This window comes from Rhodoferax sp., from assembly GCF_025354435.1.
Lineage (GTDB): Bacteria > Pseudomonadota > Gammaproteobacteria > Burkholderiales > Burkholderiaceae_C > Rhodoferax_B.
The window spans coordinates 1-54846 of record NZ_JANXMU010000014.1 but is presented as its reverse complement, the minus strand read 5'-3'; the positions used below and the strand labels follow the sequence as shown (position 1 = coordinate 54846).

The window sequence follows — 54846 nt, the reverse complement described above, 5'->3', positions numbered from 1 at the left end:
CGACGCAGGCATTCACGGCCCTGGCGCTGGCCAACATCTACCTGGGGCGCAAGGAGTTGCTGGCACAGGTGCGTCCGTAGGGGCGCAAAGTGGGCCCAAAGGCCCGCGAACCTAGCCCCAAGGGGTTAGAAAACGACTCGTTTTGGCCGGATTCGGCGCATTCTTGTTATCAGTACCCCGGAAGAGCCATTTTGAATGGCCTTGTTCAGCATTGCCTAGACCGGGGAAATAGGCGCCACGCCCACGGCCTTGTAGTTTTTATTGACCACGTCTTCCATCATTCGCTGCTGGCCGGTGATGTCGTCCTCACTGGCGGCGGCAAAAACGTCCACTTCTACGCCACGCTTCTTGGCTTCGGCCATCACGCCGTCCTTCATGGAGACCCAGTACGGGCTAGCCAGTGTTTTCAGCACGATGGCGTAGTCAGCGGCTTGTGCGGCCGAGAGCAAGCCCAAGGACAAAGTAGTGGCACTTGCCAGAGTAATTGCGATTTTTTTTAGTTTCATGTTGACTCCTGTGACGCGTCATACGCCGTTTTTTTGTTGCTTTTCCATGTGACGAAATAGTGAAGAGCGATGGTTTTTAAGGTGGTGAAAATCCTTTATCAGTGGAGGTTGGAGTTACTGCCACAGACGTCCAGGCCATGCTTAGTCTCCTGTGACCCCGATGGTCTTGTTAATTTGCCGCGAGTCTAAGTCCGCCATCAATATGGCATATTTGGTATTATTTAATTCGATTTTTGTTATAAATATGAAAACTATCGACCACAAAGAGTTTTCACCTACGTTAAATACAGATTAAATAGCGCATTGGAGTACATTTAGTGTTCCACGACCCGGTTGCCGCTTCCAATGCAAATTACCCATATCCTCGATGCTGAAGCTGCAACCGTTGCGCCCGCGGTTACTTTTAAATTGGGAAAACTCGAGGTACAGAGCGAACTCGCCAAACTGATCTCGGTGCAACCCGGTATAGGTAGAGCAGATATAGCGCGGCTAACAGGTATGGCACGGTCGACGGTTTCTGACCATGTGCAACCCTTGTTGGACCTTGGTTTGTTCAGCGAACTACGGGCTCGCTATGCAGGTCGAGGAAGACCCTCGGTGGGACTCACGTTGAATGCCCGCGCCGGCATTGTTCTGGTCGCGGATATTGGCATCACGCACGTCAGGCTGGTGATTGCCGATCTGACACGCAACAAGTTGGCAGAAGATGCTTTCACCCCAGACTTCAAGGTGGCACCGGAAGTCCTGCTGGACAAAGTCGTCAGCCATTTCGATACATTGATGCGAGAAAACCTGTTGCAATCCATCCGAGTCCGAACACTGGTTGTAGGAGTCGCCAGTCCCGTCGATTTTGAAAATGGCGTGTCCGTCCGTCCCCCGATCATGCCGGGTTGGGATGGTTTTCCGATTGCGGCATGGCTGCGGAAAAAGATGGGGATCACCGTGCTGGTCGACAACGATGTCAATCTCATGGCACTCGGAGAAGCACGTTCCAGATTGGCTTCGGCATCACCCCTGCTTTTCGTCAAGGTTGCCAGCGGCATCGGATGCGGCATCATCACCAAGGATGGAGCGCTACACCGGGGTGCCGATGGAGATGCCGGAGACATTGGCCATATCCGGGCAGAAAATGGTGGCAATGTGACGTGCGCTTGCGGCAATGTGGGATGCATTGAAGCTATTGCTTCAGTACCTTCTATTGTTGGGCAGATCCGCCAAGCACGAGGGCTCGAACCCAGTGAAGAAATCGAGCTCTCAGCCCTCGTCGCGGCAGGCGACACCCTGGCGATACGACTGGTTCGAGAAGCAGCCGCTCAAATTGGTGAGGTCGTCGCGACCTTGGTGAATATGTTCAACCCATCTTGCATCGTGCTGGGCGGAAAACTGGCGCATATGAGTGACGATTTACTGTCAGGCGTACGCGCTGCCGTCTATAGACGTGCACCGCCTTTGGCAACCCGCCGATTGACCATTGAAAATTCTCGCGTTGGCAGGGAAGCCGGTGTACTCGGTGGTATTGCGCTGGGTGTAGATAACGTGCTGTCCACCCAAGGACTGCAAAAAATACAGTCGCGCCCATAGCGGTCAACAAAGACAGCTCCCCAGCTTGGCAGACGACCCACAGGGCAGACAATCGCTCAACTGCCTGGGGTTAGAACGCGTAACTGGCTATCTGATCGAATCCGCGCTGGGGCATCAGACTGGACTTGTCTGTGACCACAATGACTGCAACAAATAAAGTCCGTCGCGATCGATGTGAATTGCCCCGGCTTTTGTGGAGGTCATGTTGAATGAGTCAGGCCGACATTGCCCGGATCGATCGAATGACTGCTTTATGCAGAGTAACTGGTAAATGTGTACCAAGAGCCACCCGCAGCAACCGCTGCATAGCCGGCAGTAGCAACTGCGAAGCGACTGGTTACGCACATAGAACCAAATTGCCATGCTAAAAAAGGGATCACCGGCCCCTTTTTTGGATTACAAATTCCCGACGGACTTTATTTGCTCCAGTCAGCCGCACACGTGCCCGTCATTCGACGGTCACACTCTTCGCCAAATTGCGCGGCTTGTCCACATCCGTGCCTCGCGCACATGCCGTGTGGTACGCCAGCAATTGCAGCGGCACCACGTGCAGCAGGGGTGACAGCGCGCCGTAGTGCTCGGGCATGCGGATCACGTGCAGGCCTTCGCCGCTGACGATGTGGGAGTCGGCATCGGCCAGCACGTAGAGCACGCCGCCGCGGGCGCGGACTTCTTGCAGATTGCTTTTCAGCTTTTCGATCAGCGTGTCGTTCGGGGCCACGGCCACCACCGGCATCTCACTGGTCACCAGGGCCAGCGGGCCGTGTTTGAGCTCACCTGCGGCGTAGGCTTCGGCGTGGATGTAGGTAATTTCCTTGAGCTTGAGCGCGCCTTCCAAGGCGATGGGGTAGTGCAGGCCACGGCCCAGGAACAGTGCATTCTCTTTCGGCGCGAAGTCTTCGGCCCAAGCGATGAGCTGGGGCTCCAGAGCCAGCACGGCTTGCAGGGCGGCGGGCAGGTGGCGCATGGCTTTGAGGTGCCCGGCTTCTTCGTCGGCGCTCAGGCGGCTCTTGGTTTTGGCCAATGCAAGGGTCAACAAAAACAAGCCTGCCAACTGGGTGGTGAAGGCCTTGGTAGAAGCCACGCCGATCTCGACCCCGGCGCGGGTGATGTAAGCCAACTCGCATTCGCGCACCATGGCCGAGGTGGAGACGTTGCAGACCGTCAGCGTGTGCTGCATGCCCAAGCCTTGGGCGTGGCGCAGTGCCGCCAGGGTGTCGGCGGTTTCGCCAGACTGGGTGATGGTGACCACCAGCGTCTTGGGGTTGGGCACTGAGTCGCGGTAGCGGTATTCGCTGGCAATCTCTACCTGGGTGGGGACTTTGGCGATGGATTCCAGCCAGTATTTGGCAGTGCAGCCGCTGTAGTAGCTGGTGCCGCAGGCCAGGATGAGCACCGAGTCGATGTCGGCAAACACCTTGGCGGCATCGCCACCGTTGGGGCCGTCGAATAGGCCTGGCACGATGGATGTCACGCCTTCCAGCGTGTCGCCGATGGCGCGGGGCTGCTCGAAAATTTCTTTCTGCATGTAGTGGCGGTACGGGCCCAGTTCAGCCGCGCCGCTGTGGGCGTGCACGGTTTTGACGCTGCGAATGACAGGCTTGTGGGCCTTGTCCACGATCCAGTATTTGCCTAGTTGCACGTCCACCACGTCACCCTCTTCCAGGTAGACGATCTGGTCGGTCACGCCGGCCAACGCCATGGCATCGCTGGCCAAAAAGATCTCGCCCTGGCCCACGCCCAGGATCAGGGGTGAACCGGCACGGGCACCGATGATGCGGTGCGGCTCGTCTTTACTGAACACGGCAATCGCGTAGCCGCCGCGTAGTTGCAGCACGGTGGCCTTGACGGCTTCAAACAGGTCGCCGTTGTACAGGCTATCGACCAGGTGGGCGATGACTTCGGTGTCGGTCTGGCTGGTGAACACGTAGCCCTTGGCTTGCAGGGCGGCGCGGAGTTCGTCGTGGTTTTCGATGATGCCGTTGTGCACCAGGGCGATGCGGCCGGGACGGTCGGCTGAATCTTTGCCGGGGCCGTGGCTGAAATGGGGATGGGCGTTGTGCACCGCGGGTGCGCCGTGGGTGGCCCAGCGGGTGTGGGCGATGCCGGTGCCGCCTTCGATATGGTCCTCGGCCACCTGGGTCATCAGCTCGGCCACGCGCGAGGTGCTGCGGGCGCGGCGCAGGGCACCGGTGTTTTGGGTGGTCTGGCCGTTGTCCTGGATGGCCACGCCGCAGGAGTCATAGCCCCGGTACTCTAGCCGTTGCAGGCCCTGGACCAGGATAGGGACGATATTGCGGGTAGAGACTGCGCCAACGATGCCACACATAGAAAACTCCGAGGTTGTTGAGTGAGCGGATGTTAAGCTCTAGCCTCAATCCAAAGGTTTCAATATTTCACGTTATTTGTAGTTTAATTTCTCGAATACAAATACAAGAAATTAAATTTCATTTATATTAAATTTATGGAACAAATAAATCTAGACAATACCGACCTGCGCCTGCTGCACCAGCTGCAGATAGATGCGTCGCTGAGCAACCTCGCCCTGGCCGAGCTGGTGCATGTATCCGCACCTACCTGCCTGCGCCGGGTCAAGCGGCTGGTGGAAGCGGGGCTGATCGAGCGGCAGGTGGCTATTTTGAGTGCCGACAAACTGGCGGTGCAGCAGGGCCACGGCCTCACGGCCATCGTTGAGATCACGCTGGACCGGCAGGACGAGGAACGCTTGGCCGCTTTCGAGCTGCGGGTGGCTGCCGATGAAGCCGTGCAGCAGTGCTACCGCGTGTCGCCCGGGCCTGATTTCTGCTTGGTGGTGTTTGCGCACGACATGCCGGGCTACTTGGCGCTGGCGCAGCGCTTGTTTACCGTTGACGCCAATGTGCGCAATGTGAAGGCATTTTTTAGCCTCAAGCGCAGCAAATTTGCACCGTTTGTGCCGGTGCTCCCCGCATGACCCGGGGCTTTACAGCCTTGGGGCACAGAGTCAGCCTGTATGCATTTACATTACCCGCACCATGACGCATTACAAAACGATTTACAAATGCAGCCAATGCGGTGCCACCAGCTACCAGCCCGTGATTGGCCGCGATGCCAGCGGCGCGCTCCTGCCGACCGGCGTGTACCGCTGCACCGGCTGCCGGGTTACCTTCACCGACCCCAAAGACTGGTGGGGCCACCCCGGTGCCACCACCGCAGCCCCAGTACAGGCCAACCCGCATGCAGGCACCTCGCCCGGTAGCTGATTGCTATATTTTTAAACCAAAAAACTAGATGTAAAAATAGCGTCTAGCGTATATTAAACATACGCTAGACGCTATTTTTTTAGGAGTAAATTTTCACACCCTAGGCTGCAGTGCTACGCATCTTTCGCCTCCCCCCTCGTATCTGTTTGAAAAACAGATACGACAAGCAGCCGGGCAAAGCCAGTTCTGCGGTGTTTCTGGATGGCATGCGTTATGTCAGCACGAGGGAGCTCAGTCGTTACTTTTCTGAAGTGACAACGTCAACTAGTGGGCATCCGCCATTTTGGCGGCGGCAATGGCCTCATCGGCCCCGCCCTTGGCCCCGTTGAAATACAGGTTCAGCGCCACCGCCGCGATGGATGCCAGCAGAATGCCAGACTCGATCAAGGGGTGCAGGCTGTGCGGCATCCACTGTTTGAAGTTGGGCGCAATCAGCGGCACCATGCCGATGCCGATGGAAATGGCCACGATCAGCGCGTTGAAGCGGTTGGTTTTGAAGTCCACCCCGCCCAGGATGCGGATACCGGTGGCGGCCACCATGCCAAACATCACCAGCCCCGCGCCGCCCAGCACCACGGTGGGCAGGGATTCGACCAGCGCCGCCATCTTGGGCAGCAGGCCCAGCAAAATCAGCAGCAAGCCCCCGGCCACACAGACAAACCGGCTCTTCACCCCGGTCACCGCCACCAGGCCCACATTCTGCGAAAAGCTGGTGTAAGGGAAGGTATTGAAGATGCCGCCGATCAACGTGCCCAGGCCGTCGGTGCGCAGGCCCCGGGTCAGCGCCGCCTGGTCCACCTTGCGCCCTGTCATGTCGCCCAGCGCCAGAAACATGCCGGTGGACTCGATCATCACCACCACCATCACCAGCGACATGGTCAGGATCAGCACCGGGTCAAAGATGGGCAGCGCAATCTCGAACGGCAGCACCAAGTCGAACCACGCGGCCTTGCCGACTTTTTCAAACGTCATCAGCCCCAGCGCGCTGGCCACCACCCCGCCCGCCACGATCCCGAGCAGCACCGAGATATTGGCAAAAAAACCCTTGGCATACTTGGCGATCAGCAAAATGGTCACCAGCACCAGCGCGGCAATGCCCACGCCGGTGAGGTCGGCGTACTTGGGGTTGGGCACGCTGGGCGCAATAGCCAAGCCAGCAGGCACCGGCGGCAGGGGCGAGCCGGGCGCGGTGGCCACGGCGGCGGCATTGGCCAGCCACTGGGCGTGGTCGGGGTTGACCACGCTGGGCGCGGTGGGGCCAAACGGGTTGCCAAAAATCCAGTTGATGCCCACACGCATCAGGCTGATGCCAATGACCGCGATGATGGTGCCGGTGACCACCGGCGGAAAAAACCGCAGCAGGCGGCTCACCAGCGGCGCAATCAAAATAGACACCACGCCCGCGCCGATGATGGAGCCAAACACCAGACCCGCGCCCTCCAAGCCGGGGTGGCTGTTGGCCATGGCAACCATGGGGGCTACCGACGCAAAGGTCACGCCCATCATCACCGGCAGCTTGATGCCAAACCACTGCGTAGTCCCCAGCGCCTGGATCAACGTGACCAGACCGCAGCAAAACAGATCGGCCGAAATCAGCATGCCCACCTGCTCCGGGCTGAGCTTGAGCGCGCGGCCTACGATGAGCGGCACGGCCACGGCACCGGCGTACATCACCAGCACGTGCTGCAGGCCCAGGGCGGTGAGCTGCGCGGCGGGCAGGCGTTCTTCTACGGGGTCTGGCAGGACGGGCAACATAGGCGGCTCTCGGGTGAATGGATGGATGCCAATATGAAGCATGAAACAGGCCACCCACGCCCACAGATTTCTGCAACGCCGGCCACCAGAAATTTCAGCCCCAGCACCGGCCCTGGCTGCTTATAGTCAAAGACCTGCCGACCCCACACACCATGAACACCTCCCCCCTTGAAGACCGCCCGCAGGTGCTCAGCCGCCGTGCCGAGGTCGCCAGCGCCCTGGCCGCCGCCCTGCCCCGCCACGCCATCCTGTCACGCACAGAAGACACCACGCCTTACGAATGCGACGGCCTGACCGCCTACCGCGCCCAGCCGCTGGTGGTGGTGCTGCCCGAAACCGAGGCCCAGGTGGCCGCGGTGCTGCAGATCTGCCACCGAATGGGCGTGCCCATCGTGGCCCGGGGTGCGGGTACGGGCCTGTCGGGCGGAGCCATGCCGCACACCCTGGGTGTGACGCTGTCACTGGCCAAGTTCAACCGCATCCTGCAGGTAGACCCGCTGGCCTGCACCGCCACCGTGCAGTGCGGCGTGCGCAACCTGGCCATCAGCGAAGCTGCGGCGCCCCACGGCCTGTACTACGCCCCCGACCCGAGCAGCCAGATCGCCTGCACGATAGGCGGCAACGTGGCCGAAAACTCCGGCGGCGTGCACTGCCTGAAGTACGGCCTCACCCTGCATAACGTGCTGCGGGTGCGCGGCTTCACCGTGGAAGGCGAGGTGGTGGAATTCGGCTCGGAAGCGCTGGACGTGCCCGGCCTGGACCTGCTGCCCCTCATCATCGGCAGCGAGGGCATGCTGGCCGTGACCACCGAGGTCACCGTCAAGCTCATCCCCAAGCCGCAAATCGCCCGCTGCATCATGGCCAGCTTTGACACCGTGGAGGCTGCGGGCAACGCCGTGGCCAGCGTCATCGCCGCGGGCATCATCCCCGCCGGGCTGGAGCTGATGGACAAGCGCATGACCGCCGCCGTAGAAGACTTTGTGCATGCCGGTTACGACCTGAATGCCGCCGCCATCCTGCTGTGCGAGAGCGACGGCACCCTGGAAGAGGTGGAAGAAGAAATTGCCCACATGCGCAGCGTGCTGGAGGCCAACGGGGCATCCGGCATCGCCATCAGCCGCGACGAAGCCCAGCGCCTGAAGTTCTGGAGCGGCCGCAAAAACGCCTTTCCGGCCTCGGGCCGCATCAGCCCCGACTACATGTGCATGGACTCCACCATTCCGCGCAAAAAGCTGGCCGAAATTCTGCGCGCCATCGAGGCCATGGAAACCCAGTACGGCCTGGCCTGCGCCAATGTGTTCCACGCGGGTGATGGCAACCTGCACCCGCTCATCTTGTTCGATGCCAACGACCCCGACCAGATGCACCGCTGCGAGCTGTTTGGCGCGGACATTCTGGAAACCAGCGTGCGCCTGGGCGGCACGGTGACTGGCGAGCACGGCGTGGGCGTGGAAAAGCTCAACTCCATGTGTGTGCAGTTCAGCGCGCCCGAGCGGGAGCAAATGTTTGCCGTCAAGCGCGCCTTCGACCCGGTGGAACTGCTGAACCCCGGCAAGGTCATCCCCAGCCTCCAGCGCTGCGCCGAATACGGCAAGCTCACCGTGCTGCGCGGCCTGCTGCCCTTCCCCCATTTGCCAAGATTCTGATGATCACCCAAGACCCTGTTTTACAGCGCCTGATCGACCAGGTCCGTAGCGCCCACAAGCCCCTGGACATCCAGGGCGGCAACACCAAGCATTTCTACGGCGAGATTCCCCACGGCGAGGTGCTGGACATGCGCCCGCTGACCGGCATCAGCAGCTATGAGCCCAGCGAACTGGTGGTCACCGTGCGGGCAGGCACCCGACTGGCCGAGCTGGAGGCCCGCCTGGCCGAGAAAGGCCAGTGCCTGCCCTTTGAGCCGCCACGTTTCGGCCCAGACGGCACGGTCGGCGGCATGGTCGCCGCGGGCCTGTCCGGCCCATCGCGCGCCAGCGTGGGCTGCGTGCGCGACTACGTACTGGGCACCACGGTACTGAACGGCCAAGGCGAGGTGCTGAGCTTTGGCGGCCAAGTCATCAAGAACGTGGCCGGGTACGACGTGTCGCGCGTCATGGCAGGGTCGCTGGGCGTGCTGGGCGTGATCTGCGAGGTATCGCTCAAGGTGCTTCCTATCGCCACGGCCACCGCCACGCGGGTGTTTGCCATGGACGAAGCCGCCGCTTTGAAACAACTCAACGCCTGGGCCGGCCAGCCGCTGCCCATCAACGCCAGCGCCTGGCACCACGGCCAGTTGCACCTGCGGCTGGCGGGTGCGCAGGCGGCCGTGACCGCGGCCTGCGCCAAGCTAGGCGGCACGGTGGTGGAGCCGGAAATAGCCACCAGCTGGTGGGACAGCGTGCGCGACCACCAGCACGCCTTCTTCCACCTCGACAGCAACCACCTGGCCAAGGGCGAACACCTGTGGCGCCTCTCGGTACCCGCCACCACCCCGCCGCTGGACCTGCCGGGGGTGCAGTGCATCGAATGGGGCGGGGCCCAGCGCTGGTTACGCGGCCAGGCCACCGTCAAACAGGTCCGCGCCGCGGCGGTCCGAGCCGGTGGCCATGCCACCTTGTTCCGTGGCGCTGCGCCGCGCACCGAGGTCTTCACACCGCTGTCGGCCCCGTTGCAGCGCATCCACAAAGGCCTGAAAACCGCCTTCGATCCCCGGGGGATCTTCAACCCTGGCCGTATGTACCCCGGGCTATAAAAATGCAAACCAATTTATCGGCCGAATTCAAGAACACCGCCGACGGCCAAGCCGCCGAGGCCATCCTGCGCAAATGCGTGCACTGCGGCTTCTGCACCGCCACCTGCCCCACCTACCAGCTGCTGGGCGACGAGCTGGACGGGCCCCGAGGCCGCATCTACCTGATGAAACAGGTGCTGGAAGGGGCCGAGGTGACCCGCAGCACCCAGCAGCACCTGGACCGCTGCCTGACCTGCCGCAACTGTGAATCCACCTGCCCCAGCGGCGTGGAGTATGGCGCGCTGGTAGACATCGGGCGGCGCATCGTTGATGCGAGGGTGGAACGCCCTACCCTGGAAAAGGCCGCCCGTTGGCTGCTCAAGGAAGGCCTGACCTCTCCGCTGTTCGCTCCGGCGATGAAGGCTGGCCAGATCCTGCGCCCGCTACTGCCCCCGGTGCTGAAGAAAAAAGTACCGGCTGCCACCGCCGCCAAGCCCTGGCCCACCCGCGAGCACGCCCGCAAGGTGCTGATGCTGACCGGCTGTGTGCAACCGGCCATGATGCCCAATATCAACAGCGCCACCGCCCGCGTGCTGGACGCAGCGGGTATCCAGACCCTGGTGGCCGAGAAGGCCGGTTGCTGCGGCGCGCTGCGCAGCCACCTGGGCGACCACGCCGGCGGCCTGGATGACATGCGCCGCAACATCGACGCCTGGTGGCCGCTGCTACAAGCCCATAAACCCGAGGCCATCGTGATGAACGCCAGCGGCTGTGGTGTGATGGTCAAAGACTACGCCCACGCCCTGGCCGCCGACCCGGCCTACGCCCACAAAGCCACCTTAATCAGCGAGCTGACCCGCGACCTGAGCGAACTGCTGCCCGATTTGGTGGAGGCCCTGCGCGACAAGGTGAGGGTCGGTGACATCACCCAACTCGCCTTCCACCCGCCCTGTACGCTGCAACACGGCCAACAGCTGCGCGGCGGGGTGGAGACGCACCTGGGCGCGCTGGGCTTCAAGGTACAAATAGCGGGATCAGAAAGCCATTTGTGCTGCGGCTCGGCGGGTACCTACTCGGTGCTGCAGCCTACGCTGGCGTACCAGTTGCGCGACCGCAAGCTACAAAACCTGGAACCGCTGGGCGCGCAAGTGATCGTCTCGGCCAACATTGGCTGCATCCAGCACCTGCAAAGCGGTACAGCCACGCCGGTACGGCACTGGGTAGAGGTGCTGGACGAGGCTATTTTTTCGCATTAAATTGGCCTCTAGCGCATACTCCACCTACGCTAGTAGCTATAGAAACTGCAGTATCAGTCCACCAGCGTGGTGGCGACACTGATGTCGCCTTCCAGTACGCGGTGGATCGGGCATTTGTTGGCGATCTCCAACAGCTTGGCACGGTCTTCGGGCGTGATGTCGCCTTCAATATGCAGGCTGCGCTGGAGCTGGTAGCGCACCTGGCCGTCTTCGGTTTTGCCTTCCTCGTGGCTAATGTCCACCCGCAGGTCGGTCACGGCCAGCTTGCGGCGGCGGATGTACAGCTCCAGCGTCAGCACGGTGCAGGCGGCCAGGGCCGAATCCAGCAGGTCGTGCGGGTCGGGGGCCAGGTCGTCGGAGCCCAGAGTTTTGTCCACATCGGCGTGCCAGGCGTGGCGGCCATTGGTGAGGGTGGTGAGTGCGCCTTGAGCGCGGTGCAGGCGGGCTTGGATGGGCATGGGGGCATTCTGTAAGGTGGAGGGGTAGAGGCACTGTACAACCCACCATGGAACTTCGCGCCCCATCGCCACTCCTAGTAATTACCCGTATTGCAAGTGCAATAAAACACGCTTAGCACTCGAAGCCATAGAGTGCTAATATTCGGACTTAGAGAAAAGGAATCTGGTATGAACCTTCAAACTGGAACGATGTCCTCCGCGCTGGCCGCCCCCAATCCCTGGGCGATGGTGCCGCCGCTAGGCAACCTCGACGCATATATTTCGGCAGTCAACCGCATGCCCATGCTCACCCTCGAGCAAGAGCAGCAGTTTGCCCGCCAACTTAAAAACGATCACGACGTCGATGCCGCCGGAAAGCTGGTGATGTCCCACCTGCGCTTGGTTGTGTCCGTGGCCCGCCAGTACCTGGGCTACGGCCTGCCGCACGGCGACCTGATCCAGGAAGGCAACGTTGGCCTGATGAAGGCCGTGAAGCGCTTCGACCCCGACCAAGGCGTACGTCTGGTCAGCTACGCGCTGCATTGGATCAAGGCCGAGATGCACGAGTACATCCTGAAAAACTGCCGTATGGTCAAGGTGGCCACCACTAAGGCGCAGCGCAAGCTGTTCTTTAACCTGCGGTCGATGAAGCAAGGTTTCAAGTCCGACTCGGCGGCCATGGACGGTGCCACCCACCGCGAAACCCTGAGCGAGTCTGAAATCGAGTCGATGGCGACCCAGCTCAAGGTCAAGCGCGAAGACGTGATCGAGATGGAAACCCGCCTGTCGGGCGGCGACGTGATGCTGGACCCAGGTCCGAGCGACGACGGCGAAGACAGCTATGGCCCGATCGCCTACCTGGCCGACACCCACCAGGAGCCCACCGCCCTGCTGGAAGCCCGCGACCGCGACTACCTGGCGGGCGACGGCATCCAAAGCGCCCTGGAAGGCCTGGACGAGCGCAGCCGCCGGATTGTGGAAGAGCGCTGGCTGAAAGTGGCCGATGACGGCTCCGGCGGCATGACGCTGCACGATCTGGCTGCGGTCTACGGTGTCAGCGCCGAGCGGATTCGCCAGATCGAAACCGCCGCCATGAAGAAGATGAAAAAGTCGCTGGCCGAATACGCTTGATCGTTGCATCGGCACTCTGAAAAAAAGGACCTCTCGGTCCTTTTTTTACGCCGTCTGTTTGAGCAGCAGCTTCAAATCTCCGGCCAGTGCCGCCGCCCCGCCGCCGTAGCGGGCGTACAGGCGCAAGCGGCCCTGCGTGTCGTACACGTAGCTGCCCGCAGAGTGGTCCATGGTGTAGCTGGTGGGCGTGGGGCCGTCCACCTTTTTGTAATACACCTTGTAGTCTTTGGCCAGTGCGGCCAGTTGCGTGGGCGTGGGGATCAGGGCCAGGAAGGTCGGGTCGAAGTTGGCCATGTAGGCCTTCAGCACCTCGGGCGTGTCGCGGGCCGGGTCAACGGTGACGAAGATGCCTTGCAGCTTGTCGCCATCTGCGCCCAAGGATTTTTTGACCTCGGCCAGCTCGGCCATCGAGGTGGGGCACACGTCCGGGCACTGGGTGTAGCCAAAGAACACCACCACCATCTTGCCCGCAAAGTCTTTCAGGCTGCGCGGCTGGCCGTTGTGGTCGGTGAGCTGGAAGTCTTTGGCGTAGTCGGCCCCGGTCAGGTCCACCGCCACAAACTTGGCCGGAGGTTCAGAACAAGCAACAAATAGGCTGCTAGCGCATATAGTACCTACGCTAGCAGCTATTAATTTAAGAGCATTTCGTTTGTGCATGGTCAAAACAGGTAATGGTCCACCAAGAGCGCGGCGAACAGCACGCTGAGGTGAATAAGGGAGAAGCGGAAGGTTTTGCGCGCCAAGGCATCCGAATAGTTGCGCCACAGCGCAAAACCGTAGCCGCAAAAACCGAGGCTCAGCACCATGGCCACGGCCAGGTACAGCCAGGAGCTCATGCCGTAGATGAAGGGCATCAGGCAACCCGCGAACAGCACCAGGGTGTACAAAAACACCTGCAAACGGGTGAATTCGTTGCCGTGCGTCACCGGCAGCATAGGCAGGCCGGACTTGCGGTAGTCCTCCACCCGGTACAGGGCCAGCGCCCAGAAGTGCGGCGGGGTCCACAGGAAGATGATCAAAAACAGGATCAGCGCCTCGGGGCCGACGTTGTCGGTCATGGCGGCCCAACCCAGCACCGGTGGCATGGCACCCGAAGCCCCGCCGATGACGATATTTTGCGGAGTCAGCGGCTTCAAAATCATGGTGTAAACCACGGCGTAGCCCACAAAGGTGGCAAAGGTCAGCCACATAGTCAACGGGTTGATCCACACGTACAGCAACACCGAACCGGCCAAGCACAGCACAGCCGAAAAAAGCAGGGTTTGCCAGTCTTGCAACTCGTTGCGGGCCGTGGGCCGCCAGGAAGTGCGCTTCATGCGCGAGTCGATGCCCTTTTCCACCAGACAGTTCAAGGCAGCAGCGGCGCCGGCCACTAGCCAGATGCCCAGGCAGGCGATCAGCCCGCGGCGGACCTCCATCCAGGTGGGCACACCGGGCACGGCCAGCACCATACCGATCAGCGCGCAGAACACGATGAGCTGGATCACGCGCGGCTTGGTCAGCGCGTTGAACTGCCGCAAACGCGACGGCAGGCTGGTCACGGACGGAGCGGTAGATTCAACAACACTCATGCAGACAATCTCGATCTAGTAGGGGAAACAGCCATTGTGGCCACCCGGGACGTGCGCTGGGCGCAGACGGTCCAAGTCAGCACCACCACCAGCGCGGCGGCACCACCGGTATGGCCCACGGCGGCCAGCAGCGGCCAACCCAGCACCACATTGCTCAGGCCGGTGGCGAACTGTAGCAAGGTCAGCCCGGCCAGCCAGCGGCCTTGGCGACGGGTGGCCGGGCTGCGCTGCAGCCGCCAGGCCACCAGCGCCAGCACCAGCAGCACCAGGTAGGCCATCAGGCGGTGGGCGTAGTGGATGGCAGTCAGCCCTGCAAAGCTCAGGTAGCTGCCGTCCTGCATCCGCCCCAGGGGCCGCCAGATTTCAAACGCGTGCTGAAAGTCCATTACGGGCCACCAGCTACCCTGGCACAGCGGGAAGGTATTGCAGGCCAGCACCGCATAGTTAGTACTGACCCAGCCGCCCAGCACGATCTGCGCCGCCAGCAGCACGCAGGCCAGGCCCAGCCCTACGCGGGCCACGGGCACAGAGCGCGGGCGAGTGAAGCCCACGGCTTGCGCGCACAGCAGGGCCAGTAAAACCAGGCCGCCAACCAGATGCAGGGTGACGATGGCGGGAAACAGCTTCATGGTGACGGTCAGCGCACCAAAAGCGCCCTGCACGCACACCCAGACCAGAGTGAAGGTGGGCCACCAGGGGTTGATGGAGGCATCTTTTCTGCGCGCCCACCAACTGGCAATGGCCAAGGTCAAAATCAGCACGCCCACCGAGGTGGCCAGGTAGCGGTGGACCATCTCGACCCAGGCTTTGCCATGGGTAACGGGGCCGGTAGGCATGGCGGTTTGCGCCTGGGTGATCTCGGCGATAGCCCCCAGCGGGCTGGCGTTGCCGTAGCAGCCCGGCCAGTCGGGGCAGCCCAGGCCGGAATCGGTCAGGCGGGTGAAGGCACCGAACAGCACCAGATCGAAGGTCAGGAACAGGGTCAGCACCATGAGTGCCTGCAAGCGCCTAGCCGGAGAGGCATTTCTATTGCGCAGCCACAGCCACAGCAAGGGGACGCACGCAACAACCAAGCCGGTCAGCATCACGCGGACGGCGGGCGACAGGTCGTACAAGGCTTGGGTTTCCATTTAGCGGCCTGCTTCGTCCCAGGAGGCGGAGGCGCGCAGCAGGCGGTCCATGTCGCGCTTGGCTTTGGAGGCTCCTTCCAGGTCCAGCCCGGCGGGGAAGCGCATCATCCAGTTGCCCATCGGGTCCACCACGTACAAATGCTCTTGCAGCAGATGTCCGACGGCGGGCGACAGCCATTGGGACAGTTGCAGCTCGCCTACGCGCAGCACGGTGGCACCCTTGAGCGCAGGGCGCAGGGCTTCGGAGATGGGCGCATCGTCGGTGACCAGCCAGACCCAATCGACGCGGTCTTTTTCCTTGCCCAAGGTTTCGCGCAATTGGCGTTGCAGGTACAAATGCTTTTGGCAGATTGCATCGCAGGCCCCACCCGCCGCGCTGACCAGCAGCCACTGGCCCTTCAAGGCGCGCAGATTACCGGGTTTACCGTCGATCGACATGACGGCCTGGTCGGGCAGCGGGCGTTGCGGATCGATGAGTTCGCCAAAATTACCCCGGCCTTGCGGGCGGACCACGTAGTAGGTGAAGTACGAGGCAATCACCGGTGCAGCGCAGGTCAGCATCACGGCCAGCATCTTCCAGCGGCCCATCACTGTGCGGCGGGCCGCACCCGCCACCGCCTCTTGGGGCGTGGGCAGGCTGTGGACGGTGAGCCCCAGCGGATGGTCGTCAGGACGGCCGTTGTTGGATCGGAAAGATGAAGCGTCGGACAATTTGGAACCAGACATAAAGGATTGCGATCAGGGCGCAGAGCCCAAACCATTGGAATGCGTAGCCATAGTGTTTTTCAACACCCAGATTGGCAGGCGGCCAGTCGCGCTGCATGCGGCCCTCGGCGGGGCCAGACTGCAGCACCGACAGCGGTAGCAGGGTCAGCCCGGTCTCGGAGCTGAAGTCTGCCAAGTCAAGATTTTGCCGGATGGGCCCCACCTCGGCCCCTTTGAAGGCATAAAGCTTGGACGGCGGCGGGGCCATCCGCCCCTGCACTTCGACCTCGCCCGCCGGACTGTCCACCAACGGCAAGGCGGTGCGGTCCAGAAAATTACGCGCCACCCAGCCGCGCTGCACCAGGATAGCGGTATTGCTGCCCGCCAGCTTCAAGGGTGTGACGACGTAAAAACCGGTCAGATCGTGCATCTGGCGGTTGTCCAGAAACACGGTATTTTGGGGTACCCACTGGCCACGCAGGCGCACCTGGCGGTGCAGCAGGTCATCGGCTTTGGCGGGACCTGCCAGGTCTGCCACCCCCACCGGTGGGCGCGTATGCTGCGACTGGATCGCCGCGTACAAAGCCTCTTTTTGGGCCGCACGCGACAACTGCCATCGCCCCAGCGAAAAGGTGGCCGCCAGGCCGATCAAAGCCCCTGCGGTCAACAAGGCAAAACGCAGCTTCGGGCTCACAGGATAATACCGGGCATGACTTATCTCGCCCTTGTCGCTTTTGCGGCCATCTTCGCCAGCCTGGGCGCCGCCCTGTACTTCATGCTCAAGGGGGGCGGAAAAACCGAGGACGAGCAGGCGGCCAAATCCGGGCGCATGGCCAAAGCGCTGGCATTTCGCATCGGATTCTCGATAGTGCTGTTCATCTGCATCCTGGTGGGCTGGAAGTTGGGGTATCTACACCCGACGGGTATTTCGGCAGGCCAATAAACCACACCAACAAAAAAGCGCCGAGTGGCGCTTTTTTTGGTTTGGCGAAAGCAAGTCCATCAGGTCCAATAGACGATGACGTAGAGGCCGAGCCACACCACATCCACAAAGTGCCAGTACCAAGCCGCACCTTCAAAGCCGAAGTGCTTGGCCGGGGTGAAGTGGCCCTTCATCAAGCGTAAGGTGATGAATAGCAGCATCAACATGCCCACGAACACGTGGAAGCCATGGAAACCGGTCAGCATAAAGAAGGTAGAGCCGTAGACACCCGAGGTGAGCTTGAGGTTCATTTCGCTGTAGGCGTGGGCATATTCGTAGCCCTGTACAAACAGGAATACCGTACCCAGCAACACGGTGGCCCACATGAAGGCAATGGTTTTGCCGCGCTCGCCCTTGACGAGTGCGTGGTGGGCAATGGTCAGGGTGACACCCGATGACAGCAGCAAACCGGTATTGATGGTCGGCAGCCAAAACGGAGTCATGGTCTGGAACGGTTCAATGATGTTGGCAGGCGATGCCGTCACGCCAGCGGCAATGCTGGGCCACACAGCTTTAAAGTCAGGCCAGAGCAAGGCGTTGTCCAGGCTGCCCAAAGCCGGTACCGAATGGCCGCGCGCCCACCAAAGGGCGGTGAAGAATGCGCCGAAGAACATCACCTCGGAGAAGATAAACCAGCTCATGCTCCAGCGGTATGACAGATCGATCTTGTAGCTGTACAGGCCGCCTTCGCTCTCGTTGATGGCATCGCGGAACCACTGGAACAGCACACCCCACCAGAACAGCATACCGCAGGCCAGCGAATACTTACCCCATTCCTCGCCGTTGACCCACTGGCCCGCACCCAGAATGACAAAGAACAGACCCAATGCGGCCAGGGCCGGATGGCGCGACGGACCAGGTACAAAGTAGTACGGTGTTGCAGCGTGTGCGGTTGAACTCATGTCAGCTCCTTGCTCTCTCAATTCTTGTAAGACGTACAGGGCAAATTTATTTTGCCACCACCCAATTCACCAAAATAACCAAACCTACCACGATCAACAACACCGCCACCAAACCCACTGCGATCACATGCAAGGGGCTGATTTTGGCCAGATCATCCTCGTACCCACTTTGCTTGCGGATACCCACAAACGACCACGCAACCGCCTTGACGGTCTGCAGCAAACTGGCTTTACCAGGTGCACTCATGACCCCTGCCCGGTTTCCACATGGCGACCTGCATCGACGGTGGAAGTAGGCGCAGGCGGTGTTTTACCGCCCACCTCGAAGAAGGTGTACGACAAGGTGATCGTCGTCACGTCTTTCGACAGCTTGGGATCGATCACGAAGGCCACCGGCCATTCTTTCTTTTCACCCGGATCCAGCGTGTACTGGTTAAAGCAAAAGCATTCCAGCTTGTTGAAATGCGCTGCCGCCTGGCGGGGCGCATAGCTGGGAATCGCCTGCGCCGCCATACGGCGATTTTGCGTATTCTGGAATTCGTACATCACCGTAGCCAGCTCACCGGGGTGCACTTGCAGCGAGCGCTTGGCGGGCTTGAATTCCCACGGACCGCGCGCGTTGGCATCGAATTCGACGGTGATGGTTCGGCTCAGATCCACCTGCGTATTGGCAGGCAAACTGACATTTTTACCCGCCGAACCGACGCCGGGCACCTGGCGCTCGGCGATCGACAAGATGTTGATGCCCGTCATCTCGCAAATGGCCTTGTACAGCGGCACCAGCGCATAGCCAAACGCAAACATGGCTACGGTGATAACGGCCAGCTTGCCGACCATTTTGAAATTTTCGTGGCGAACAGTCATGCAAGCTTAATGGTGGCTTTGCAGATACATCTTGGCGAAGAAGCCGAGGAAAAACACCACGGCAATGGACGCCAGGATCAACCCGGTGCGCAAGTTGTTTTTCTTTTGCTGGGGTGTCAACATGCTCAACCTATCACGCGGGTTGCGGTGATGTCCAGCTTGGGAGGTGTCTCAAAGGTGTGAAACGGTGCAGGCGAAGGCACTTCCCACTCCAGACCTTCTGCAGCTTCCCAAGGCTTGGCAGAGGCTTTTTCACCCTTGCCCATCATCGCAGGCAACACGATGAAGAAGAAGAAGTAGATCTGCGCAAAGCCGAAGAAGAACGCGCCCACCGAGGCCACTGCATTGAAGTCGGCAAACTGCATGGGGTAGTCGGCATAGCGGCGTGGCATACCGGCCAGGCCCAGGAAGTGCATCGGGAAGAAGGTAACGTTGAACGAAATCAGCGACCACCAGAAATGGATCTTGCCGCGGCGTTCGTTGTACATCACACCGGTCCACTTGGGGCACCAATAATAGAAACCGGCAAACATGGCGTAGAGCGAACCCGCCACCAACACGTAGTGGAAATGCGCTACCACGTAGTAGGTGTCTTGCAGTTGGATGTCAATCGGTGCCACAGCCAAAATCAAACCGGTGAAGCCGCCCATGGTGAACACGAAAATGAAGCCTACCGCGAACAGCATCGGGGTTTCGAAGGTCATGGAGCCCTGCCACATGGTGGCGATCCAGTTGAAGATCTTCACTGCGGTCGGCACAGCGATCAGCATCGTGGCATACATGAAAAACAGCTGGCCCGTCACCGGCATACCGGTGGTGAACATGTGGTGCGCCCACACAATAAAGCTCAAAATCGCAATCGACGAGGTGGCGTACACCATGGAGGCGTAACCAAACAGCTTCTTGCGGGCAAACGCGGGCACGATGTGGCTGATGATGCCGAAGGCCGGCAAGATCATGATGTACACCTCGGGATGGCCGAAGAACCAGAAAATGTGCTGGTACATCACCGGGTCACCGCCGGCGGCCGGATTGAAGAAGCTGGTGCCAAAGTGGCGGTCGGTCAGCGTCATGGTGATGGCACCGGCCAACACAGGCATCACGGCGATCAGCAGGTATGCGGTAATCAGCCAGGTCCAGCAAAACATCGGCATCTTCATCAGCGTCATGCCAGGAGCGCGCATGTTCAGGATGGTGACGATGATGTTGATCGAACCCATGATCGACGAAGCGCCCAGAATGTGCAGCGCGAAAATACCCGCGTCCATCGAGGGGCCCATTTGCAGCGTCAGCGGTGCGTACAGCGTCCAGCCTGCAGCAGGTGCGCCGCCGGGCATGAAAAACGAGCTGACCAGAGTGGCTGCCGCTGGAATCATCAGCCAGAAACTGAAGTTATTCATGCGGGCAAAAGCCATGTCGGAAGCGCCGATTTGCAGCGGAATCATCCAGTTCGCAAAACCCACGAAGGCCGGCATGATGGCACCGAACACCATGATCAGGCCGTGCATGGTGGTGAGCTGGTTAAACAGCTCAGGGTTCACAAACTGCAGACCGGGCTGGAACAGTTCGGCGCGAATGATCAGCGCCAGAATGCCGCCAATCACCAACATCGTGAAGCTGAACAGCAGGTACAGCGTACCAATGTCTTTGTGGTTGGTGGCAAACACCCAGCGCCGCCAGCCGGTGGGGGCGTGGTGGTGGTCGTCATGACCGTGTTCGTCATGTGCGTGGTCGTGGGGATGGAGAACTGCACTCATCTTGGCTTTCCTTGGGGATCTTGTACGTTAACGAGTGCAGCTTATTTGCCGCGCTGGGCCAGGATGTCGGCAGGCTGTACCAGTTGGCCAGTCTTGTTGGACCAGTTGTTCTTGGTGTAGCTAATGACGGCAGCAATGTCGGTATCACTGAGCTGCTTCCAGGCTGGCATGGCACCGTTTTGGCCATTCAGCAGCACATGGATTTGCACATTCTTGTCGGCATCCAGCACCTTGGGCGAACCGTCCAGCGGCTTGATCGGGCCACCGCCCTTACCGTTGGCCTGGTGGCAGGCGGCGCAGTTGGACGCATATACCTTCTCGCCACGCTTCATGATGTCGTCCAGCGTCCAGATTTTGGAAGGATCATCGGCTTTGGCAGCCATTTTCTTTCTCTCGCCATCGACCCAGGCGGAATAGTCTTCGGCCGACACCACTTTCACGTGGATAGGCATGTAGGCATGCTCTTTGCCGCACAGTTCGGCACACTGACCGTAGTAGCTGCCGATTTTTTCGGCGCGGAACCAGGTGTCGCGCACAAAACCGGGGATCGCATCCTGCTTGATACCGAAGGCAGGCACCATGAAGGCGTGGATCACATCGTCAGCAGTGGTGATGATGCGGACCTTTTTATTCACTGGTACGACCAATGCATTGTCTACCTTGAGCAGGTAGTCATCGACCACTTCGCCGGCCTTGGGGCCGCCGTTGTTGGACATGGCGCGCTGGGTGCTATCAAGCGTAGACACAAAGCCGATGCCTTCGCCTTCGCCCTTGATGTAGTCGTAGCCCCATTTCCACTGCATGCCGGTGGCTTTAATGGTCAGATCGGCGTTAGTGGTGTCCTTCATGGCGACCACCACCTTGGTGGCAGGCAAAGCCATCAGGATCACGATGACAAACGGAACAATAGTCCAGATGATTTCCACCGTCACCGACTCGTGGAAGTTGGCGGCCTTGTAGCCCTTGGACTTGCGGTGCTTCCAGATGGAATAAAACATCACACCAAACACCGCTAGGAAGATCACGGTGCACACGATCAACATGAACCAGTGCAGCCACTGCTGCTCTCTTGCAATATTGGTCACGGCCGGTGGCAGATTGGTCTGCAATACCGCAGGCCCGCCGGGCAGATCATTGACCGCGTAAGCAGCAGTGCTGAGCCATGCGCCCGCCCAAACGCCCAGCGTGGGGAGCAGTGAAGCCAACTTGTTAGGAATCATCTTCATCGTTTTCACTTATTCAACACCTCAATTGAACCAATCTTGCTGCGCCAGCCATCTACCCCAGAGGGCCTGTCTCATGCGCTGCGCAACGCCATCCGGATTTCCCGTGCCAGAGCCGACCGTAGCTCTGGGCTCACATACCGCCCCACTTCCACCGAACGCCCCTGGCCAGACACCTCGATCAAGGACCGATCACCCGTTTTGGGCTCGATACGGACCCATTCACGGCGAAACTCTGCCCGCTCCAGCCGACCGGCGTTCTCCAACTCGACCACCAGCTGCGTGCCTTGCAGCGAAATTCTTTCGCCATCGGTCGCGTGCCGGGAGTACACCAAAAATGCCGCCCCCACCGCCGCCAATTCCAGCCAGGCAAACGGCAGCACCAGCTTGGCGCCCTGCACCCAGAAAAACGTCGCAATGCCCATAGACACCACACAGATCGATGCGTACATCCAGCCCAACTGGGCCGGTGTCACAGAACAGTTGCGCTTCAGGAACCAGTGAATGTTCTGGCCCGAAACTGTGGCGAAGCGAAATACCAAGTTCGGCACTTTTGGCACTCACAAAAATGAGGCAGATGCCATGGCGGACGTGCCGTCGATGGGTCTGCCTAGATGCGTGGGGAGATACCCGAATTCATTTTTCTTCATGTGAATTGTAGCCTTGCTTTCCAGGGCCAAGCCCGGTAGGGGCCTTGAAACCCACCTGTCAAACCCCATGTGTCTTGTCCTGCTGCAACATGTCGCGCATGTCGCGCAGTGAAACCGCGCTGTGGGCACTCACCCGCAGCTTCGGCTTGGGCTTCAGGGCGTGGCCGTAAATCAGCTCAAAGGTTAGCGGCAAACGGCCATTTTCAGCCGCATCGGCCAATTGCAAAGCCAGTTCGCGCTCCAGCCGGTCGCGCCATTGCCGCCCGCGCAGGCCGGTAAAACGCTGCGGATGCAGGTTGCGCCCCACCTCGCGCAGCTCTTGCAGCAGGCGCGCCGGGCTCTCGTAGGTCAAGCGGATGCGCTCCATGTCCATCACCGGCTCGGCAAACCCGGCGTGCACCAGCATGTCGCCCCAGTCGTGCATGTCGGTGAACTGGTGGCCGGGCAGCGGCCAGCCCAGGGCGCTGTAGACACCGCGCAGCTCTTGCACCGTGTCTGGCCCGAGGCAGGAAAACATCACAAAGCCGTCCACCGCCAGCGCACGGTGCCATTGGGCGATCAGCGCCTGCGGGTCGGCGGCCGAGTGCAACACCATATTGGCCCACAGCATCTGCACGCTGCCGTCCGGCGGCAAGCCGATCTGCTGCGCGGGAGCCCGCCAGCCGCTGGGCTTCCACCATGGCTTAGCTACAGATTGAATAGCTGCTTGCGCTTGTTCTATATGCGCTTCCACCACAAAACAGGCTGAATTTGGATACCGTTCGGTCAGCTTGGCGTGGGCCTGCAGGCCGCCGCGTGTGGGCTCCCAGTGGGCCCAGGCCTCGGGTTGCAGCTTGATCCACTGCAAGCGGTCTTCCATGCGCCGGGCGACTTCTTCGTGCAGCCAGGGGGATTGGGCCGTGCGCAGCTGGGCCCAGCGGGCAGCGGCAGCGGGGTCGATAGTGGGGGGGAGTTGGGTCGTCATAGGGTAGAGCACGAGTATATTGAGGCGATGTTTCGCGCGCTTTTGCACCGGGTGACAACCCTGCTCCCCAGCCAGTGCGCGGTCTGCCGCGCCTGGCCCAGCCAGCCGGTGTGCGGGGCCTGCGTGGCGCGCTTTGCCCAACCAGTGCCGCGCTGCCGTACCTGTGCCCTTCCGGTACCCGACGGCGTAGCGCGGTGCGGCGCCTGCATCCTGCATCCGCCCGCGCTGGATGCCTGCCTGGCGGCGGTGGCCTATGCCTACCCGTGGTCGCTGTGCATTGCCCAATTCAAATTCAACCAGCAAGTGGGCTGGGCAGGCACCCTGGCAGATTTGCTGCGCCACAGCCCCTGGGTGGAACCCGCCCTGGAGCAATGCGACAGCGTGCTGCCCATGCCTTTATCGCCTCAGCGGCTGCGCGAGCGCGGCTTCAACCAGGCGCTGGAGTTGGCCCGCCACCTGGCTCCGCAGAAAACCCAGGCCCAACTGCTGCTGCGCACCCGCCACACCGCGCCCCAGCCCACGTTGAACCGGGCTGAGCGCATGCGCAATGTGCAGGGTGCGTTCGCTCTGGAGCCGCTGCGGGCCAATGCCCTGCGCGGCCAGCGCGTGGTGCTGGTGGACGACGTGATGACCAGTGGCGCGTCGCTGTTTGCCGCAGCGGCGGTACTGAAACAGGCCGGGGCCGTGCACGTGACCGGGCTGGTGGTGGCGCGCACGCCGGTGGATTAAAACGCCCGGATCACCTCGGCCACACGCCGCACATCGGCTTGGCTCACGTCCAGATGCGTCACCAGCCGCAGCTTGTAAAGGCCAATGGCCAGCACCTGGTGGGCCTGCAAATGCGCCACCAATGCCTCGGCCCGCTCGGGGGCGATTTGCAAAAACACCATATTCGTGGGGCCTACTTCCACCTGCAAGCCCGGCACGTCGGCCAACAAAGCCGCCAGCAGCCGGGCGTTGGCGTGGTCGTCGGCCAGGCGCGCCACGTGGTGCTCCAGCGCGTACAGGCCTGCCGCAGCCAGCACCCCGGCCTGGCGCATGCCGCCGCCCAGCATCTTGCGCCAGCGGCGGGCCTGGGTAATGAAGTCTTTGCCACCCAGCAAGACCGAGCCGACCGGCGCACCCAGCCCCTTGCTCAAACAGATGCTGACCGAGTCGAAACCCGCAATCAGGCGGTGTTCGGCCTGCGCCAGGCCCTCGCCCGCCTGCTGGGAGGCCACCACGGCGTTAAAAAATCGAGCGCCATCCAGGTGGCACTGCAAACCCCGGCTATGGGCCAGCGCCACAGCAGCCTGCACGTAGTCTTGCGGCAGCACCCTGCCGCCGATGGTGTTTTCCAGCGCCAGCAAGCGGGTGCGGGCGTGGTGGAAGTCATCGGGTTTGATCGCCGCGGCAATGCGCTCCAGCGGCAGGCTGCCGTCGCTGGCGTGGTCCAGCGGCTGGGACTGCACGCTGCCCAGCACCGCCGCGCCACCCGCCTCCCATTTGTAGCAGTGCGCCTCCTGGCCGACGATAAATTCGTCGCCACGCTGGCAGTGGGTCATCAGCGCCAGCAAATTGCTTTGGGTGCCGGTGGGGCAGAACAGCCCGGCCTCGAAACCCAGGCGCTCGGCCAGCGTGGCCTGCAGCAGGTTCACGGTCGGGTCGTCGCCAAACACGTCGTCGCCCAGCGGCGCACTGGCCATGGCGGCTTGCATGCCAGGGGTGGGGCGGGTCACGGTATCGCTGCGCAGGTCAATAATTTGCATGGTGTTCCATCGGTTACGGGCAGGGTGCTAGTCTCTCGGAGAGTCTCGGATAATGCGGCCTTATGTTTAACATTGTCCTGGTCGAACCCGAAATCCCGCCGAACACCGGCAACGTCATCCGCCTAGCGGCCAACACCGGCTGCAATTTGCACCTGGTCGAGCCACTGGGCTTCTCGATGGACGACAAGCACATGCGCCGCGCGGGGCTGGACTACCACGAGTACGCCACCCTCACCCGCCACGCCGACTGGCCGAGTTTTCTGGCCACCGCCCAGCCCGACCCGCAGCGCCTGTTTGCCCTGACCACCCGCGGCACCGGTAGCGTGCACGGCACCGCCTTCGCGCCCGGCGACTGGCTGGTGTTCGGCTCGGAAACCAAGGGCCTGGCCGAGAACGTGCGCGCCGCCTTTGCCCCGGAGCGGTGTTTGAAGCTGCCGATGCGCCCTGGCCAGCGCAGCCTGAATTTGTCCAACGCCGTGGCCGTCACGGTGTTTGAAGCCTGGCGGCAGTGCGGATTTGGAATGCTATAAATTAAATAGCTACTTGCGCAAGTGGAATATGCGCTAGAAGCCTATTTTTTATAAATTTACGCGTCCCCGCATCACAACCCACGCGCCCCCAAAGACGGCACGCCTTTCTTCAGCAGCACATTGCCGTACTTGCGCGTCTCACCGGTCATCACGACCGCGAACGCGGCACGCGAGCGGGCCATGAAGGCGTAGCGCTCCATGCGCACGATAGGCGGGGTGCTGGGCCAGCACCGGTCGATGGCAGCGCGGAAGTCGCGCTCCACACTGGGGTCCAGCGAATCCTGGGGTGCTGGCATCATCATCACAACGGGTGCATCCACGTGTTCATCCAAGCTCAGTAGCGGCAAGATGCCCGCCAGCAACTGGGGCACCGTGCTGCCGTCGCAGCGGATCACCAGCGAATTGTTGCTGTGGCCAGGATAGAAGGCATCGGCCAGCACGATCTCGTCACCATGGCCCATGCGCGCCAGGGTGTAGAGCAGCTCGGGCGTGATGCAGGGGTCAATACCCACCAGCACAATCGCCTCCTGCGGGGGGTACGGGCTTACTCGCCACGGGCATATTTTTTCATGTCGAAGTACACCGCCACGATGATGATCATCCCCTTGATCACCAGCTGGAAGTAAGAGTCCACGCCCAGGTAAGACATACCGTAGTTGATGATGCCCAGCGTCAACACGCCCAGCACCATGCCACCCATGGTGCCGATGCCGCCGCTTTGCGACACGCCGCCGATGGTGACGGCGGCAATCGCATCCAGCTCCATGCCGCGCCCGGTCAGGGCATTGGCCAGGCCTAGTCGGCTGGCCAGCAGCACACCGGCAATGCCGTACAGCACGCCGCCGTACAGGTAAACCAAGAGCAACTCTTTCTTCACGTTGATGCCCGACACCTTGGCCGCCATCGGATTGCCGCCGATGGCGTACAGGTTGGCCCCCTGGCGCGTGTGCTTGAGCATGAACCACACCACCAGCGCGGCGATGGCTGCAAACACCGCCAGGTTCGGCACACCGCCCAGCCAAGCCCCCTGGCCGATGCTTTTATAAGAATCTTTCAGGCTGCCGACCACATTGGCGCGGGTGTAAATCAACTGGCAGCCATAGGCAACCGACATGGTGCCCAGGGTGGCGATGAACGGGGGGATACGCGCATGGGCGACCAGCACGCCATTGAGCAAGCCCACGGCCGCGCCGGTGGCCACACCGGCCACCAGCGGCAGCCACCAGGGAAATTCCACGCCGGGGTACAGGGCTGCGCCGTAGTCTGAATTCTACGCAAACGAACCGGCCACGCTGCTCACCAGGCACACCACGGCACCTACCGACAGATCGATACCGCGGGTCAAGATGATCATGCCCACGCCCAAAGCGGCGAGCGCACGCACCGACTCGGCCAGAGCCAGGGTTTTGATGGATTCGAGCGATAGCGAGGCACCGTTGGTCAAAGCAGCCAGGCCTAGTGCCAGCACCACAAAGGTGATGAGGTTGGTGCGGCCAGCAAGGTAGGCGGCAATACCCGGCCTGGGCTGCGCGGCGCGCGGGGTAGGAGTGGTAGTTTCGGTCATGGAAGTTTTTCAGAGGTATTGGGTAGCCAGCCGCATGATGTCGAACTGGGTGGCATCGGTACGGGGTAATGTGCCGGTGTGGCGACCTTCACACAGCACCATGATGCGGTGCGACATGGCGATCAGCTCGGGCATTTCGGACGACACCATGATGATGGATTTGCCCTGGCGCGCCAGCTCCACCATGATGGAATAGATTTCAAACTTGGCACCTACGTCGATACCACGCGTGGGCTCGTCCATGATCAGGATGTCGGGCTCGGTCATCAGCCAGCGGGCGATCAGGACCTTTTGCTGGTTGCCGCCGGACAGGCTGCCGATGGCGGTCTGCATGGACGCGGTCTTGGTCCGCAACTGGCGGTTCAAGCGCTCTGCATCCCGGTCCACATCGCCGTGCCGCACCATGCGCAGGCGGTTGATGTACTGGCCCAGCGATGGAATCACCGTGTTCTGCGTGATCGACAGCTGTGGAAAGATGCCCGACGCACGCCGATCTTCGGTGACCAGTCCCATGCGGTATTGGATGGCATCGCGGCTGGAACGGATGCTGACCTGCTCGCCATCGAGTTCGACCGTGCCTTTGGACACGGCGCGCAGGCCAAACAAGGCTTCGACGAACTCGGTGCGCTGCGCACCGATCAACCCGCCCAGGCCCAAAATCTCGCCCCGGCGCAGCTCCAAGCTCACATCCTGGAAGGAGCGCGGTGCGGGTGAACTCAGGCCCTGCACGCGCAAACGCACCGCACCGGGTGTACTGTCCAGTGGCGGAAAGCGCTGGTCAGAGGCCCGGCCCACCATCAGGTTGACCAACTGCGCTTCGTCAATGGCGTGGGCATCGTAGGTGCCCACCAGTTTGCCGTCACGCATCACCGACACCTCGTCGGCAATCTGAAAGATCTCGTGCATCTTGTGCGAGATGTAGACCACGGCCACACCGCGCTCCGTCAGGCTGCGGATGACGCGGAACAGATGCTCGGTTTCCTTCTCGGTGATCGACGAAGTGGGCTCGTCCATCACCACCACCGAAGCATCGCAAGCCACGGCCTTGGCGATTTCGCAGGCCTGCTGGTGCGAGATCGACAGGCTGCCGATGCGCGCCTCGGGTTCGATATCCATATCCAGCCGCTGCATCAATGCGGCGGTATCGTCGTGCATCTTGCGGTGGTCCAGCACGCGCAGTGGCCCAATGCGGCGCATCGGTTCACGGCCCAGCCAGAGGTTGCTTTGCACCGAGCGCTCCGGCACATTGGCCAGCTCCTGGTGGATCATTGATACCCTTGCGTCGAGCGCCTCCTTGGGGTTCTGAAAGCGGCGCGGTGTGCCGTTGAACAGCACCTCGCCCTCCTCAGGGTGGTAGATGCCAAACAGGCATTTCATCAACGTGGATTTGCCTGCACCGTTCTCGCCCATCAACGCATGCACCTTGCCCGGCCGCAGGCGCAGGGTGACGTTATCCAGGGCCACCACACCGGGGAAGCGCTTGGACATGCCCTTCATTTCCAGCACGTACGGCATGGCCACCGCAGTTTGGTTGCCCAGGACAGCGTTCATTTTTTAACGAAGGTCTTGTAGTTGTCTTGCGTCACGCCCTTGAACGGCACCAGGTACACCTGCTTGACCAGGGCTGCATCGTTGGCAGGCGCTTCTTCGATCGGTGCAGTCAGCGGCTTGTAGCCATTGATGGTGGCTCCGTTCACGCTGCCCTTGGTTGCCAGGGTGTAGGCCAGCTCAAATGCGGTGGCCGACTGCCCATCGGCGTCCTGCAGCACAGTGGCGTACAGCTTGTGCTCGGCCATGGAGCGCAAGGCCACCTGGGTGGCATCCACACCAATCACCGGCACCTTCAAGACCGTGCCGTCGCCGTCTACATCCTTGGTGGGGTTGCTCGGGTCGTCCACGTACTTGGCCGTCACCAGCGACTCCACCGCGCCCAGCGCCATCGAATCGTTATTGGCCAGCACCAGGTTGAACTTGCCGCGGTAGGCAATCAGCCAGGCATCCATCTTTTGCTGGGCTTCTTCAGATTGCCAGTTGGCGGTGTCCTTGGCCAGGACGTTCACCTTGTAGCCTTTTTGCTCCAGCGAAGCCAGTACGGCCTTAGTCCGGTAGATCTGCGCGGGATGGCCCAATTGGCCCAGCAGCATCAGCAGGTTGATAGATTTTCCAGGGCCCAGCTTGGCGGGGAATTTCTTGAAATAGCCGTCTACGATGTCTGCCTGGATCTGCCCGGCAATAGACTCGGGCGACGATGCCAGGAAGAAGTTGGGGCTGGTCTTGAGGGCCTTGACCGTCGGCTGGGTGTTGGAGAAAGCCGCACCGCCACCCTTGGCTGCAATGGCCTGGGCCAATTGGTCGCTGCCTTCGGTCACGGCGGGCACCACCACAAAATACTTGACGCCCTGGCTCAGCAAGGTGTTGAGCTGATCGAGCTGCGTGGCCATGTCGCCGTGCGCGTCCGTCACTTTCAGATCCGCCCCCTTGGCGGCGGCAATCTTTTTCAAATTAGCGGCGTAGTCGCCCAGGAACTGGTCGTCCAGGTTGCGCATCAGCGCCCCGATCACCGGCTTGTCGGCGGCCATCGCCCCGCCACTTAGCAAAGCCAAGCCGCTCAGGGCGATAGCGGTCAGTGTTTTCTTCATGCCATGTCTTCAGTCTGTTTAAAAAAATGCCTGCAATTACGCATGGATCGGCGCTGCACTTGCACCGCCTTTTCCGCGTTAAAACAATTTTAATAAGTTAGCAAGCGTTTGCGCAAGCGCTTGCGCGGCTGATTTAGCGGGTACTTTCCCTAGGTCTTTGCCCCCCGAGTTACTGTTCGAAAAATACAAATTCGCTCTTTAGGTAGCACAGCGCAAGCGCTTGCGTATGCCCCCGCCGTCATCCACAATCCACGGCTTTACCGCGCAAGGCTCCGCACCACGATGCATGCAGCGGACCCCACCCTGAAGGAGAACATTGTTTTGACCACCATGAATGACGTTGCAAGGGCCGCACGCGTGTCGGTATCCACGGTGTCGCACGTCATCAACGGGACCCGTCGGGTCGATACAGAAACCGAGCAGGCCGTCCGGCTGGCGATCCAATCAGTGGGCTACATCCCCAACTCGCTGGCCCGCTCCTTGGCGCGTTCGGCCACCAGCACGATTGGGGTGGCCATCTCCACCTTCTCCAACCACTACTTCACCGACATCGTGCGGGCCATGGATGCAGAGTGCGAAAAGGCCGGGCTGATGATGCTGTTTTCTGACACGCACGACGACCCGGAACAGGAACTGCGCGTGATACAGGCCTTCCACCAACGGCGGGTTGACGGCATTGTGCTGGCCCCCACCAACGACGGCCAACTGCGCTCACTGCACTACCTGGAGGCCAACCACATCCCCACCGTGCTGGTAGACCACTTGCTTCCCTCGGCTTTCGATCAGGTGGGCGTTGAAAACGCGCAGGCTATCCAGTTGCTGGTAAAGCACCTCATAGGGCACGGGCACCGCCGTATCGGCTTTGTCGCAGGTGCGGCCTGGAATTCAACCACCGACGAACGCCTGGCGGGCTACCGACTGGCCTTGCAGGCTGCTGCCCTGCCCTTTGACCCCAGCCTGGTGGTGTGTGGCGAGTCCAGCATCGAACCCGCGCGGCTGGCCACACACCAGTTGCTGGCATTGGCGCAGCGCCCTACCGCCATTGTGGCCAGCAACAACCTGATGACTCTGGGCACCATGCGTGCGCTGCGGGAGGCCGACATCCAGATCCCACAGCACATGGCGTTTGGTGGCATGGATGATTTTGACTGGGCCGATCTTTTCACTCCGCCTCTGACCGTGGCGGCGCAGCCGCTGGAAGCGATCGGCACTGCCGCGATGCGGCAATTGATAGAACGCATCAAAGACCCCGAGGGCACAAGACGGGTGCAGCGCCTGCCAGTAGCTTTGCACATCCGAAAATCCTGCGGATGCACTGGAAGCCCTGCCTAGCAGGCAGGCCCAACCGCACTACCAATTTAATAGCTGCCAGTGCAGATGGAATCTATGCCTGAGCCCTCTCACGCTGATGGGCGTTGCACTTTGACCTTGAATCCGCCACACCTTTACAAGGTGTAGCGGAGCAGCGATTCGGCTACGCAGGCGGGCTTGGGGTGGCCCTCCAACTCCACGGTGGCCTCTAGCGTGATCTGCACGCCGGACGTGGCCAGCGGGGTGCAGTCCAGCAGCTTCAGGCGGGCCCGCACCCGGCTGCCCACCGGCACGGGGGTGATGAAGCGCACCTTGTTCAGGCCGTAGTTCACGGCCATGCGCGCTTCGGCTACGGAAAACGAGGTCTCAAACATGCGCGGCAGCAGTGCCAGCGTGAGGAAGCCGTGCGCAATCGGCCCACCAAACGGCCCGGCGTTGGCCCGTTCGCCAGCCATGTGAATCCACTGGTGGTCACCCGTGGCATCGGCAAACTGGTCTACCTGCTGCTGGGTGACAAGGCTCCAGTCGCTGACGGCAATCTCCTGCCCCACCGCCTGGGCCAGGGCATTGAAACTGTCAAAGCGGTGCACGCTCAGGCATCCAACCAGGCCGCCAGCGGAGCCCACTGCTCCAGATCTTTCTCGACCCGGCTGGGGGCCACGTCAAACAAAGTGAGTCCGCCTGCGGCCAGATGCACGTAGTTTTGCGTGTCGCGCAGGTTGGTGATCACCGGCACCTCCAGCCCGTCCAGGTATTCGCGCAGGCGGTCGGCGGCAAAGGTGCGCTCGTCCACCCGCATGCCGACCAGTCCGACCTGCATTTTGTCGTTGCGGCGGTGCTCGGCCAGGCGGTCCAGAAATTTGCGCGTGGCAAAGATGTCAAACACACTGGGCTGCAGCGGCACCACGATCTTGTCGGCCAGGCGCATCACGTCCTTGAAGCGCTTGCCGTCCAGCCCGCCGGGCGTGTCCAGCACCACCACATTGCCCGCCTTGCCACCTTTGGGCGGCTTGGCGATGTCGTCTGCGCCCACGTCCCAGGCCTGGATGGGTGCCACTGTTGCCGGGCGCAGGCTCAGCCACAGGTGGGACGACTGCTGCGGGTCGGCATCGCCCAACAACACGGTATGCCCCAGCGAGGCGTAATAGCCTGCAATCTGGGTAGACAGCGTGGACTTGCCGACTCCGCCTTTGGGACTGGCAACAACGACGATGGGCATAAATAGCTCCTAATAGGGGGAAACGCTTAAATCTTTGCTATGTTAGCGGCATGCACGATCCCAGCGCCTCGGCTCCGCCGCCCCCCACTTCCCCGAAGATCTACCTGCTCGCCGCCCACCCCAACTGGCGCGCCTCGCGTGTCAACCAGCGTCTGCTGACGGCAGCCCGCGCCCTGCCCACCAGCGCTGACGGTCCGCAGATCGACATCCAGGACCTGTACGCCAACTACCCCGACTACGCCATCGATGTGGCCGCTGAGCAGGCCCGCATGGAAGCCGCCGACCTGCTGGTGCTGGTGCACCCCATCCAGTGGTATTCGATGCCTGCCCTGCAAAAACTGTGGATGGACGAGGTGCTGACCTACGGCTGGGCCTTTGGCGCGGTGTCGGCAGAAACCGAGGAAGCCGCACCCACTGGCGCGCCCGGCACCACCTTGCGCGGCAAAGACCTGTGGCTGGTAGTGACCACTGGCGGACAAGAAGATTCGTACCACCCCGACAGCTACAACCGCTACCCGTTCGACGCGTTCTTGCCGCCCTACGCTCAGACGGCCGCTCTGTGCGGCATGCGCTTTTTGCCACCGCTGGTGTTGCACGGTGCCCACAGCGCGGGCAAACAAGAGGTGATGGACCACATCGCACTGTTCAGCCAACGGCTGCAAACCTATCCCCACTGGACCACACCGTAAAAACGCATGGAACACGCACCCTCCTGGCTGATCAACAGCTTCATTTATCTGAGCGCCGCCGTTATTGCCGTGCCGCTAAGCAAGGCCCTGGGCCTGGGCTCCATCATTGGCTACCTAGCGGCGGGGATCGCCATCGGCCCCTGGGGCCTGGGCCTGGTCACCGAAGTGCAAGACATCCTGCATTTCGCCGAATTCGGCGTGGTGCTGATGCTGTTTTTGATCGGCCTGGAACTGGAGCCCAAGCGCCTGTGGAGCCTGCGCCGCACGATCTTTGGCTGGGGCACGGCCCAGGTGCTGGGCTGTGCGGTGGTGATTTTTCTGGGGGCCATGGCCGCGGGCGTGCCGTGGCGGATTGCGCTGGTGGCGGCGCTGGGCCTGGCCTTGTCCAGCACGGCGATTGCGCTGCAGGTGTTTAGCGAACGCAACCTGCTGCCCACGCGCAGCGGGCAGGCGGGGTTCTCCATTCTTTTGTTCCAGGACGTGGCGGCCATTCCCATTTTGGCGCTGCTACCCGTGCTGGGCAGCATTTCTGAACAAAATGAGGCTCTAGCGCAGACAGCACCTACACTACAAGCTCTTAAAACTATAGCAGTTATTGCAGGCATTGTGCTGGGCGGACGTTTGCTGTTGCGGCCGCTGTTCCGCTGGATTGCGCGCTCCAAAACGCCTGAAATCTTCACCGCCGCGTCTTTACTGCTGGTGGTGGGTATCGCCTCGCTGATGCTATCGGTGGGCCTGTCGATGGCGCTGGGGGCCTTTTTGGCCGGGGTGCTGCTGGCCGAAAGCGAATACCGCCGCGAGCTGGAGACCGACATCGAGCCTTTCAAAGGCCTGCTGCTGGGCCTGTTCTTCATCGCCGTGGGCATGAGTGTGGACTTTGGCGTGCTACGCCAATCGCCGGGGCTGATGGCAATGATCGTGGCGGGCTTTTTAATCTCCAAGCTGGTCGTCATTTACGCCATCGCCAAGTGGATGGGTGTGCCGTTTCAGGAGCGACCGGTGTTTACCGTGCTGCTGGCACAGGGTGGTGAATTTGCGTTTGTGGTGTTCCAGACCGCGACGGCGGCGCATATTTTTTCCAACCAGACCTCGTCGCTGCTGATTGGTTCGGTGGCAGTGTCGATGTTGGTCAGTCCGCTGTTGCTGCTGGCCATCGACAAACTGCTGCTACCCCGGCTGGCGCAGCGCGGCGGCAGCCAGCTGGAAGAGATCGCCGAGCAGCAGGAAGCGCCCATCATCATTGCGGGCTTTGGCCGCTACGGCCAGATCGTCGGCCGCATGCTGCTGGCCCAGGGCCTGAGCGCGACCGTGCTGGACCACGATGCCGACATGGTGGAGACGATTCGCCAATTTGGTTTCCGGGTGTTTTACGGCGATGCCTCCCGGCTGGACTTGCTACGCCTGTCGGGTGCGGCCACGGCCAAGATTCTGGTGGTGGCGGTGGACGACAAGACGCAAAGTTTGAAAATTGTGGATCTGGCGCAAGAGCACTTTCCAAACCTGCAGATCGTGGCCCGTGCCCGCGACGTGCCCCACTGGAACGCCCTGCGCGACCGCGGCGTGGTGCGGGTGGAGCGCGAACTGTTCGAATCGAGCCTGCGCAGCGCCCGCTCGGTGCTGGAGATTTTGGGCTACCCACCCCACGAAGCGCGCCAACAGGCGATGCGCTTTCGCCAGCACAACTTTGCCTTGTTTGAGCAGATGTACCCGCATCGCAAAGACCGCGCCAAGCTCATTGCCGTGGCTACCGAAGGCCGCCAACAGCTGGAAGAGCAAATGGCCCAAGAGCGCGCGCAGCAAGCGCAGCGAAGACCCAAGGGCTGGGGGAAATAGGCGAAAAAGCTCAGTCGAGCGCCGTGTCGTCCAGCACGCCGTCTTCATCCAGTGGCGCGGCCGATTGGTAGATAGTGGCCATCTGCGCCACTTCGTCGGTCACCGCCTGGCGCAAGCTGGCCGGGCCCAGTACCTGGCACAGCGCACCGTACTGGAGGATTTTCTCCATCAGTTCGCGCGGGTCCATGTACGGCACGCGCAGCAGGTAGCTGCCGTCGTTTTGCTGCTTGCCCTGTTGCAGCGGGTGCCACTGCACGTTGGCTACGCTGCTGGCCTTCTCGCGGTTGAACTGCAGTCGGGCCCAGCGCACGCGGCCATTGGCGAACACCCCGTATTCCGGACCAAACTGGGCATCCAGTTTGTCGTCGGCCACTTCGATCGCGCTATTGGGTAAGACGCGCGCGTCGGTGATGGCATCCACCGCAAAACTGCGCAGTTCGGCCTGTGGGTGGCACCAAGCTTCCAGGTGCCAACTGCCGCGAAAATGCACCAGTCGCTGGGGTGATATCTCCCATTCCAGGGGGGTGTCATTTGCATCGGCATAGACCAACACCAGACGCTTGCGCCGCACCAGCGCCAAACCAATCCGTTCAAAATAGCGCGGCGTGGGGGTTTCCTGCACCAAGCCGACAATACGCACCCGCTGCCGCAGCTCTTGCAACTCAATGTCTTCGCTGGTCAAAAGTGCATTCAACCGATCAGCCACCGGTACTGGATTGATGATCAAACCGCCCGTGTCCAGATGCGACAGTAATTGCTTCATCGTCATCAGCGCATGGATTTCGGTAGACGAAAACCACAGGCCCGGGAGCTCGTGGGTGCTGGTGGGCGGCTCGCCTGTGGATGCTAGTCGGTAGCCTCCTGCTGCGCGGCTCCATTCGATAGGCAACTTGAGGCGGGTGCGCAAATCGTCCAGATCGCGTTTTAGGGTGGCCCGCGATACGTTGAGTTCAGCCTGCAAGGCGGCAAAGCTGATGACCTTGTGCTGCCGCAAAAGCTGGTCAATTTTGTAGAGTCGCCCAGTCTGGTCCATGTCGTTTCCGAAAGTCGATTCGGGCTTTTGTAATAGATGTAACTATTTAATTCCATAGTGAGCCATAGAGCAAGGCACTTTTGCACGGCTAACGTGCATCGGGCCCTAGGGATGGGCCTTGCGCGGTATTAGTTCGCACTCCAATGAAGTTTCTATTGGACTTACTTTGAGAATCTTCAAAAAATCCAATGGTCTGTACTGCCCTGCTAAATACCTGTCAATACAAGCAATCCAACCAGCACCATGAAAGACTCCAAACGCGACAGACCTCTACAACGACTACACAGAAACTTCACACATGGGGTTAACGTGCATTTCGCAACAGCCAAGCACTATATGTCTCCTACAAGAGCCTGAAAGCACGGTGGACCAGCGCGTAGAGGCTGCAAAGCAGTGGTTTGGCCGTGGTAGGCTCACGGCCATGTTCAATCCCTCGCAAGCCGATGTACGCCGTTTTTTCTGCTCTGTTTATGCCAAGGCGAAGGCTGGACAAGCGTTGGAAGCTATTGAAACCATAGCAAGTCAGTGGCTGGACGAGCATCCCGAATACCATGCCGACTTGCTGGATGTGGAAGCCGCCGTAGCCCGCAATTACGATGCAGAAGCTGGCAAAACCAATCCCTTTCTACACCTTTCGATGCATTTGTCGATCAGCGAGCAATGCTCGATCGACCAGCCACGCGGTATCCGCCAGTCGGTCGAGTTGCTGACGCGCCGCCGCGACTCACTGCACGATGCCCACCACGAGACCATGGATTGCCTGGGACAGATGCTTTGGGAAAGCCAGCGCGCAGGCCGCCCCCCAGACGGCGCAGCTTACATTGACTGCGTACAGCGCCGGGCCACCCAAGACTGACCCCAGCAACGTAAAAAAGCCCGCATGCAGCGGGCTTTTTCTTGGGGCAGACGGGTTTAACGGAAGCGCGACTGCGGCACCACCTTCAACTCGCCGTCCAGCGAATGCACATAACCGGCCAGCGCTTTGAGTTCGGCATTTGAGAACTGCTTGGCCACACCGCCCATGATGGCGTTGGAGCGGCCGACCAAAGGATTGCCTTCGGTTTTGTACGACTTCAAAGCCACATACAGGTAATCAGCGTGCTGGCCTGCAATCTTGGGATAGGTCGGGTCAATAGGTTTGGAGAAGTTGTCGCCATGGCAGGACACGCAAGCGCCTTTGGTCAACAGCGCAGCCACTTGGGCACTGGGCTCAACCGTGGGTTTGGCAGGCAGAGTGGCACCGGCCACCACGCCACTGGCGCTGTAGTAAGCCGCTACGTCGGCCATATCCTGGTCACTCAGGGAGTCGGAAATGCCGCGCATGGTGGGGTGCTTGCGGTCGCCCTTTTTATAGGCGTTGAGCGCAGAAATGATGTACTTTGCACCTTGGCCAGATATTTTGGGCACTTTATGTACTTCAGGGAAGCTGGCTTGGTAGCCAATGATGCTGTGGCACCCCAGGCACATATCCACCTTGGCGTGTCCGGCTTTGGCATCCCCCACGACATCCTGGGCACTGGCAATATTGGCAATGCCTGCTAGCGAAACAGTAGCAAACGCTAACACCGTGGTCAATAATTTATTCATTTTTGCGCGCACAATCTGGGGAAAAATCAAGCCTACATTCAGCCCTGTTTAGCAGGCTTGCCATCGACCGCAGATTATATGCGGCCCCATATTCATTCCCTGCTCTTGACCCACCACCATGAAGTTCCAAGGCTCCAATAATTACGTCGCCACCCAGGATCTGATGCTGGCCGTCAATGCCGCGGCTACCTTGAAGCGCCCGCTGCTGGTCAAGGGCGAGCCCGGTACCGGTAAAACCATGCTGGCCGAAGAGGTGGCTGCCGCCCTGGGCATGCCGCTGTTGCAATGGCACATCAAGTCGACCACCAAGGCACAACAGGGCCTGTATGAATACGATGCGGTCAGCCGCTTGCGCGATTCGCAATTGGCCGGGATTGAAGACTCGGCCCGGGTCAAAGATATCCATAACTACATTGTCAAAGGCGTGCTGTGGCAGGCATTTACCGCCGACGAACCCGTAGCGCTGCTGATCGACGAGATCGACAAGGCCGACATCGAGTTTCCCAACGACTTGCTGCGCGAAATCGACCGCATGGAGTTTTACTGCTACGAAACGCGCGAACTGGTCAAAGCCAAGAACCGCCCGCTGGTGTTCATCACTTCCAACAACGAAAAAGAACTGCCCGACGCTTTTTTGCGCCGCTGCTTCTTCCACTACATCAAATTCCCCGACGCCACCACAATGCAGCAAATTGTGGACGTGCACTTCCCCGGCCTGAAAAAAGAGCTGTTGGCAGCAGCGATGAAGACGTTCTACGAGATCCGCAACCTGCCCGGCCTGAAGAAAAAACCCTCCACCTCGGAGCTGCTGGACTGGCTCAAGCTACTGGTGGCCGAAGATATTTCGGCCGAGGCCTTACACAGCCAGGACAACATGGTGGCCGTGCCGCCGTTGGTCGGCGCGCTGCTGAAAAACGAGCAGGATGTCAGCCTGTTCGAAAAGCTGGTGTTCATGCAACGCCACCACCGCTAGCCGCCAGAGCTATCCTCCAACGATGCTGATCGACTTCTTCTACACCCTGCGCTCCGCCAAGCTGCCGGTTTCGGTGAAGGAGTACCTGAGCCTGCTGGAAGCGCTCAAAGCTGGCGTAGTGGGCCCGAACAGCGAAGATAGCTACAAGATAGATGACTTTTACTATTTAAGCCGCTGTACGCTAGTCAAAGACGAAAAGCACTACGACAAGTTTGACCAGGCTTTCGCCACCTACTTCAAAGGCGTGGAAGCCATTACCGACTTCACGCAAGATATTCCGCTGGAGTGGCTGCGCAAAAACCTGGAGCTTGAACTCAGCCCCGAAGAAAAGTCCAAGATCGAGAAAATGGGCTGGGACAAGCTCATGGAAACGCTGAAGAAACGCTTTGAAGAGCAAAAAGAACGCCACGAAGGCGGTAGTAAGTGGATTGGCACCAGCGGCACCAGCCCCTTTGGAGCCAATGGCTACAACCCCGAAGGCATCCGCATCGGCCAGGATAAAAGCCGCAACAAAAGCGCCGTGAAGGTATGGGACCAGCGGGCCTTTAAAGACTACGACGACAGCCAGGAACTCGGCACGCGCAACATCAAGGTGGCGCTGCGCCGCCTGCGCAAATTTGCCCGCGAAGGCCATGCCGACGAACTGGACCTGGACGACACCATCCGCTCTACCGCCGCCAACGCCGGTTATCTCGACATCAAAATGGTGCCAGAGCGGCACAATAACGTCAAAGTACTGCTGCTGATGGATGTGGGCGGCAGCATGGACGAGCATGTACAGCGGGTGGAAGAGCTGTTCAGCGCCAGCAAAAGCGAGTTCAAGCACCTGGAGTTCTACTACTTCCACAACTGCGTCTACGACTTCATGTGGAAGCACAACCGCCGCCGCTACACCGAAAAGTTCTCCACCTGGGATGTGATCCGCAAGTACAACAAAGACTACAAGCTGCTGTTCATCGGCGACGCGACCATGAGCCCCTATGAAATTTTGCAACCCGGTGGCAGCGTGGAATACAGCAGCGAGGAGGCCGGTGCGGTGTGGCTGCAGCGGCTCACCAACGCCTTCCCTAAATTTGCCTGGATCAACCCCGAGCCGCAAGGCCTGTGGGAATACCGACAAAGCATCAGCATCGTCCAGCAACTGGTGGGCCAGCGCATGTTTCCCCTGACCCTGAAAGGTCTGGAAGAAACCATGCGGCTGCTGTCGAAATAAGCAATGCACAGATTCAGGGTGCAGGCATGGATGTGGTGTTTGCTGGCGTGCTTGCCCGGCACGCTGTGGGCGCAAGCGCCCTCTGAGCCATCCACAATGGCTACGCCTTCGCTGCCGTTCGCTTTTGACCTCCATGTCGAAGCTCCCGAGAAAATCCGCGATCTGCTTCTAAAACACCTGGAATTGCAGCGTTACCGCAGCCTGACTGACCTGGACAACACCGAATTGGCGCGGCTGATGCAAGCCGCCGAGCGCAATGCCCACGACCTACTGGCCACGCAGGGTTACTTTGCGGCCCAAGTCACACTGAAGCTGACGCTTACCCCGCAAAGCACCAGCGCCCCGCGCGACATCACCCTGACCGTCGAGCCCGGTGAGCCTGTGCGCATTAACGCAGTACAGATTGACTTCACCGGCCCGATAGCCGATGACGCAGCAGACGCATCGCTGCGCACTACCATCCGCGCCGACTGGCCGCTGGGGCCCGGCACGCCCTTTACCCAGGATGCCTGGGACGATGCCAAGACCCAGGCCCTGCGCAACCTGACGGTGCAGCGCTTTCCCACCGGCGAGATCAGCAACAGCCTGGCTGACATTGACCCCGACACGCAAACCGCCCAGCTCAGCGTCACCTTGGCATCGGGGCCTGCCTACCGGTTTGGCCCGCTGGACCTGCGCGGCCTGCAGCGCTACAACGCCGAGTTGGTCAGCCGCCTGGCCCAGCTGCCCACCGGGGCCGACTACAGCCAGGCGCAACTGCTGCAAACCCAGCAGCGGCTGGCCGACAGCGGCTATTTCGACTCGGTATTTTTGACTCTGGACACCAGTGGCGACCCGCAAGCCGCGCCCGTGGTAGCCCAGCTGCGTGAGGCCAAACTGCAAAAACTGGTACTGGGCGTGGGCTTTAGCACCGACAGCGGGCCGCGCCTGTCGGCCGAGCACACCCACCACCAGCTGCCTTGGCTGCAGTGGCGCGCCATCTCCAAGCTCAGCCTGGACAAAGACACGCAAACCCTGGGCACCGAGCTCACCGGTCCGCCCGATGCCAGCAACTGGCGCTGGGTCACTTCGGCCCAAGTGCAGCACCAGGACCTAAGCGACACCGTCACCAACAGCCAGCGTCTGCGGGCCGGGCGTACCCAGGGCAACGACCACATTGACCGCAACGTTTACCTGCAATACGACCACGCGCTGACCACCAGCGGCACCGACCCCACGGTGGCGTCCAGCGCCATCAGCGCCAACTACGCCTGGACACGCCGCGACTTTGACGACATCCGCACCCCTACCCAGGGTTACGGTGTAGCGGTGGAACTGGGCGGCGGCTTTACCCTGGGGTCTGACCGCCAGCCCTACACCCGCACCCTGACGCGCTGGTTGGGTTACTTTCCGCTAGGCAAGCTGCTGCCCGGCGATGGCCTGTTCATGCGGGCCGGCCGTCTGGCGCTGCGGGCCGAAGCGGGTGCCGTGGTGGCCAAAGCCGATGCCAACGTACCCAGCACCCAGCAGTTTTTAACCGGCGGCGACACCACCGTGCGCGGCTACGGTTACCAGGAAATCGGCGTGGTGGGCCGCAGCGGGTCGGTGACTGCCGGGCGCTACATGGCATCGGGCAGCTTTGAATGGCAACGGCCCATCGTCATCAACGGCAAACCCAGCGCCTGGGAGACGGCGCTGTTTGTCGATGCCGGTGCCGTGGCCAATACCGTGAAAGCCCTGGAAACCAAGGTCGGCGTGGGCGGCGGCGTGCGCTGGCGCAGCCCGGTGGGGCCAGTGCAAATGGACATCGCCTACGGTGTAGCCACCCACAAGGCACGCCTGCACATGAGCGTAGGGTTCAGCTTTTGAGCACCGAAAAGCCCCCGGCTACCCAGCGGCGCTGGAGTCCCTCGGGCAAACGCCTGCTGTGGTTGCTGTGTGCGCCCCTGCTGGTACTGGCCGCACTGGCCATAGCGGCTGGCGCGCTCTGGGCCTGGCTGGGCACCGACACCTCGCTGGCCAGCACCCTGGCCCGTGCCGCTGCCTACCTGCCCGCAGGCCATACGCTGGAAACCAGCGAAGTGACAGGCTCGGTCCGCCAGGGCGGCCACATCGGCAGTCTGGCCTACCGCAGCCCCGGCCTGCAGGTGGAAGCCCAGGACATCGCCGTGGAGTGGCAACTCGACCGCCTGCTGCAGCATGAACTGCGCCTGGGGCGGCTGCATATCGGCCAGCTCAGCATTGCGCAAACCCCGTCCACCGAACCCACAGTGCTGCCGTCTGAGATCGTGCTGCCGCTACAGGTGGACCTGCCGTTCGAGATTGCCGATCTACGCTGGCAAGGCCCACCGGCTCTACAACTAGCGCAATTGGCTGGGAACTACCGCTATGACGGCACCCAGCACCAGCTCACCGTCAACAGTGTCCAAGTCGCGTCGGGCCGGTACGCAGGCCAGGCCACACTGCTGGCCCGCAGCCCGCTCACGCTGCAAGCCAACGTACAAGGCAGCGTGGACACCATCCTGCCCGGCAACACCCGCTCCCTTACCGTGGCGGCCACCGCATCGGCCAGCGGACCACTGGCGGGGCAAGATGCGCTGTTGCAAATTCAAGCCCGGGTCACACCCAGCACCTCCACCGCCTTGCAAGCCACGCTGTCCGCGCAGATCCACCCCTGGGCCGCACAGCCGGTGCACCAGGCCGAGGCCAGCTTCCAGCAACTCAACCTGGCCGATCTGTGGCCCGATGCACCGCACACCCTGCTCAGCGGCAGTGCCCATGTCCGGCCTGATCCCTTGGCCACTGGTACCGCCTGGCGCGCAGAAGCCACCCTAGACAACCGCCTGAGCGGCCCGTGGGACAAAAACCGGGTGCCGCTGGACCACGCCAACACCCGGCTGCAGTACCAGCAAGGGGCCTGGGTTATTGAGTCGCTGAGCGCCCAGCTCGGCAAAGGCGATGTGCAACTTCAGGGCCGCTGGACTGGCGCGGGCTCCACCGACTGGACGGCCGAAGCCAAGCTCTTGCGCATCAACCCCGCCGCCCTGCACACCCGCATGGCCCCCGCCTTGCTGGACGGGCGGGTCACTGCCAGCAGCATCGCCGCCGCCATCCGCTTCGATGCCGCATTGCAACCCTCGGCCAAAGCGCCCGCCATCGCTGCGTTGCAAGGTCTGCGCATCCAAACCGCCCAGGCCACGGGCCGCTGGGCCGCGGGCACTCTGAACCTGTCGGCCCTGAAACTGCAAACCGACGATGCGCTGCTGCAAGGCAAGCTCGACCTGACCCTCGCCACCCGCGCCGCCAAAGGCCAGTTACACCTGAGCCTGCCCGGCGCGCAGGCCGATGTGCAAGGCCAGATCAGCGCGTCGCAAGGCGCGGGCGACTTTGCCCTGCACGTGCCCGACGCGGGCCAAGCCACCCGTTGGCTGGCCCGCCTGCCCGGTGTGGCCGCCAGCCTGCCCGGCGATATCCTGGGCCAGGCCGAGCTGACCGGGCGCTGGACGGGCGGCTGGGCCAGTGCCCTTGCTCCTGGCAAAGCGGGCACGCCCCCTTTCCAGCTCACAGCCCAACTCGCCGTGCCGACGCTGGATATTCGCCCCGCCACCGGCAACCCCATCAGCCTGCGCAAACTGCAGCTGGATGCATCCGGCAGTCTGGGCGCGCTGGTTGTCACCCTGCAAGGCGAGCTGGCCACCGGCACCCAGCGCGCCAGCCTCACCACCCATGCCACCGGCGGGCTCGGTACGGCCAACCACTGGCAAGCCCGCATCGCCAGCCTGGCCCTGGAGATGCAAGACAGCACCCGCCCTGGCCCCTGGACACTGCAGCTTGACCAGGCCCTGGCCCTCCAAGGCACCCGCACCTCGGTAGATGCGGCTGCAGGCAGCGCCAGCGTCAAAGGCCCGGTCCCGGGCAGCGTGCGCATTGCCTGGCAGCCAGTGGCCTGGTCGCACGACGGCTCCCGCAGCCTGCTGCGCACCCAGGGCACGCTGCAAGGCCTGCCCATGGGCTGGCTGGAAACCTTGGCCGCAGGCAACGGCCAACTGGCCCAGCTCGGCCTCAAGGGCGATCTGCTGCTGGACGGCGACTGGAACGTGCAGGCCGCACAAACCCTGCAGGTCAGTGCCAACCTGTACCGCAAGAGCGGCGATCTGCAACTGCTGAACGGCGACGATGCAGCCAACGGCACACCCAGCACCATCAGCGCAGGCATCCGTACAGCCCGCATCGGCCTGCGCACCGACGGTGACAAGCTCAGCGCCAGCCTGCGCTGGGACAGCGAACGCGCGGGCCAGGCCGAGGCCGAGCTGAGTACCCAGGTGCGCCAGACCGACGGCAGCTGGCTCTGGCCCACCGACGCACCGCTCAACGGCACGGTGCGCGCATCCCTGCCCCGGGTCGGCATCTGGTCGGTGCTGGCCCCGCCCGGCTGGCGGCTGGGCGGCACGCTGGCGGCCAATGCCACCCTCGGCGGCACCCGCCTGGCACCGCTATGGACCGGCACGCTGCAGGCCGATGATCTGGCGCTGCGCTCGGTGGTCGAAGGCATTGAGCTACGCGATGGCCGCCTGCGTGCCAGCCTGGACGGCCAGCGCCTGAACATCACCGAATTCAGCCTGCGCGGTGCGCCCACCGCCGCCAACTCCACCACAGCACCGCCCAGTGGGGACGGCGGCAGCCTCAGCGCCACTGGCAATGTGCGCTGGAGCAACACCGCCCCGGCAGGCATCCAAATGGACATCCAGGCGCAGGCCAAAACCCTGCGCATCTCCGCCCGGGCCGATCGCCGCCTGACGGTTTCCGGCACCCTGCAAGCCACCCTGGCGCAGGGCAAACTGGCGCTACAAGGCGCACTCAAGGCCGACCAGGCTTTGTTCATCCTGCCCGACGAGTCTGCCCCCACCCTGGGCAGCGATGTGCTGGTGCGCAAACGGTCCAGCACCACCACACCGTCCACCGCAGCCCCGGTGGCGGCCAGCAATACCCCCGAGGTCAACGTCACCCTCGACCTGGGTGACGATTTCCACCTGGTGGGCCGGGGCCTGGACACACGTCTCACCGGCAAGCTGCTCCTGCGCGCGGGCCCCACCCTGGCCGGGCCGCGCGTCACCGGCGAGCTGCGCACCACGCGCGGCAGCTTCAAAGCCTACGGCCAGGCGCTGGACATCGAAGAAGGCATCCTGCGCTTCAACGGCCCTTACGACAACCCGTCGCTCGACGTGCTGGCCATCCGGCCCAACCTCAGCGTGCGCGTGGGCGTGCAGATCAACGGCACCGCGCTGTTGCCCAACATCCGCCTGTACTCCGACTCCGACCTGTCCGATGCCGAAAAGCTGGCCTGGCTGGTGCTGGGCCGCAGCGCCGCCAACGGCGGGGCCGAAGGTGCCGTGCTGCAACAGGCCGCGCTGGCCCTGTTGGGCGGCAACGGCAAAGGCCTGTCGGGCGGGCTGGCCTCGGCCTTGGGCCTGGATGAACTGTCGTTCAGCGGCAGCGCCAACAAGTCCGACGGCACCACCAGCGCCGCCGCCGTCACCTTCGGCAAGCGCCTGTCGCGCAATTTCTATGTGGCCTACGAGCACAGCCTGGCCGGTACGCTGGGCACGCTGTACATCTTCTACGACCTGAGCAAGCGCTTCACCCTGCGCGGCCAAACCGGCGAGCAAAGCGCCATCGACCTGATCTTCACCTTGCAGTACGACTAAAAAACCACCCCGGCGCAGGCCCTACAATCCGCCGTCCCCTTGTAGTTCAACGGATAGAACGAGTGCCTCCTAAGTGCTAAATACAGGTTCGATTCCTGTCGAGGGGACCATGGCTCCTTGTAGCCTGTTGGTAAAGCCCGCGTTCTGTCGCACAGGCACCCGCTAAACTGGTTTGCGCACAAGTTGCCGTGCCCACCGCGCCGCCAGCCCTGTGCCCGAACCTGCGAAAGGCACATATGTCCGTCAGCTCCGTCTCGTCCAGCAGCCTGGCACCGGTAACACCCAAATCCGCCACGGCCTCCGCCAATGCACCGGCCAAAGCGTCCAGTCCGGACGGCCCGTCTGCAACGCCGGTCGCGGCACCCGATAACCACTTCAATGTTTCCATGCCACCGCAAGCTATCTCCAACGGGCTGGGGCAAGCTCTTGGCCAGCACATCAACCTGCGCGCCTAAGCCGCGAGTGGTGGTTAAAATTTTTAAGAAAAATGGCCTCTACCGTATATTCCCTCTACACACATAGCTATATTTAATATAGCAAATAGCAGCTACTTTACGCAACGGCCTGTGGCACTGTGCGGCTACCGGCATGGCCCCGATAAACTGCGGGGCAGTCACCCCACCCCTGGAGCCCCTCTGCATGGCCGAATTCACCGCCACCGTCGTCTGGCAGCGCGCCACCGATCCGCCCGAGCCCTTTACCGACCAGCGCTACAGCCGCCGCCACGCCTGGCAGTTCGACGGCGGCTTTGCGATGCCCGCGTCGTCGTCGCCGCATTCGGTGCCGCTGCCGTTCTCGGACCCGACCGCGGTCGACCCGGAAGAGGCGTTTGTGGCTTCGCTGTCGAGCTGCCACATGCTGTGGTTTTTGCACTTGGCGGCCAAGGCGGGCTGGGTGGTAGACCACTACGCCGATGCGGCCGTGGGCCAGATGGCGCGCAACGCCGATGGCCGCATGGCCATGACCCAGGTGCTGCTACGCCCGCATGCGCAATTCGCAGATGGCCGTGCGCCGACCCGCGCGGCGCTAGAACAACTGCACCACGCCGCGCACGAGGCGTGCTACATCGCCAACTCGGTCAAAACCGAAGTCCTGTGCGAACCCGTCTGAAAAACACCATGACCTACCTGCCCAAACACTTCGAAGAAACCGACCCCGCCACCCTGCACGCACTGGTGCGGGCCCACCCGCTGTCCACCTGGGTGGTGCCACAGACGGATGGCGAGCTGCTGGTCAACCACATCCCGTTCCTGCTGGATGCCGACCGGGGGCCCCACGGCACGCTGGTCGGCCATGTGGCGCGGGCCAACCCGGTGTGGCGGGCGCTGACCGCCGCCGCAACGGTGGTGGTGTTCCAGGGGCCCGAGGCCTATATATCGCCGTCCTGGTACCCCGGCAAGCCGGTCCACGGCAAGGTGGTGCCGACCTGGAACTATGCAGTGGTGCATGCGCACGGCACCGCGCGGGTATTCGACGACCGGACACAGTTGCTGGCCCTGGTGACGCGGCTCACCGCCCTGCACGAAGCGCCACAGGCCCAACCCTGGCAAGTGGCCGACGCGCCCGCCGACTACATCGACACCATGCTGGGGGCCATTGTCGGCATCGAAATCCCGGTACAGCGCTGGGTGGGCAAATGGAAAGTCAGCCAAAACCGCACGCTGGAAGACCGCTTGGGTGTGGTGGCCGGATTGCAAACAAGAGGCATGGCAGAGACGGATGCCATGGCCGCGCTGGTGCAGAGCGCAGCAAACTCCCAATAAACCCATAAAATAGGCCGCTAACGCATGCACTACATACGCCTGCAGCTATTTATTTAAGAGTGATTGGAGCGCAACTGCTCCACCGTGCGCTGCAGGTCGTGCGCCCAGGTGCGGCGGTCGCGGCCCTCGGCGCGTTCGGGCGTGCCAAAGCGCACTTCCGCACCCAGCGTGCTGGCCCCCAGCGTGCGCCATAGCGAACCCAGCAGGGTTTCATCGCCCACAAAACTGGGGGCAAAGTGCAAGGCGCCGGTGTGCACATCCACAAAGCGCAAGGCCAGCGGCAGCACCGGCACGTCGGCCGATATCGCCGCTTGCAGCAAATTCGCGTGGAAGGGCAGCATGTTGCGGCCGTCGCCCGTCGTGCCCTCGGGAAACACGGCCACCACCTCGCCTGCGCGCAGGCGCTCGGTCATGTGATGGACCACGCGCATCGCGTCGCGGCGGGATTCGCGTTCGATGTACAGCGTGCCCGCGCCGGTGGCCAGGGTGCCCACGATGGGCCAGTGTTTGACATCCGATTTCGACACAAACCGGCAGTAGCCTGCCGCGTGGATGACGGCAATGTCCAGCCACGAGATGTGGTTGGCCACCAGCAGCAAGGGGCCCTGGGCCGGGGGCGTACCCTGCACCCGCAGCCTGATGCCGAAGACCCGCAGCACCTGCAGCGACCAGGCTTGCACCCGTTGCCCACGCGCAGCATCGTCCATCTGGGGAAAGTGGCGGCGGATGGTCCACCAGCCCACGGCGATGTGCCACAACAGGTACAGCAGCTTGGCCAAGACGCGAAAGATACGCATGGATATTTATAAGAAATAGGCTGCTAGCGTATATAGAATATACGCTAGCAGCTATCTATTTGATAGTTAAGCCGCGGGGGCCTCGAACGCCACGTGCCCAGCCACTACGGAGCAACGCACCCGGCCCGGCAGCTCGTAGCCCGAGAACGGGGTGTGCTTGCCTTGGCTGCGCAAGGTGTCGGCAGCCACCGTCCAGCGGGCGGCGGGGTCGTACATGCAGATGTCGGCCACACCGCCCACCACCAACTGGCCCACACTGGCCTGCAAAGTGCCCAGGCTGGTACCCAGCACGGCGGCGGGAGCGTTGGTGACGGTGGCCAAGGCACGGTGCAGGGGGACGCCGTCGTCTTCGCTCCACTTCAAGGCCAGGCTGAGCAGCAACTCCAGACCGGTCGCGCCCGGCTCGGCTTCGGCGAACGGCAGGGCTTTGGCATCGGCCTCGACGGGCGTGTGGTCGGACACCAGCGCGTCGATGGTGCCGTCGGCCAAGGCGGCGCGCAGGGCATCGCGGTCGCGTTGCTGGCGCAGCGGCGGGGTCAGGCGGGCGCGGCTGTCGAAGTAGCCAATGTCGGTGTCGGTAAGGTGCAGCGAGTTGATGCTGACATCGCAGGTCACGCGCAGACCGTCTTTTTTGGCCTGCCGCACCAGGGCGATACCCGCGGCACTGCTGATACGGCACAGGTGGACGCGTGCGCCGGTGGTCTTCAGCAGCTCGAAAATGGTGTGCAGCGCAATGGTTTCTGCGGCCACGGGCACACCGGCCAGGCCCATGCGGGTGGCCAGCGCACCGCTGGCAGCCACGCCCTTGCCCAGGTACAGCTCTTGGGGCCGCAGCCAGACGGGGTAATCGAACGTGGCGGCGTATTGCAGCGCGCGTTGCAGCACCTGCGTATTGCCCAGTGGCACCTCGGCCTGGCCGAAGCCGATGCAACCCGCACCGGTGAGCTCAACCATCTCGGTCAGCACTTCACCTTGCAGGCCCCGGGTCAGCGCGCCTAGGGGGAACAGGCGCGCCTGGTGGTTCTTTTTGGCGCGGAACTTCAACATCTGCACCAGACCGGGCTCGTCCAGCACCGGGTCGGTGTCGGGCGGGCAGACTAGGCTGGTCACGCCACCGGCGGCGGCGGCGGCCATTTCGGACTCCATCATGCCTTCGTGCTCGTAGCCGGGCTCGCGCAGGCGGGCACACAGATCGACCAGGCCCGGCAGCACGATGCAGCCAGACGCATTAATCACGCGGTCGGGCTGGAAATCGGGCAGATCACGGCCGATGGCGATGATGCGGCCGGTCGCGATGGCGATGGAGCCGGTGGTGTCCAGCCCGCTGGCCGGGTCGATGATGCGGCCGTGTTGGATCAGGGTCTTCATATTTTTATACCAAATAGGGCTCTAGCGTAGGTATTACCTGCGCTAGCAGCTATTGATTGAATAGCAAACACGGTCACGCTTCATTTCCCGCGACGATGCCCATTACGGCCATGCGGACCGCGATGCCGAAGGTCACTTGCGGCAGGATCACGCTTTGCTTACCGTCGACCACGGCGGAGTCGATCTCTACGCCGCGGTTGATCGGGCCGGGGTGCATGACGATGGCGTCGGGTTTGGCCAGGGCGAGTTTTTCGGGGGTCAGGCCGAAGCTGCGGAAGAATTCCTGGCTGGACGGCAGCAGTGCGCCGCTCATACGCTCGTTTTGCAGGCGCAGCATGATGACCACGTCGCAGTCCTTGATGCCCTCTTCCAGCGTGTGGCAGACGCGCACACCCATTTGCGCCATGTCACTGGGCACCAGGGTCTTGGGGCCCACCACGCGCACCTCGGCACAACCCAGGGTGGTGAGGGCATGGATGTCGGAGCGGGCCACGCGCGAGTGCAGCACGTCGCCGACGATGGCCACGGTGAGGTTGGCAAAATCCTTCTTGAAGTGCCGGATGGTGAACATGTCCAGCAGGCCTTGGGTGGGGTGCGCATGGCGCCCGTCGCCGGCATTGACCACATGCACATGCGGCGCCACATGCTGGGCAATCAGGTAGGGTGCGCCGGACTCGCTGTGGCGCACCACAAAGATGTCGGCGGCCATGGCCGAGAGGTTGGCAATCGTGTCCAGCAGCGACTCGCCCTTGGCCGCGCTGGAGCGCGCGATGTCCAGGTTGATCACGTCGGCGGACAAACGCGTGGCGGCGATCTCGAAGGTGGTGCGGGTGCGCGTGCTGTTCTCAAAGAACAGGTTGAACACGCTTTTGCCGCGCAACAGCGGCACCTTCTTCACCTCGCGGTCATTGAGCGAGACGAAGTTGGTGGCGGTGTCCAGGATGTGGGTGAGGATGCTCTTGGGCAGGCCTTCCACCGAGAGCAGGTGGATGAGTTCGCCGTTTTTATTGAGTTGGGGATTGCGCTTGTAGAGCATTATTTTTCTTTCACTTCGAAGCTGAACTGGCCGTCTTCGGCACGCGCCAGCGACAAGGACTGTTGCTCGGCCAGGGCCACCCGGGCGGCGGCAAAGTCGGCCTGCACCGGCAGCTCGCGCCCGCCCCGGTCCACCAGCACCGCCAGCTTCACGCTGGCCGGGCGGCCATAGTCGAACAGCTCGTTGATGACGGCGCGCAGGGTGCGCCCGGTGTAGAGCACATCGTCCAGGATGACGATGTGGGCACCGTTCACATCAAAGGGCAATTGGGTTTGCGCGCTGTTGGAGAGGCCGCGCTGGGAGAAATCATCGCGGTGCATGGCCGAGGAAATCACACCCGGCTTGCCCGGCAGGTTCAAGTCGCGCTGCAGTCGCTCCACCAGCCAGGCCCCACCCGAGGTGATACCGACCAGCTGGCTGTCGGGCAAGCGCAGCTGCTGCACGCCACGCAACAGTTCTTTGTACAGGGCTTCGGCGTCCAGAAACAGGGCGCCGGCGGGAAGTGTGTTGGGGCTCATGCGGGTATTTTAGTTTCATGGGCTGGTGCGTCCGGCCCCTGGTGCCGGGGTATTTGCATGCAGCATGCCCAACATATTTGCAATTGTTACTACATATGTGTAGCATACGCTGCATGAATACCTGGTTATGCCTGATCCTCAGCCTGCCCACCGAAAACGCCAACGCCCGCATGCGTGCCTGGCGCACGCTCAAGGCCTCGGGCGCCGCCGTGCTGCGCGACGGCGTCTACCTGATGCCGGAGCAGGCCGATTGCCGCGCGGCGCTGGAGGGCGTGGCCACTGATGTGCGCGCTGCCGGTGGCAGTGCCCACGTGCTGCGCACCGAGGAGCCGCTGGAGGCCGGCTTTGCCGCCCTGTTTGACCGCACGCCCGACTACGCGGCGCTGCTGGACGAGATCCGTTTGGCGGCCAAGGAGCTGGCACCGACAAGCGCGGCCGAGCTGCAAAAAAAGGCGCGCAAGCTGCGCAAGAGCCTGGCCGGCATCGCCGCCACCGACTTCTTTGCCGGTGAGGCACAGAAGCAGACCGAGGCCGCGCTGCAGGCGCTAGAGCTCGCCATTGCCCACGCCCTCTTCCCCGACGAGCCGCATGCCGTGCAAGCCACGCTGGCGCGCCTGGATGCCCGGGCCTACCAAAACCGCACATGGGCCACGCGCGCGCGCCCCTGGGTGGACCGCCTGGCCTGTGCCTGGCTGCTGCGCCGCCACATCGATACCAAGGCCACTTTTGTCTGGCTTGCGCCTGGACAGAAGTGCCCCAAAGACGCCATCGGCTATGACTTCGACGGTGCGACCTTCAGCCACGTGGGCGCCCGCGTCACCTTTGAGGTGCTGCTGGCCAGCTTTGGCCTGGAGACTCCTGCCCTGCTGCGCCTGGGCCAGCTGGTGCACTTTCTGGATGTGGGTGGCGTGCAGCCAAGCGAGGCCAGCGGCATCGAAAGTGTGCTGGCCGGCATGCGTGCGGCCATCACCGACGACAACCAGCTCTTCAAAGCAGCCTGCGGCGTGTTCGACGGGCTGCTGCAATCCTTTTCCAAAGAAAGCGCGCCATGACACCCCCCTATACCCTGTGGCAGCTCGTCGTCTACTTTCTGCGTCTGGGCGCTCTGGGCTTTGGTGGCCCGGTGGCGCTGGTGGGTTTTATGCGCCGGGACCTGGTGGAGCGGCGCGCCTGGATCACCGAGGCCGACTACAAGGAAGGTCTGGCCCTGGCCCAGCTGGCGCCGGGCCCGATGGCGGCGCAAACCGCCATCTACCTGGGCTATGTGCACTACCGCATCCGTGGCGCCACCCTGGCCGGCATTGCCTTTGTGCTGCCCTCTTTTTTCATGGTGGTGGCACTGGGCTGGGCCTACAGCCAGTTTGGCGGCCTGTCCTGGATGCAGGCGGTGTTCTATGGCGTGGGCGCGGCGGTGATCGGCATCATCGCCATCAGCGCACACAAGCTCAGCGTCAAGAGCCTGGGCCAAGACCGGCTGCTATGGGCCATCTTTGCCGTGCTGGCGGGTGTGACCATCGTCACCGAGTCCGAGATCGCCTGGCTGTTCCTGGCCGCCGGTGTGCTCACCTGGCTGTGGCGTGCGCCGCCCAAGAGTTGGGGCGCCGGTGGCATGGGCGCCCTGTTGCCCTTGCCACCCAGCGACCTGGCCGCCAGCAGCGGTCTGCTGGCCGGCCTGGACTGGAACCTGCTGACGCAAATCGGCCTGTTCTTTGCCAAGGCGGGCGCCTTTGTCTTTGGCTCGGGCCTGGCCATCGTGCCGTTCCTGTACGGCGGCGTGGTCACCGAGCACCACTGGCTGAACGAAAAGCAGTTTGTCGATGCCGTGGCCGTGGCCATGATCACGCCTGGGCCGGTGGTGATCACGGTCGGTTTTATCGGCTACCTGGTGGCCGGCTTTCCCGGCGCCTGCGTGGCCGCGCTGGCGACCTTTCTGCCCTGCTATCTGTTCACCATCCTGCCGGCGCCCTACTTCAAGAAATACGGCAAGCTGCCCGCCATCGCCGCCTTTGTCGATGGCGTCACCGCCGCGGCGGTGGGCGCCATCACCGGCTCGGTGGTGGTGATTGCCAAGCGCAGCATCGTCGACCTGCCCACGGCGCTGATGGCCCTGGCCACGGTGGCGATTCTGTGGAAATACAAGAAGCTGCAGGAGCCGGTGATCGTGCTCGGTGCAGCACTCTTGGGCCTGCTGCTGTACCCGCTGACCCACGCTTGAACCCACGCCCCAGCCAGCACTTCGCAGGGCACCGCGCACAACCCTTTTTACCTTCCCCACAACCGCAGGAATTCACCATGCAAACCACGATCGTCACCACCCTGTCTGCTGCTGAACTGGCCCAGTGGCAGGCCGCACACAAGCCCTTTGTCTTGCTGGACGTGCGCCGCAGCCAGGCCGTGGCCGCTTCAGGCGTGCAGATCGCCGGCGCCCAATGGAAAAACCCGGCGCTGTGGCTGGACTGGAAGGACCAGATCGCCACCGACCTCCCGGTGGTGCTGTACTGCGCACACGGCCACGAAATCAGCATCGGCCTGACCGCCACCCTGCTGGCCATGGGCGTGGATGCGCATGGCCTGGACGGCGGCATGTCGGGCTGGCAGGCGCAGGGCCAGGCGGTGCAACCCTTTGCCCAGGAGCAATCGCCATGAAATGGATTACCCGTGAGCGGCCCAAGATAGACCGCATTGCCTGCCCCTGGCTGATCCAGAAGTTCATTGACCCAGAGGCGCAATTTGTCTACGTCGCGGCCAGCGAGGTAGTGCGCTGCGCCGCAGAGACCGGTGCCATTCCCTACGACATTCCGGGTGTGGAACTCAGCCACGTGGGTGCGCTGTGCAGCTTTGATGCCTTTCTGAAAAAGTACCAGCTGCAGGATGCAGCGCTGGACCAGCTGGCCCTGATCGTGCGCGGGGCCGACACCGCCTGTCTGGACCTGACACCGCAGTCCGCTGGTCTGTATGCCATCTCGCTGGGCCTGTCGCACACCTACCGCGACGACCAGCAGATGCTGCGGCATGGCCTGGTGCTGTACGAGGCGCTGTATGCCTGGTGCCAATCCTGCCAGAGCGAGACCCACAACTGGCCGCCCCAGGCCTGAGGCCTGAACCCTGTGCACGTTGCCACACCGTCGTCACGGGCCTGTGCTGTAATCCGCTGATGCGTTTGTGCTCCTGGCGTTTCATCGTGGCCTGTCTGCTGGTGCTGTTGCTGCCCTTGCAAGGGGTGGCGGCCGCGGCCTTGAATTGCCACGCCGGTCCGGTGCCCACCGCCCTGCCCGCTGCCAGCCAGGTCCACGACCACAGTCTGCACCACGCGCAGCATCCGCACCACGCACAAGCGCAGCACCAGGCCAGCAGCGATGCAGACCCGGCCGAAGCGCACACCCACGCCGCGCATGCTGACGGCAAGCCGGCCAAATGCAACAGCTGCAGCCCGTGTTGCGCCGGGGTGCTGGTTGGCAAGGTGCGCACACCGGCCTTTGCCGCAGCGCGCAACAGCGCGAACTTTCCCGAACCCGTTGCACAAGTCCCCTCGCCCACGCTGGCCGGGCTGGACCGTCCACCCAGGCACTACCTCCTCTAACGGGCCCAGGCAAGGCCGGCGCGCCCCCGCGTGCCGGACATCCGCTGCCGCCAGCCCTTAGCACGTCCCCAGGAACGCACCGCTTTGCTGTGCGCAGCTATCCCTGCTTTCGTACGAGGTTTGCATGCCAGATTTTTCTTTTGAACCGGTGACCACACCACCCCGGTCAGGGCCTTTGCCGTGGCGTTTACCGCGGCGTTTACGGCCGCCCTTTCCACCGCGTATGACCCTGGCCAGCGCCTTGCTCCTGCTGCTATCGGGCTGCACCAGCGTCCAATTTGAGGCCGCCCTGGGCTCCATCAACCGGGACCAGGCGGCCTTCACCCAGGGCCAGCTGGCGCTGGAGCGCAACGCGGCGCAGCAGCAAGCCCGGCGCAGCAGCGCGCAGGCCTTGC

General features: G+C 62.3%; 57 protein-coding genes and 1 tRNA gene. 27 read left to right on the top strand and 31 right to left on the bottom strand.

Annotation, left to right across the window (positions count from 1 at the left end; all coding sequences use genetic code 11):
• Positions 1-215: 215 nt before the first annotated feature.
• A complete protein-coding gene (locus tag Q0T48_RS03545) occupies positions 216-506 on the bottom strand; it encodes a substrate-binding domain-containing protein (RefSeq protein WP_295952467.1) in 291 nt (96 codons plus the stop codon).
• 345 nt (positions 507-851) lie between these two features.
• On the opposite strand from Q0T48_RS03545, the gene Q0T48_RS03540 reads away from it, so the two are divergent.
• Positions 852-2087 carry an ROK family protein gene (locus Q0T48_RS03540; RefSeq protein ID WP_295952464.1) on the top strand — a complete coding sequence of 412 codons (1236 nt, stop codon included), beginning with the start codon at positions 852-854 and terminating at the stop codon, positions 2085-2087.
• Between the two features lie 448 nt (positions 2088-2535).
• Here the strand turns inward: Q0T48_RS03540 and glmS are convergent, their stop codons facing one another.
• The gene (glmS, locus tag Q0T48_RS03535; protein WP_295952462.1) at positions 2536-4416 is read right to left on the bottom strand and encodes a glutamine--fructose-6-phosphate transaminase (isomerizing); all 1881 of its coding nucleotides are present in this window, start codon (positions 4414-4416) and stop codon (positions 2536-2538) included.
• A 135-nt stretch (positions 4417-4551) separates the two neighbouring features.
• On the opposite strand from glmS, the gene Q0T48_RS03530 reads away from it, so the two are divergent.
• Positions 4552-5040: an Lrp/AsnC family transcriptional regulator gene (locus Q0T48_RS03530; protein ID WP_295952459.1), complete on the top strand. Its 489-nt coding sequence runs from the start codon at positions 4552-4554 to the stop codon at positions 5038-5040.
• A 61-nt stretch (positions 5041-5101) separates the two neighbouring features.
• Positions 5102-5329 (top strand): hypothetical protein, encoded by a 228-nt coding sequence (locus tag Q0T48_RS03525; RefSeq protein WP_295952457.1) that lies wholly within the window; start codon positions 5102-5104, stop codon positions 5327-5329.
• A gap of 264 nt (positions 5330-5593) precedes the next feature.
• Here the strand turns inward: Q0T48_RS03525 and Q0T48_RS03520 are convergent, their stop codons facing one another.
• On the bottom strand, positions 5594-7084 hold the full coding sequence (locus Q0T48_RS03520) for a nucleobase:cation symporter-2 family protein (RefSeq protein WP_295952454.1): 1491 nt from the start codon (positions 7082-7084) through the stop codon (positions 5594-5596).
• 152 nt (positions 7085-7236) lie between these two features.
• Here Q0T48_RS03520 and Q0T48_RS03515 point away from each other — a divergent pair, with 152 nt between their 5' ends.
• Genes Q0T48_RS03515 through glcF form a run of 3 tightly spaced genes read left to right on the top strand, consistent with a single transcriptional unit; the run spans position 7237 to position 11050 of the window.
• A complete protein-coding gene (locus Q0T48_RS03515) occupies positions 7237-8730 on the top strand; it encodes an FAD-linked oxidase C-terminal domain-containing protein (RefSeq protein ID WP_295952452.1) in 1494 nt (497 codons plus the stop codon).
• Positions 8730-9815, top strand: coding sequence for a glycolate oxidase subunit GlcE (gene glcE / locus Q0T48_RS03510; protein ID WP_295952448.1), 1086 nt, complete (start codon positions 8730-8732; stop codon positions 9813-9815). The genes Q0T48_RS03515 and glcE overlap by 1 nt, the downstream gene beginning before the upstream one ends.
• A gap of 2 nt (positions 9816-9817) precedes the next feature.
• The gene (gene glcF, locus Q0T48_RS03505) at positions 9818-11050 is read left to right on the top strand and encodes a glycolate oxidase subunit GlcF (RefSeq protein ID WP_295952445.1); all 1233 of its coding nucleotides are present in this window, start codon (positions 9818-9820) and stop codon (positions 11048-11050) included.
• A gap of 53 nt (positions 11051-11103) precedes the next feature.
• Here the strand turns inward: glcF and Q0T48_RS03500 are convergent, their stop codons facing one another.
• Positions 11104-11508 (bottom strand): OsmC family protein, encoded by a 405-nt coding sequence (locus Q0T48_RS03500; protein WP_295952442.1) that lies wholly within the window; start codon positions 11506-11508, stop codon positions 11104-11106.
• Positions 11509-11676: 168 nt separating this feature from the next.
• Between Q0T48_RS03500 and rpoH the strand changes: the two genes are divergently transcribed.
• The gene (gene rpoH / locus Q0T48_RS03495) at positions 11677-12618 is read left to right on the top strand and encodes an RNA polymerase sigma factor RpoH (RefSeq protein WP_295952440.1); all 942 of its coding nucleotides are present in this window, start codon (positions 11677-11679) and stop codon (positions 12616-12618) included.
• Between the two features lie 45 nt (positions 12619-12663).
• Here the strand turns inward: rpoH and Q0T48_RS03490 are convergent, their stop codons facing one another.
• From Q0T48_RS03490 to Q0T48_RS03470, 5 genes are read right to left on the bottom strand one after another with little or no spacing between them, the layout of a single operon-like run.
• Entirely contained in the window at positions 12664-13275 is a 612-nt protein-coding gene (locus Q0T48_RS03490; RefSeq protein WP_295952438.1) for an SCO family protein, read from the bottom strand.
• Positions 13276-13277: 2 nt separating this feature from the next.
• On the bottom strand, positions 13278-14189 hold the full coding sequence (gene cyoE / locus Q0T48_RS03485) for a heme o synthase (RefSeq protein ID WP_295952435.1): 912 nt from the start codon (positions 14187-14189) through the stop codon (positions 13278-13280).
• Positions 14186-15319 carry a heme A synthase gene (locus tag Q0T48_RS03480; protein ID WP_295952432.1) on the bottom strand — a complete coding sequence of 378 codons (1134 nt, stop codon included), beginning with the start codon at positions 15317-15319 and terminating at the stop codon, positions 14186-14188. Before Q0T48_RS03480 ends, cyoE begins: the two co-directional genes overlap by 4 nt.
• Complete coding sequence (locus Q0T48_RS03475) at positions 15320-16045, bottom strand: hypothetical protein (RefSeq protein ID WP_295952428.1); 726 nt, start codon at positions 16043-16045, stop codon at positions 15320-15322.
• Complete coding sequence (locus Q0T48_RS03470) at positions 15987-16718, bottom strand: SURF1 family protein (RefSeq protein WP_295952426.1); 732 nt, start codon at positions 16716-16718, stop codon at positions 15987-15989. Before Q0T48_RS03470 ends, Q0T48_RS03475 begins: the two co-directional genes overlap by 59 nt.
• A gap of 15 nt (positions 16719-16733) precedes the next feature.
• Between Q0T48_RS03470 and Q0T48_RS03465 the strand changes: the two genes are divergently transcribed.
• Positions 16734-16967, top strand: a complete 234-nt coding sequence (locus Q0T48_RS03465; RefSeq protein WP_295952424.1) for a twin transmembrane helix small protein — start codon at positions 16734-16736, stop codon at positions 16965-16967.
• 59 nt (positions 16968-17026) lie between these two features.
• Here the strand turns inward: Q0T48_RS03465 and Q0T48_RS03460 are convergent, their stop codons facing one another.
• The 8 genes from Q0T48_RS03460 to Q0T48_RS03425 all read right to left on the bottom strand — a co-directional run bounded on the left by Q0T48_RS03460 (position 17027) and on the right by Q0T48_RS03425 (position 23366).
• Positions 17027-17908: a cytochrome c oxidase subunit 3 gene (locus Q0T48_RS03460; RefSeq protein ID WP_295952423.1), complete on the bottom strand. Its 882-nt coding sequence runs from the start codon at positions 17906-17908 to the stop codon at positions 17027-17029.
• A gap of 46 nt (positions 17909-17954) precedes the next feature.
• Positions 17955-18131, bottom strand: a complete 177-nt coding sequence (locus Q0T48_RS03455) for a DUF2970 domain-containing protein (protein ID WP_366887925.1) — start codon at positions 18129-18131, stop codon at positions 17955-17957.
• Positions 18132-18151: 20 nt separating this feature from the next.
• Entirely contained in the window at positions 18152-18772 is a 621-nt protein-coding gene (locus Q0T48_RS03450; protein WP_295952416.1) for a cytochrome c oxidase assembly protein, read from the bottom strand.
• A gap of 6 nt (positions 18773-18778) precedes the next feature.
• Positions 18779-18895 carry a cytochrome oxidase small assembly protein gene (locus Q0T48_RS03445; protein WP_295952413.1) on the bottom strand — a complete coding sequence of 39 codons (117 nt, stop codon included), beginning with the start codon at positions 18893-18895 and terminating at the stop codon, positions 18779-18781.
• A 2-nt stretch (positions 18896-18897) separates the two neighbouring features.
• Positions 18898-20529 (bottom strand): cytochrome c oxidase subunit I, encoded by a 1632-nt coding sequence (gene ctaD / locus Q0T48_RS03440; protein WP_295952410.1) that lies wholly within the window; start codon positions 20527-20529, stop codon positions 18898-18900.
• 41 nt (positions 20530-20570) lie between these two features.
• Complete coding sequence (coxB, locus tag Q0T48_RS03435) at positions 20571-21755, bottom strand: cytochrome c oxidase subunit II (protein WP_295952407.1); 1185 nt, start codon at positions 21753-21755, stop codon at positions 20571-20573.
• Positions 21756-21826: 71 nt separating this feature from the next.
• The gene (locus Q0T48_RS03430) at positions 21827-22303 is read right to left on the bottom strand and encodes a DUF2244 domain-containing protein (RefSeq protein ID WP_295952405.1); all 477 of its coding nucleotides are present in this window, start codon (positions 22301-22303) and stop codon (positions 21827-21829) included.
• A 157-nt stretch (positions 22304-22460) separates the two neighbouring features.
• On the bottom strand, positions 22461-23366 hold the full coding sequence (locus tag Q0T48_RS03425; RefSeq protein ID WP_295952402.1) for a methyltransferase domain-containing protein: 906 nt from the start codon (positions 23364-23366) through the stop codon (positions 22461-22463).
• Positions 23367-23393: 27 nt separating this feature from the next.
• On the opposite strand from Q0T48_RS03425, the gene Q0T48_RS03420 reads away from it, so the two are divergent.
• Positions 23394-24095 (top strand): ComF family protein, encoded by a 702-nt coding sequence (locus Q0T48_RS03420; RefSeq protein WP_295952400.1) that lies wholly within the window; start codon positions 23394-23396, stop codon positions 24093-24095.
• Here Q0T48_RS03420 and ltaE read toward each other — a convergent pair.
• Positions 24092-25114, bottom strand: a complete 1023-nt coding sequence (gene ltaE / locus Q0T48_RS03415; RefSeq protein WP_295952398.1) for a low-specificity L-threonine aldolase — start codon at positions 25112-25114, stop codon at positions 24092-24094. The genes Q0T48_RS03420 and ltaE overlap by 4 nt on opposite strands.
• Before the next feature lie 62 nt (positions 25115-25176).
• On the opposite strand from ltaE, the gene Q0T48_RS03410 reads away from it, so the two are divergent.
• Positions 25177-25644: a tRNA (cytidine(34)-2'-O)-methyltransferase gene (locus tag Q0T48_RS03410; protein WP_295952396.1), complete on the top strand. Its 468-nt coding sequence runs from the start codon at positions 25177-25179 to the stop codon at positions 25642-25644.
• A 71-nt stretch (positions 25645-25715) separates the two neighbouring features.
• Here Q0T48_RS03410 and fucU read toward each other — a convergent pair whose 3' ends face one another.
• The 5 genes from fucU to Q0T48_RS03385 are packed head-to-tail and all read right to left on the bottom strand — an operon-like array spanning position 25716 to position 29847.
• On the bottom strand, positions 25716-26162 hold the full coding sequence (fucU, locus tag Q0T48_RS03405) for an L-fucose mutarotase (RefSeq protein WP_295952394.1): 447 nt from the start codon (positions 26160-26162) through the stop codon (positions 25716-25718).
• A gap of 26 nt (positions 26163-26188) precedes the next feature.
• Complete coding sequence (locus tag Q0T48_RS03400) at positions 26189-26881, bottom strand: hypothetical protein (protein WP_295952392.1); 693 nt, start codon at positions 26879-26881, stop codon at positions 26189-26191.
• A gap of 33 nt (positions 26882-26914) precedes the next feature.
• Entirely contained in the window at positions 26915-27208 is a 294-nt protein-coding gene (locus Q0T48_RS03395) for a hypothetical protein (protein WP_295952389.1), read from the bottom strand.
• Positions 27209-27217: 9 nt separating this feature from the next.
• Positions 27218-28759, bottom strand: coding sequence for a sugar ABC transporter ATP-binding protein (locus tag Q0T48_RS03390; protein ID WP_295952388.1), 1542 nt, complete (start codon positions 28757-28759; stop codon positions 27218-27220).
• Positions 28756-29847 (bottom strand): substrate-binding domain-containing protein, encoded by a 1092-nt coding sequence (locus Q0T48_RS03385; RefSeq protein WP_295952384.1) that lies wholly within the window; start codon positions 29845-29847, stop codon positions 28756-28758. The genes Q0T48_RS03390 and Q0T48_RS03385 overlap by 4 nt, the downstream gene beginning before the upstream one ends.
• Positions 29848-30177: 330 nt before the next feature.
• Between Q0T48_RS03385 and Q0T48_RS03380 the strand changes: the two genes are divergently transcribed.
• Entirely contained in the window at positions 30178-31179 is a 1002-nt protein-coding gene (locus Q0T48_RS03380) for a LacI family DNA-binding transcriptional regulator (RefSeq protein WP_295952471.1), read from the top strand.
• A 113-nt stretch (positions 31180-31292) separates the two neighbouring features.
• On the opposite strand, the gene Q0T48_RS03375 is transcribed toward Q0T48_RS03380, so the two are convergent.
• Positions 31293-31748 (bottom strand): MaoC family dehydratase, encoded by a 456-nt coding sequence (locus Q0T48_RS03375; RefSeq protein WP_295952381.1) that lies wholly within the window; start codon positions 31746-31748, stop codon positions 31293-31295.
• Positions 31749-31750: 2 nt separating this feature from the next.
• Positions 31751-32377, bottom strand: a complete 627-nt coding sequence (locus Q0T48_RS03370; protein WP_295952379.1) for a ParA family protein — start codon at positions 32375-32377, stop codon at positions 31751-31753.
• A 50-nt stretch (positions 32378-32427) separates the two neighbouring features.
• Here Q0T48_RS03370 and Q0T48_RS03365 point away from each other — a divergent pair, with 50 nt between their 5' ends.
• Positions 32428-33066, top strand: coding sequence for an NAD(P)H-dependent oxidoreductase (locus tag Q0T48_RS03365; protein WP_295952377.1), 639 nt, complete (start codon positions 32428-32430; stop codon positions 33064-33066).
• A gap of 6 nt (positions 33067-33072) precedes the next feature.
• Complete coding sequence (gene kefC / locus Q0T48_RS03360) at positions 33073-34899, top strand: glutathione-regulated potassium-efflux system protein KefC (RefSeq protein WP_295952373.1); 1827 nt, start codon at positions 33073-33075, stop codon at positions 34897-34899.
• Between the two features lie 10 nt (positions 34900-34909).
• On the opposite strand, the gene Q0T48_RS03355 is transcribed toward kefC, so the two are convergent.
• Complete coding sequence (locus Q0T48_RS03355; protein WP_295952371.1) at positions 34910-35932, bottom strand: WYL domain-containing protein; 1023 nt, start codon at positions 35930-35932, stop codon at positions 34910-34912.
• A gap of 421 nt (positions 35933-36353) precedes the next feature.
• Between Q0T48_RS03355 and Q0T48_RS03350 the strand changes: the two genes are divergently transcribed.
• Positions 36354-36788, top strand: coding sequence for a DUF1841 family protein (locus Q0T48_RS03350; protein WP_295952368.1), 435 nt, complete (start codon positions 36354-36356; stop codon positions 36786-36788).
• Between the two features lie 56 nt (positions 36789-36844).
• On the opposite strand, the gene Q0T48_RS03345 is transcribed toward Q0T48_RS03350, so the two are convergent.
• A complete protein-coding gene (locus Q0T48_RS03345) occupies positions 36845-37519 on the bottom strand; it encodes a c-type cytochrome (RefSeq protein ID WP_295952366.1) in 675 nt (224 codons plus the stop codon).
• A 118-nt stretch (positions 37520-37637) separates the two neighbouring features.
• Here Q0T48_RS03345 and Q0T48_RS03340 point away from each other — a divergent pair, with 118 nt between their 5' ends.
• The 8 genes from Q0T48_RS03340 (at position 37638) to Q0T48_RS03305 (ending at position 47152) form a co-directional block, all read left to right on the top strand.
• Positions 37638-38492, top strand: a complete 855-nt coding sequence (locus tag Q0T48_RS03340) for a MoxR family ATPase (RefSeq protein ID WP_295952364.1) — start codon at positions 37638-37640, stop codon at positions 38490-38492.
• 22 nt (positions 38493-38514) lie between these two features.
• Complete coding sequence (locus Q0T48_RS03335) at positions 38515-39705, top strand: VWA domain-containing protein (protein WP_295952361.1); 1191 nt, start codon at positions 38515-38517, stop codon at positions 39703-39705.
• A gap of 96 nt (positions 39706-39801) precedes the next feature.
• Positions 39802-41553, top strand: coding sequence for an autotransporter assembly complex family protein (locus Q0T48_RS03330; RefSeq protein ID WP_295952359.1), 1752 nt, complete (start codon positions 39802-39804; stop codon positions 41551-41553).
• Positions 41550-45389, top strand: a complete 3840-nt coding sequence (locus Q0T48_RS03325) for a translocation/assembly module TamB domain-containing protein (RefSeq protein ID WP_295952357.1) — start codon at positions 41550-41552, stop codon at positions 45387-45389. Before Q0T48_RS03330 ends, Q0T48_RS03325 begins: the two co-directional genes overlap by 4 nt.
• Before the next feature lie 35 nt (positions 45390-45424).
• Positions 45425-45499 (top strand) — tRNA-Arg (locus tag Q0T48_RS03320).
• Positions 45500-45625: 126 nt separating this feature from the next.
• Positions 45626-45844 carry a hypothetical protein gene (locus Q0T48_RS03315; RefSeq protein ID WP_295952353.1) on the top strand — a complete coding sequence of 73 codons (219 nt, stop codon included), beginning with the start codon at positions 45626-45628 and terminating at the stop codon, positions 45842-45844.
• A gap of 184 nt (positions 45845-46028) precedes the next feature.
• On the top strand, positions 46029-46499 hold the full coding sequence (locus Q0T48_RS03310) for an OsmC family protein (protein WP_295952350.1): 471 nt from the start codon (positions 46029-46031) through the stop codon (positions 46497-46499).
• Positions 46500-46507: 8 nt separating this feature from the next.
• On the top strand, positions 46508-47152 hold the full coding sequence (locus Q0T48_RS03305) for an FMN-binding negative transcriptional regulator (RefSeq protein WP_295952346.1): 645 nt from the start codon (positions 46508-46510) through the stop codon (positions 47150-47152).
• A gap of 53 nt (positions 47153-47205) precedes the next feature.
• Here Q0T48_RS03305 and Q0T48_RS03300 read toward each other — a convergent pair whose 3' ends face one another.
• The 4 genes from Q0T48_RS03300 to pyrR all read right to left on the bottom strand — a co-directional run bounded on the left by Q0T48_RS03300 (position 47206) and on the right by pyrR (position 50871).
• Positions 47206-47949 (bottom strand): lysophospholipid acyltransferase family protein, encoded by a 744-nt coding sequence (locus tag Q0T48_RS03300; RefSeq protein WP_295952343.1) that lies wholly within the window; start codon positions 47947-47949, stop codon positions 47206-47208.
• Between the two features lie 66 nt (positions 47950-48015).
• Positions 48016-49317: a dihydroorotase gene (locus Q0T48_RS03295; protein WP_295952341.1), complete on the bottom strand. Its 1302-nt coding sequence runs from the start codon at positions 49315-49317 to the stop codon at positions 48016-48018.
• 73 nt (positions 49318-49390) lie between these two features.
• Positions 49391-50353: an aspartate carbamoyltransferase catalytic subunit gene (locus tag Q0T48_RS03290; RefSeq protein ID WP_295952339.1), complete on the bottom strand. Its 963-nt coding sequence runs from the start codon at positions 50351-50353 to the stop codon at positions 49391-49393.
• Positions 50353-50871: a bifunctional pyr operon transcriptional regulator/uracil phosphoribosyltransferase PyrR gene (gene pyrR / locus Q0T48_RS03285; protein ID WP_295774205.1), complete on the bottom strand. Its 519-nt coding sequence runs from the start codon at positions 50869-50871 to the stop codon at positions 50353-50355. The genes Q0T48_RS03290 and pyrR overlap by 1 nt, the downstream gene beginning before the upstream one ends.
• Positions 50872-50984: 113 nt before the next feature.
• Between pyrR and Q0T48_RS03280 the strand changes: the two genes are divergently transcribed.
• The 5 genes from Q0T48_RS03280 (at position 50985) to Q0T48_RS03260 (ending at position 54451) form a co-directional block, all read left to right on the top strand.
• A complete protein-coding gene (locus tag Q0T48_RS03280) occupies positions 50985-51923 on the top strand; it encodes a chromate resistance protein ChrB domain-containing protein (protein ID WP_295952335.1) in 939 nt (312 codons plus the stop codon).
• Entirely contained in the window at positions 51920-53086 is a 1167-nt protein-coding gene (locus tag Q0T48_RS03275) for a chromate transporter (protein ID WP_295952332.1), read from the top strand. The genes Q0T48_RS03280 and Q0T48_RS03275 overlap by 4 nt, the downstream gene beginning before the upstream one ends.
• A gap of 77 nt (positions 53087-53163) precedes the next feature.
• Complete coding sequence (locus tag Q0T48_RS03270; RefSeq protein ID WP_295952330.1) at positions 53164-53517, top strand: rhodanese-like domain-containing protein; 354 nt, start codon at positions 53164-53166, stop codon at positions 53515-53517.
• Entirely contained in the window at positions 53514-53966 is a 453-nt protein-coding gene (locus Q0T48_RS03265) for a chromate resistance protein ChrB domain-containing protein (protein ID WP_295952327.1), read from the top strand. Before Q0T48_RS03270 ends, Q0T48_RS03265 begins: the two co-directional genes overlap by 4 nt.
• Before the next feature lie 59 nt (positions 53967-54025).
• Positions 54026-54451: a hypothetical protein gene (locus tag Q0T48_RS03260; protein WP_295952326.1), complete on the top strand. Its 426-nt coding sequence runs from the start codon at positions 54026-54028 to the stop codon at positions 54449-54451.
• The last annotated feature ends 395 nt before the right edge of the window (positions 54452-54846 follow it).

Excerpts from the sequence above, each read along its gene's own strand:
- Q0T48_RS03270 (WP_295952330.1), top strand. The coding sequence starts at position 53,164 with ATGCAAACCACGATCGTCACCACCCTGTCTGCTGCTGAACTGGCCCAG.
- Q0T48_RS03380 (WP_295952471.1), top strand. The coding sequence starts at position 30,178 with ATGAATGACGTTGCAAGGGCCGCACGCGTGTCGGTATCCACGGTGTCG.
- Q0T48_RS03480 (WP_295952432.1), bottom strand. The coding sequence starts at position 15,319 with ATGGAAACCCAAGCCTTGTACGACCTGTCGCCCGCCGTCCGCGTGATG.
- Q0T48_RS03335 (WP_295952361.1), top strand. The coding sequence starts at position 38,515 with ATGCTGATCGACTTCTTCTACACCCTGCGCTCCGCCAAGCTGCCGGTT.
- Q0T48_RS03365 (WP_295952377.1), top strand. The coding sequence starts at position 32,428 with ATGCACGATCCCAGCGCCTCGGCTCCGCCGCCCCCCACTTCCCCGAAG.
- Q0T48_RS03260 (WP_295952326.1), top strand. The coding sequence starts at position 54,026 with ATGCGTTTGTGCTCCTGGCGTTTCATCGTGGCCTGTCTGCTGGTGCTG.
- Q0T48_RS03305 (WP_295952346.1), top strand. The coding sequence starts at position 46,508 with ATGACCTACCTGCCCAAACACTTCGAAGAAACCGACCCCGCCACCCTG.
- Q0T48_RS03265 (WP_295952327.1), top strand. The coding sequence starts at position 53,514 with ATGAAATGGATTACCCGTGAGCGGCCCAAGATAGACCGCATTGCCTGC.
- Q0T48_RS03330 (WP_295952359.1), top strand. The coding sequence starts at position 39,802 with ATGGCTACGCCTTCGCTGCCGTTCGCTTTTGACCTCCATGTCGAAGCT.
- kefC (WP_295952373.1), top strand. The coding sequence starts at position 33,073 with ATGGAACACGCACCCTCCTGGCTGATCAACAGCTTCATTTATCTGAGC.
- cyoE (WP_295952435.1), bottom strand. The coding sequence starts at position 14,189 with ATGAGTGTTGTTGAATCTACCGCTCCGTCCGTGACCAGCCTGCCGTCG.
- Q0T48_RS03420 (WP_295952400.1), top strand. The coding sequence starts at position 23,394 with ATGTTTCGCGCGCTTTTGCACCGGGTGACAACCCTGCTCCCCAGCCAG.
- Q0T48_RS03520 (WP_295952454.1), bottom strand. The coding sequence starts at position 7,084 with ATGTTGCCCGTCCTGCCAGACCCCGTAGAAGAACGCCTGCCCGCCGCG.
- Q0T48_RS03310 (WP_295952350.1), top strand. The coding sequence starts at position 46,029 with ATGGCCGAATTCACCGCCACCGTCGTCTGGCAGCGCGCCACCGATCCG.
- coxB (WP_295952407.1), bottom strand. The coding sequence starts at position 21,755 with ATGAAGATGATTCCTAACAAGTTGGCTTCACTGCTCCCCACGCTGGGC.
- Q0T48_RS03345 (WP_295952366.1), bottom strand. The coding sequence starts at position 37,519 with ATGAATAAATTATTGACCACGGTGTTAGCGTTTGCTACTGTTTCGCTA.
- Q0T48_RS03350 (WP_295952368.1), top strand. The coding sequence starts at position 36,354 with ATGTTCAATCCCTCGCAAGCCGATGTACGCCGTTTTTTCTGCTCTGTT.
- Q0T48_RS03315 (WP_295952353.1), top strand. The coding sequence starts at position 45,626 with ATGTCCGTCAGCTCCGTCTCGTCCAGCAGCCTGGCACCGGTAACACCC.
- Q0T48_RS03450 (WP_295952416.1), bottom strand. The coding sequence starts at position 18,772 with ATGACTGTTCGCCACGAAAATTTCAAAATGGTCGGCAAGCTGGCCGTT.
- ctaD (WP_295952410.1), bottom strand. The coding sequence starts at position 20,529 with ATGAGTGCAGTTCTCCATCCCCACGACCACGCACATGACGAACACGGT.
- Q0T48_RS03275 (WP_295952332.1), top strand. The coding sequence starts at position 51,920 with ATGACACCCCCCTATACCCTGTGGCAGCTCGTCGTCTACTTTCTGCGT.
- Q0T48_RS03425 (WP_295952402.1), bottom strand. The coding sequence starts at position 23,366 with ATGACGACCCAACTCCCCCCCACTATCGACCCCGCTGCCGCTGCCCGC.
- Q0T48_RS03385 (WP_295952384.1), bottom strand. The coding sequence starts at position 29,847 with ATGAAGAAAACACTGACCGCTATCGCCCTGAGCGGCTTGGCTTTGCTA.
- glcF (WP_295952445.1), top strand. The coding sequence starts at position 9,818 with ATGCAAACCAATTTATCGGCCGAATTCAAGAACACCGCCGACGGCCAA.
- pyrR (WP_295774205.1), bottom strand. The coding sequence starts at position 50,871 with ATGAGCCCCAACACACTTCCCGCCGGCGCCCTGTTTCTGGACGCCGAA.
- Q0T48_RS03340 (WP_295952364.1), top strand. The coding sequence starts at position 37,638 with ATGAAGTTCCAAGGCTCCAATAATTACGTCGCCACCCAGGATCTGATG.
- glmS (WP_295952462.1), bottom strand. The coding sequence starts at position 4,416 with ATGTGTGGCATCGTTGGCGCAGTCTCTACCCGCAATATCGTCCCTATC.
- Q0T48_RS03395 (WP_295952389.1), bottom strand. The coding sequence starts at position 27,208 with ATGACCGAAACTACCACTCCTACCCCGCGCGCCGCGCAGCCCAGGCCG.
- Q0T48_RS03530 (WP_295952459.1), top strand. The coding sequence starts at position 4,552 with ATGGAACAAATAAATCTAGACAATACCGACCTGCGCCTGCTGCACCAG.
- Q0T48_RS03280 (WP_295952335.1), top strand. The coding sequence starts at position 50,985 with ATGAATACCTGGTTATGCCTGATCCTCAGCCTGCCCACCGAAAACGCC.
- Q0T48_RS03370 (WP_295952379.1), bottom strand. The coding sequence starts at position 32,377 with ATGCCCATCGTCGTTGTTGCCAGTCCCAAAGGCGGAGTCGGCAAGTCC.
- ltaE (WP_295952398.1), bottom strand. The coding sequence starts at position 25,114 with ATGCAAATTATTGACCTGCGCAGCGATACCGTGACCCGCCCCACCCCT.
- Q0T48_RS03475 (WP_295952428.1), bottom strand. The coding sequence starts at position 16,045 with ATGTCTGGTTCCAAATTGTCCGACGCTTCATCTTTCCGATCCAACAAC.
- Q0T48_RS03390 (WP_295952388.1), bottom strand. The coding sequence starts at position 28,759 with ATGAACGCTGTCCTGGGCAACCAAACTGCGGTGGCCATGCCGTACGTG.
- Q0T48_RS03525 (WP_295952457.1), top strand. The coding sequence starts at position 5,102 with ATGACGCATTACAAAACGATTTACAAATGCAGCCAATGCGGTGCCACC.
- Q0T48_RS03500 (WP_295952442.1), bottom strand. The coding sequence starts at position 11,508 with ATGCCCATCCAAGCCCGCCTGCACCGCGCTCAAGGCGCACTCACCACC.
- Q0T48_RS03460 (WP_295952423.1), bottom strand. The coding sequence starts at position 17,908 with ATGAGTTCAACCGCACACGCTGCAACACCGTACTACTTTGTACCTGGT.
- Q0T48_RS03490 (WP_295952438.1), bottom strand. The coding sequence starts at position 13,275 with ATGCACAAACGAAATGCTCTTAAATTAATAGCTGCTAGCGTAGGTACT.
- Q0T48_RS03465 (WP_295952424.1), top strand. The coding sequence starts at position 16,734 with ATGACTTATCTCGCCCTTGTCGCTTTTGCGGCCATCTTCGCCAGCCTG.
- Q0T48_RS03290 (WP_295952339.1), bottom strand. The coding sequence starts at position 50,353 with ATGCTCTACAAGCGCAATCCCCAACTCAATAAAAACGGCGAACTCATC.
- Q0T48_RS03295 (WP_295952341.1), bottom strand. The coding sequence starts at position 49,317 with ATGAAGACCCTGATCCAACACGGCCGCATCATCGACCCGGCCAGCGGG.
- Q0T48_RS03545 (WP_295952467.1), bottom strand. The coding sequence starts at position 506 with ATGAAACTAAAAAAAATCGCAATTACTCTGGCAAGTGCCACTACTTTG.
- Q0T48_RS03355 (WP_295952371.1), bottom strand. The coding sequence starts at position 35,932 with ATGGACCAGACTGGGCGACTCTACAAAATTGACCAGCTTTTGCGGCAG.
- Q0T48_RS03300 (WP_295952343.1), bottom strand. The coding sequence starts at position 47,949 with ATGCGTATCTTTCGCGTCTTGGCCAAGCTGCTGTACCTGTTGTGGCAC.
- Q0T48_RS03445 (WP_295952413.1), bottom strand. The coding sequence starts at position 18,895 with ATGTTGACACCCCAGCAAAAGAAAAACAACTTGCGCACCGGGTTGATC.
- Q0T48_RS03515 (WP_295952452.1), top strand. The coding sequence starts at position 7,237 with ATGAACACCTCCCCCCTTGAAGACCGCCCGCAGGTGCTCAGCCGCCGT.
- Q0T48_RS03540 (WP_295952464.1), top strand. The coding sequence starts at position 852 with ATGCAAATTACCCATATCCTCGATGCTGAAGCTGCAACCGTTGCGCCC.
- Q0T48_RS03410 (WP_295952396.1), top strand. The coding sequence starts at position 25,177 with ATGTTTAACATTGTCCTGGTCGAACCCGAAATCCCGCCGAACACCGGC.
- rpoH (WP_295952440.1), top strand. The coding sequence starts at position 11,677 with ATGAACCTTCAAACTGGAACGATGTCCTCCGCGCTGGCCGCCCCCAAT.
- glcE (WP_295952448.1), top strand. The coding sequence starts at position 8,730 with ATGATCACCCAAGACCCTGTTTTACAGCGCCTGATCGACCAGGTCCGT.